Source organism: Lutispora saccharofermentans, from assembly GCF_024363565.1.
Lineage (GTDB): Bacteria > Bacillota > Clostridia > Lutisporales > Lutisporaceae > Lutispora > Lutispora saccharofermentans.
Genome location: NZ_JAJEKE010000017.1, coordinates 57672 through 103452, shown reverse-complemented (window position 1 = coordinate 103452; position 45781 = coordinate 57672). Strand labels below are relative to the sequence as shown.

Below are 45781 nucleotides of genomic sequence, written 5' to 3'. Positions count from 1 at the left end.
TGCAGCAAAATGAGAAATTAATGTTGCAAAACATAAGAAAACATGATAATATATATTTCGTTGATGAAATGTTCCCGGTTTGTGTAATGGTAGCACAACTGACTCTGGATCAGTTTGTCGAGGTTCGAGTCCTTGACCGGGAGCCAAATGATTATAATGCTTGCAAGGTTTTATGCTTTGCAAGTTTTTTGTTTTATTTAGGACTTTTTTAGTTATATACAGTCTTAACACATTGACAAAGCATTGTTTTAAATATAACATTATATAATGTGCAAGAGGTATTACTGCATATAAAATTAATTTAGAGAAGTGAGTATTATGGAGCTATCGCAGAAAAATATGAAAAAGATTTTACTTATGGTCATGGTTTCAATTCTTTTCTACTCCGGACTTCAGAATCTGACTTCGGTGATAAACTATTTAAAGTCGATTTTCGCATTGTTATCGCCGCTGATTATGGGGTTGGCCATTGCTTTTATTTTAAACGTTCCTATGAAAATGCTGGAACGCGTATTATTTCCCTTACCTCAAAAAGCAATCATAAAAAAGATTAGCCGTATCACTTGCTTGCTCTTATCTATTATCATGGCCGCAGCTATAATTTTCCTTGTAGCTTTTTTGGTCATTCCTGAAATGGTTGACACTTTCGCCATTATAAAGCATACGGCTCCAGCATTTTTTACAGAAATACAAATATGGGCAGAGAAATGGTCTGCTCAGTTGCCCGAGTTGAGACAATGGATAGTAAACCTGCAGTTCGATTGGGATAAAATAGGAAGTTCTATCGCGAATTTTATAAAAAGCGGCACATCTACGGTATTGAGTTCTGCGCTGGCTGCTGTTTCTTCCATATTTAGCGGTACAGTTACCCTTGTGATGAGCATTATTTTTGCTATTTATATATTGATGAGCAAGGAGAAACTGACTTACCAAGCGAAGCGGGTTATCTATGCATTCTTGCCTGAGAAAAGTGCAGATAGGATTGTTTATATATCCAAGCTTTCTTATAAGACCTTTTATAGCTTTGTCGCAATACAGTTTACAGAAGCTGTGATACTTGGGGCATTGTGTTTTATCGGAATGATTATTTTCAGATTTCCACATGCGGCAACAATTTCTGTTCTTATCGGATTTACAGCATTGATCCCACTGGTTGGGGCATTTATCGGAGCTGCTCTGGGAGTCTTTATGATTCTTATGGTGTCTCCCATCAAAGCATTTTGGTTTATAGTATTTATAATTGTTTTGCAGCAGATCGAAGGGAATTTAATATATCCCCGTGTTGTGGGAACATCCATAGGATTGCCGGCTATTTGGGTATTTGCTGCGGTTATATTGGGGGGAAGCACTTTGGGAATACTAGGGATGATGGTTTTTGTCCCTATATGCTCAATAATATACAAACTTATTGGTGAGTCTGTATCTGCGCGGCTGGCAAGTAAAGACATTAAAACAGAAAAAACAAATAGTATATAAGGAGTAAGAAGGATGAATTGGTTTAGAAAATTGATGATAGGACGCTATGGTATGGACCAGCTCTCAAATGCTATGCTTATGTTGAGTATTGTGTTTTTAGTTGTTAGTTCTCTTATAGGATCAGGTGTTTTCAATATCTTTGCTATGATAATTTTAATTATGTGCTACGCAAGGATGTTTTCAAAAAATATTAATAAGCGAAGAGAAGAGAACATGAGATTTTTACAGTGGTGGAATCCAATAAATTTGAAGCTCATTCAGTTTATAAATCGTGCAAGAGGCGGTAAGACATATCGTTATTTCAAATGTACCCAGTGTGGGCAAAGGCTTCGGGTCCCAAAGGGTAAGGGCAAAATCCGCATTACCTGTCCAAAGTGCCGCAATGAGCTTACTAAAAATACTTAAGCCGGAGTCGTATGGAGCAGCATCGGGTGCTCTGGAAAATCACTGAGTTTAAACATTATATAGTATGTTGAAAATTATTCGCCGTTTGGATGTTGAGCATATCTAAATCGGCTATTTTTTATGACTGGCTTGTTATAGAGTAAGCGCTTGTTTTTCAAGTTGTTTTTTATTAATAAATATATAATAATTACATTAATATGGCGCTTTGAAATTATCATCATGCATCACAATAATCAGTATGCCAGGGAGGAGAAAGGAAAATGAAGAAGATTGCAATAATAAGCCCGGGAAAGGTGACTTCAATTAATCTGGCCATGCAGTTGGAGAAAATCTTCGGAGAATATGCGGAGATCGAATCTTACTGTCTGGAAGATGATTTAGAATTTGATATGGCAAATACTCTTGTTGTTTTATCATCTCCTCAAACAATAGATAAAAGAGTTCAAAGCCTGATAGATAAAGGCATGAATTATGTGCTGGCTTGCAGGGTCATAAATCACAGATATATTTCAGAGCTATTGAGCCTGCCTAAAGCTACTGAGGTACTCCTCATTAACGACAGGGCTGAGTCTACCTATCAAGCCATAACTCAGCTGCAAGCCCTTGGAGTCAATTATATAAAATATTATCCGTATTATCCCGGAATAGCGGCATACCCGGGGCTGGATATCGGGGTTACTGTGGGAGAACCTCATCTTGTGCCATATGAGGTAAAGAAGGTTATAGATATTGGTACGAGACAAATTGATATCACTACAGTAGCTGATATAGCCAAAAGGCTTGGCTTGATGGATGCCCTGGGCGATGGGCTTTCTTCTCAATATATTCATGAGATCATTGGGCTCTTGAACAGGATCAATGATAGTGCAAAGGATATGAAAATTATCAGCAGCAGGCTTGAGACTGTTGCAAATTGTTTGACAAAGGCAATTATATACATAGACAAAGACGGAAATATAATAACCGGAAATCAGGAGATTTATAATATTTTAGAATGTTCATGGGAAGATGTTATAGGAAAAAATATTAAAGATATATTGCCGGAACTGGATGAAAGTGATCATCATGACAAGATTGATGTTATTATGATAAAAGGAAAAGAATTGTTTGTTACCAGTAAAGTGGTCAAAGGAAGCGGCAGTGAGGACGGAATCATATATACTTTCGAAAAAAGTGAAGATATTGAAAAAAATGAGCATGAGCTTCGCAGAAGGACAACAAAGTCTACAAGGTCAAATTTTTATACCTTTGATGATATCATCTATGAAAGCAGCAGCATGGGCAGATTGATGGAGAAAGTAAAAGGCTTTGCTGATACTGATTCCACAATCTTAATTCAAGGGGAAAGCGGCACCGGCAAGGAGCTGATCGCTCAAGCTATTCACTGTGCTTCAAAGAGAGGCGGCGGGCCCTTTGTGCCTGTAAATTTTGCATCCATGCCCATGAGTCTATTGGAAAGCGAACTATTCGGATATGAAGAGGGCTCCTTCACAGGAGCCAAAAAAGGCGGCAGGAGAGGACTTTTTGAAGAAGCTCACGGAGGAACAATTTTTCTGGATGAAATAGGAGATGCTTCTTTAGAATTCCAATGCAAGTTATTGAGGGTGATACAGGAAAGGCAGGTAAGGAGGGTGGGAGGCCTCAAAGAAATACCTATAGATGTGAGGCTGATCGCTGCTACAAATCGCAATTTGGCAGAAGAAATAAAAAAAGGCAATTTCAGAGCCGATCTATATTACCGGCTCAATGTCCTTCCTGTCAGGACTTTGAGCTTAAGGGAAAGGAAAACGGATATTTTGGTTCTTTCGAACTATTTCTTGAAAAGATATAGCGCCGGCAAATATAACAGCATATATGAGGTTTTAGAAAATGACGCTGTCCAGGTATTGATCGATTATGACTGGCCTGGTAACATCAGGCAGTTGGAGAACGCGATTGAGTATATAATAAGCACTGCTAAGAATGGCAAAAAAATAGATAAAACTAAGCTTCCCGAATATATAACTGATGATCTGCCCAGGCCGGGAGAATCTGTACTAAAGGAGGTTTTAGGAAATAATATGATATGGATTTTGGATAAAATGAAGAATTCAGATGGGATAGGGAGACGTTATCTGGCAAACCTGGCAAAGGAAGAAGGATTGCCATTGACGGAAGGCCAGATAAGAAGCTTGCTGAACAGCGCCGAGCTGTTAGGTCTTGTTGAGGTTAGTACTGGGAGAAAAGGCACTATGCTGACTGAGAAAGGCAATAGCATACTATCTTCAATAGGAGTTAACGGATAAATGGGTGCATAAATGGGCTGAATTATATCCCCTAAAATTTATAAAAATCCTCAGAAGCCTAGGGTATATGAGAACTTTTTGTATGGCATGAAAATTGCGATAAACACAGGTGTAATAAATAATACACCGAGGTGATAATATGATTCTGGGAATAATGGGAGGTATGGGTCCGGCAGCTACATGTGATTTGTTTAGGAAAATTATTGACTCCACTCATGCATCTAAGGACCAAGATCATATCCATATAGTAATAGACAGCAATGCACAAATTCCTGATAGAACACAATATATTCTCGGTGAGGGGCAAGACCCTAAAATCGAGCTCATAAGATCGCTTACCAGATTAGAAATGTTGGGCGCTGATTATATAGCCATGCCATGCAACACGGCACACTTTTTTTATGACGATATAAAAAGATATACAAAGGCGTATTTAATTAATATGATAGGCGAAACCGCAGCATTTTTAAAATTTACAAAACCGGACGCCGGCGATTTCTTGCTCCTGGCTACAGAAGGTACGTATATATCAGGAATATATAAAAAAATATTCAAAGAATACGGCCTGAATATAATAGAACCGGATGACGCTGATAAAAAAGTGGTTATGGGTTGGATATACAAGGTAAAGTCCGGTAAATTTGATGTAAGTCCAACAGAATTTGAATATCTGGTAACAAAATATATAGATGATAAATGCACTCCAGTAATCCTGGGGTGTACCGAACTCCCTCTCCTGGTTGAAAGGATAGGTGTGCCGAAAGAATATATAGATCCCGTTCTTATATTAGCCCGGCATTGTGTTGAGTTAGCGGAGAAAGAGAAATTTGATGAAGAATCTTCGCTCCATGATGGAAATGGAGTTCTTCATAAAAATAATGAGGTGGAATGAGAATGACAAAACAAAATAGAATAGAAGATTATGGAATAAAAATTGGCGAATTGCCAAAAGGAAAGCTGAATAAAATTACGGACGTAAAAGGCATCAAGGTAGGACATTGCACAATCGATACTGAGGAGAGCAAAACAGGTGTGACAGTGATACTTCCTACGGAAGGCAATATTTTTACAAACAAGCTTATTGCTGCCTCTTATGTGCTAAACGGCTTTGGAAAAACTTTAGGACTTGTACAAATTGATGAGCTGGGAAGCCTTGAGTCCATCATAGCTTTGACCAATACATTGAATGTGGGCCTCGTCCATGATGCAGTTGTGGATTATATGATAAAAGAATGCAAAAAGGAAAATGTAGAAGTAGAGTCCATTAATCCGGTGGTATGCGAGTGCAATGACAGCTATTTGAATAATATTCAGCTGAGGGCCGTAAAAAAGGAGCATGTATACAAAGCTATAGAAGAAGCGACGGCAAACTTTGCTGAAGGAGATGTAGGTGCGGGAAAGGGCATGAGCTGCCATCAGCTTAAGGGGGGTATAGGCTCGGCATCACGCATTATAAAATTGGAAGGACAGGACTATACTGTGGGAGCATTGGTCTTATCCAATCATGGATTACTAAAGGATTTATGCATCAATGGGGTTCATATTGATGACAGAGTTTCTAAAGAAAAGGATATCGAACCACAAGAGGATAAAGGTTCTGTAATTTCAATCATAGCTACAGATATACCTCTTAGCAGCAGGCAGTTGAGAAGGGTATGCAAGAGAGCGGGAGTTGGATTGGCAAGATTGGGCTCATTTATGGGACATGGGAGCGGAGAGATAATGATTGCATTTTCTACCGGAAATGTTCTTAAAAGTTATCTCGATAACGAAATAGCTGACATCAAGATCCTTAAAGAGGACAAGCTCAATGTTGTATTTAGAGCAGTAGCTGAGTGTGAGGAAGAGGCTGTGTTAAATTCTATGATCACCAGCGGAAAGGTTATAGGCGTAAAGGGCAGAATTCGAGAAACACTGAGAGACTATATGAAGCTAAAAGAATAGCAGATTGCTTTAAAATAGGAGGGGAATATGATGAAAATATTTATAAGCGCCGATATGGAGGGTATCACTTCTACGATAAGATGGGATGAATGTGAAGCGGAAAAGAGCTTTTATTCAATCTATGCAGAGCAGATGACAAAAGAGGTGGCAGCAGCATGTGAAGGCGCAATAGCGGCCGGTGCTGATGAAATAGTGATTAAAGATGCCCACGACACGGCAGCGAACATTGATATTACAAAATTGCCCGAGTGTGCAAAGCTGATAAGAGGGTGGTCGGGTCATCCTTATTCGATGGTTCAAGGAATCAATGACACTTTTGATGCGGCAATGTTTATCGGATATCATAGTGCTGCCGGTAGAGAAGGCAATCCCCTATCCCATACTATGACCTCCAGGCCATTATACATAAAAATCAACGGAGAATATGCAAGCGAATTCACGATATACAGCTATGCTGCAGCCTGCGAGGGTGTACCAACGGTATTTCTATCAGGAGACAAGATGCTATGTGAAGAGGGGAGAAAGATGCATCCATGCTTGCATACAGTGGAGGTGAAAGAGGGAATAGGCTCAGCCGCAATATGTATTTCAACAACCAGATCTTTAAAGCTCATAAGAGAAAATGCAGAAAAATCGTTAAAGCAAGACTTTAATAAAGCCAGAATAAGCTTGCCAGATAGATTTAATGTTGAAATATGCTTTAAGGAGCATACTTACGCAAATAAGATGTCCTATTATCCGGGCATGAGAAAGGTAGGAGCCAACACCTTGATATTTGAATCACAGGATTATTTTGAGGTTTTAAGGATGATAGGATTTGTATTATAACTAGACCACTCTGAGTCAAAAAATCGACTCCTGTGGTGCTAAAAAACAGTCTATTATCATGTTAGAATGATAATAGACTGTTTTTACTATATTTTTGATTGGATGGTGTTTGCATGAAAATAGGAGTCATTATGGGTGGCATATCTTCGGAAAGGGAAGTTTCCTTGAACACAGGAAGAGAAATCGCTAATAATTTAGATAAGAATAAATATGAAGTGGTTCCTATTATTATCGACAAGAAAGAAGATATAATAGAAAAAACAAGAGATATAGATTTTGCCTTTATAGCATTGCATGGCAAATTCGGCGAGGATGGCATAGCCCAAGCAGTACTTGAGACTTTAGACATTCCTTATTCTGGCTGCAGTCCCTTGGCGAGCGGGATATGTATGGATAAGAGCATCACTAAGAGCATACTTAAGACTGTGGGAGTTAATACGGCGGACTGGTTTACATTAAACAGTGCAGATAAACTGGATCTGGCCAGGGTTGATGCCATCGGATATCCTGTAGTCGTTAAGCCCAATAGCGGAGGCTCTAGTGTTGCCACTGCTATTGTAAATGGTGAGAAAGATATCGAAGAAGCTGTTGCCGAAGCTTTAAAATTTGATAGTGAGGTCATGATTGAAAAATACATCAAAGGAGAAGAAATAACTTGTTGCATGATGGACGGGATATTGCTTCCGGTGATAGCCATCAAACCGAAGTCTCATTTTTTTGATTATAGCTCAAAATACTTGGATGGAGGAGCCGATGAGGTGATAATAGAGCTTGAATCGCCCATAAGGGAGAAAGTTGAGGAGGCTGCGCGAAAATGCTGGAAGCATTTAAAATGCAGTGTATATGCAAGAGTGGATATAATAATTGGAGAAGATGATATCTACGTTTTAGAGATAAATACGCTTCCCGGCCTCACAAAAAACAGTCTCTTCCCGAAAAGTGCAAAGGCCTATGGGCTGGATTTTTTAGAGTTTTTAGATAGAATAGTTCAGCTATCTCTCAAATCGAGAAATTAATAAGCTTTATTTTTAATTCTATATATGTAAAAATGGTAATAGCATGACTATTACCATTAATATTTTTGGGGTGAAAAAATGTTCCACAATATCGAGATTGATAAAGGACAGCCAATATACATTCAAATAAAGAATTACTTTAGAACCATGATAGCTAAAGGTATGCTGCAGAAAGGAGAAAGACTGCCCTCAACCCGGGAGCTTTCTTCCTTGCTGAAAGTAAGCAGAAACACTGTAATTTCTGCTTATGAATCTTTGGTTGATGATGGTTTCATAAATATAATAGAAGGCAAGGGGGCTTTTGTATCAGACATAAATATCAGCTCCGGCGGAGGATGGGTCACTGAATGGGAGTCTAGAATAAATGAATATGCAAGAGAAGCTAGAGACCTTGATATCGTTAAGCAGGAAGCAGTTTGGGAGAAGGAAATGATACCTATGAGCAGCATTTCACCGGAGCCGGAGCTGTTTCCTATGGAGGATTTTAAAAGGGCTTTTATGAATATAATATCATTGGAAGGCTACAAGATATTAAATTATGGGTATGCGCAAGGCTATAAGCCATTGCTTGATTACTTGACCGGCTATATGGAAAGTAAGGGAGTTAATACTGAAGGCAAGAGTGTCTTGATAACCAATGGATTTACAGAAGCCTTTGAAATTTTGATTTCTTCACTTACGAAGGAAGGAGATCCAATATTATGCGAGAATCCCACTCATAATACGGCGCTTAAAATAATGAAGCTGAGGAAGCTTGACATTTTAGGCGCACATATGGACGGGGGAGGGATAAGCATTCAAGAGGTAAAAAGAATAATTGAAAACAATAAGGTTAAGCTGGCTTATATCACCCCTTCTTATCACAACCCCACAGGCATTACAATGCCTTGGGAAAGACGAATTGAGCTTTATGATATTTTAGCCGGCAATGATATCCCCATTATAGAGAATGGCTTCAATGAGGAATTAAGATATTTTGGTTCCCATATATCTCCAATTGCAGCAATAGGGGGCAGGGGAAACGGAGTTATCTACACCGGAAGCTTCTCTAAAATTCTTTTTCCCGGTTTAAGGCTTGGCTGGATTGTGGCCGATACGGCTTTAATAGATTACCTGGAGAGTGTGAAGAGAAGCAGAAATATTCATACCTCGTTTTTAGACCAGGCAATTCTATATGAGTTCTTTAGGGAAGGTTCATTTGAGAAGTATATAAAAAAAGCCAGAAGGGTATATAAACAAAAATATGAAGCGGCAATAGCGGCTGTTAGGCAGAATATTCCACAGGCTATGCTTTACGGAGATGGAGGCCTTCACATATTCATAAAGCATAAAGGCATTAATTCAAGGAATTTGTTGAGTGAATGCATAAAAAAAGGTGTTATATTCACACCAGGAGATATTTTTTATATAAACGATGAGGGAAAGGATGCTTTCAGGTTGGGCTTTTCCAGAGTAAGAGCTGATGATATTGAAATAGGAATTAAGATCATAAGTTCTACTATAGAAAATATCAGAGAGTAAATAAAATTGAATACTAGTATATACCAGATTAAAAATTAAAATATTTTACAAAATAGTCTAACAAATGTAAAATGATATTAAGAATATACTCCAGGATGTGTATCTCAAATGAATAAAAATATAAAAGAGATGCTTATAGTCGCTTTTTTTACCGCTATTATGGGACAAATTCATTTTTACCCCTTTGGAACCGAGTTTAGAATCACTATAGCCGTTATATTGTTCCCATTTCTCCTATTATATTTTAGAAATCTGCTTATTGCAGATACCGCAGTGTTAGTTGCTGTTTTCGTTTTGATAACCAGAACGGCAATAGATATTTTATTATATAATAATAGCTTTGAAGTATCACTTTCCAGACATATACCGGCATCATTTTTTTATATTTGCTATGGTATAATAATAGATCGTCTTAACTTCAGAGCTCATACGGACAAGCCGTTGCAATTTTTATTTATCATTATTTTTGCTGATATCGCTTCAAATTTTTTAGAGTTAATACTTAGAAATCACTTTATAAACAACCCATTCGAATCAATATTGGAGACAGTGGTTTTAACTGCAATAATACGTTCCTCCATAATTCTTTGCCTATTTTTGACTATCAAATATTACAATCTTATAATCATTAAGGAAGAGCATCAAAGACGGTATAATGATTTAATCGTTATCACAGCTAAGATGAAGTCGGAGATATTTTTTCTGAAAAAATCCATGCAAGATATTGAAAATGCCATGGGAAAAAGCTATTCGATATATAACAGGCTAAATGACGAAGAAAAGCTTACAGATAGAGAAAGAGAGCAATTAAAATCTGATTCATTGGAATTATCGATACAGATTCATGAAATTAAGAAAGACTACAATAGAATAGTGCTCAATATGGAGAAGATACTTCCTGCAAGAGAAGCAGGAAATACGATGGAGATAAGCGAGATCTTTGATGTAATTCAAGGCTTATTTATTCTTTACATTGAAGGTCTTAACAAAGATATCAAGTTATCTTTCAAGGTAAAAGAAGACTATGAGACCGATAAGTTTTTCATTATTATTTCTATATTGAATAATTTGATACAGAATTCTATTGAGGCATGTTTGAATGATAATTCTTACATAAGCGTTACCAGTGAGATGGATGACAGCAAGGCTGTTTTCAGAATCATTGATAATGGCAAAGAAATATCTGATGATATAAAGGAGTTAATTTTTGAACCGGGCTATACATCAAAGTATGATCCGAATACAGGCTTGATATCAACCGGACTTGGGCTTGCTCATGTGAAGATGCTGACAGAGCATTTAAATGGTACGATAAGCATAAATTCTCCAAGAAAAGGCGAAAAAGAATTCATGCTTGCTTTCCCGACTGATGAGTTAATAAGTGGGAGGTAGTTTCAATGCATAGCTTTATTGTTGTAGATGATGATAGAAGCGTAAGAAGTGTACTTACAAGAATAATAGAGCAGTATGATCTGGGTGAAGTTTTGGCTGAAGCTGAAAATGGAGTTAGAGGTGAAGAACTGGTAGTAACCCATAGACCCGATATAGTAATTATTGACTTGCTTTTGCCGATGAAAGACGGCATAGCGGTAGTAAAAAAGACAAAATCCTTGGATATTAAGAGTGTTTTTATTATGCTGTCTCAAGTAAGTTCTAAGGATATTATCGGAAAAGCCTATGAAAACGGCATAGAATTTTTTATTAATAAACCTATTAATGTGATAGAGGTAGTAAATGTAATAAAAAAGGTCAAAGAATATTTAACCTTGCGCAGAACATTTCAAACAATTGAGTCGGCAGCTTTGCAGCTCAAGAAGGATGATACTGCAAGTGAATATACCAGTATGGATAAGAATAAAAAGTTTCTCAATCAGATTTTATCTGATATAGGAATTATAGGCGAGCTTGGCAGCAAGGATATCGTTAAAATTTGTTCCGTTCTCATTAAAGACAAGGCTTTGAATTATGCACTGGAAGAGATGCAGCTTCCGGATTTGTTTAGACTTGTTCATGAAAGTCCTTCCTTCAGTTCTGAAAACTTGAGCATAGAAAGTAAAACAGTAGAAATGAGGATTAGAAGAGCAGTAGGGAAAGCTATGAAAAATATTGCTACTTTAGGCATTGAAGATTTTGCAAATGAAAAATTTATGCTCTACAGTTCTTCTTTATTTGACTACATAGAGATAAAGAGTGAGATGGACTATATTAGAGGTAAAAGCAAAACAGGCGGTAAAATCAATGTGAAAACCTTTATAAGAAGATTGCTTGTGATGATAGAAGAATATGAAAACCCCTTTTAAACCTTTTAATATGTGTAAAGTTTCCTAATTTTCTAACAATGACGTTGGTTTGAGTTTTTTTTTGTTATTTTGTGTTACAGCAATATTACAATTATATTGCAGACCTATTAAATTTATTAGGAGGGGTTTTATGAAAAGGAAAATCGCAATAGTATTAGCATTAATGCTCATGTTCGCTGTAGTATTTACTGCTTGCGCACCTGCAAAAGTAAATATGATCTTAGCTACAGGAGGAACTTCCGGTACTTATTATCCCTATGGCGGCGCAATGGCTCAGATTTTCAATTCAAAGATTGAAAACATGAACGTTACCGCTCAGGCAACTGGTGCATCTGTTGAAAATTGCAAGCTTCTTGGCAAAAATGAAGCAGAATTGGCAATTCTTCAAAACGATATGCTAGATTACGCCTATAATGGAGTAGAAGCATTTAAAGACGGTAAAATTGAAAGTTTAAGAGGAATAGCTACATTATACCCTGAAATCATTCAGATTGTTGCTTCTGTTGACAGCGGCATAACTAAAGTGGATGATTTAAAAGGCAAGAAGGTTTCTGTCGGAGCTCCGGGCAGCGGAGTTGAAGCAAACGCAAGACAGATACTGGATGCTACCGGACTTACTTATAATGATATGAATGTTAGCTATTTATCTTTCTCTGAATCTGCAGATGCTTTCAAGGACAAGCATATAGAAAGCTTCTTTGTAACATCTGGTATTCCGAATGCTGCAATACAGGACATCGGAGCACAGAATAAGATTTCATTGGTTTCACTATCCGATGCAGCTATAAAGAGCCTGACTGAAAAATATCCATTCTTCGTAGAGTATACTATTCCGGCAGGCACATATAATGGGCAGGATTCTGATGTTAAAACTGTTGCAGTTATGGCTACATTAGCTACTAACTCACAGGCATCAGAAGAGGTAATATACAATATTACAAAGGCATTATTTGAAAACCAGCCTGAGCTGGCTCAAGCTCATGCAAAAGGCCAGGAATTAGTTTTGGAAAAGGCTGTTAATGGTATCTCTATTCCATTCCATCCCGGTGCTGAAAAATTCTTCAAAGAAAAAGGCTTAATTAAATAATCACGGAGGATAACCGGACCGGAAATTCCGGTCCGGTATTTTCAGATGAAAGCTAAGAAAATCGTATTTATTATTGCAGCTGCAGTAATCGCGACAGTATTTTTTGTGCCTTTGTTCAGTATGTTTACTATTACTGACGCAGAAACAGGCAGGATTGTTTTTAATGATAGAATGATTGGCAATAAGGAGTTTTATACCAGCTTCATTCACTCAGTAAATAGAATGCCTGTAAATGAGTATTACAGGATTGAGGATGATCATTTTGTTGTTTATAAAACAACTTTTTATGCCTATGGTGCAGGTATGCCTGATTTTGAGGATTACAAACAAAAGCCTGTCTTAGTCGATGGGATGGTGCAGATCGATAATTTAGATATAAAGATGGACTCATTTTCTATGTTCGTTGGTACCGTTGCAAATCATAGTTTAACCATAAATGATAAGACATATTATTTATCTAATTTTGTAGAACCTGGGAAATCAGCAATTTTTAAAATAAAAAAGGTATCACTGTATGCACTCTTAAGGAGGTTATATCATGAGTGAAGAAAAGAACCTAAAAGAAGAGGTAAAAGAGATAGATTTTAATGAGATAATAGCAAAATACGATAGAGAATCAGCTTATAGGAAGGTTGCGGGGTTTACAGGAAGATTTATATCAGTTTTAGCCATATTATTTTCCTTATTTCACTTGTATACCGCATTTAGAGGTGTTTTGCCCGCCCAGATACAGAGATCTGTGCATCTTACATTTGCATTGGTCCTTGCGTACTTATTGTATCCTGCCAAATCAAGCATGCCTAAAAATAAAATTCATTGGTCGGATATCTGCCTGGCAATATTAGGTGCTATAGTAGGCTTGTATATAAGCTTCAATTATGAAGCTTTGATTTATCGTGCCGGGGAGCAAACACCACTTGATATTGTGATTGCATCGCTGGCAATTCTTTTGGTTCTTGAGGCTACCAGAAGAGTGGTAGGGCTGCCAATAGTGATAATAGCAGGAACATTTCTGCTTTATGCTAAGTTTGGTCCTTATATGCCAGGCTTCTTAAACCACAGAGGCTATTCCTTATCCAGGATAGTAAGCCATATGTACTATACTACAGAGGGTATTCTTGGTATTCCTATCGGAGTTTCTTCTACATTTATATTTTTGTTCATATTATTCGGTTCCTTCCTGGATAAAACCGGTATAGGCAAGTTCTTTATTGATTTGGCAAATTCTATTGCCGGTAAAGCAGTGGGCGGGCCGGCTAAGGTGTCTGTTCTGAGCAGTGCCTTGACAGGGACGATTTCAGGAAGCTCTGTGGCCAACACTGTTGGTACAGGCAGCTTTACAATTCCTCTTATGAAAAGCTTGGGATATAAGCCTGAGTTTGCCGGGGCTGTTGAAGCGGCAGCTTCAACAGGAGGTCAGATCATGCCTCCTATAATGGGCGCTGCTGCATTTTTAATGGTTGAATTTATAGGTGTTCCTTATATAACAATAGCTAAAGCTGCTGTTATACCCGCAATATTATATTTTACCGGGGTTTGGATAATGGTTGACCTTGAAGCCAGAAAAACAGGGCTTAGAGGATTGAAAGCTGATCAACTGCCTAAATTTAAAAAAGTTATGCTCCAAAGCGGATATTTATTATTGCCTATAGTAGCCATTGTTTACTTCCTCATGAATGGCGCTACTCCTATTAAGGCAGCATTATATGGCATAATCATATCTGTCCTGGCTGGAGCTGTAAGAAAGGAAACCAGACTGAATCTGAAGATGCTCATGGAAGCTCTGGAAGCAGGCGCAAAGAGTGCGCTTGGGGTTGCAATAGCCTGTGCTTCGGCAGGTATAATCGTTGGTACTGTTACTTTGACAGGACTAGGCTTAAAGCTTGGAAATGGACTTGTTACCATGGCTGGCGGAAATCTGATCCTAACTTTAATATTTACTATGATAACATCATTGATTCTGGGTATGGGAGCACCAACTACTGCAAACTACATTATTACCTCAACAATAGCGGCTCCCGCTATTATGAAGCTGGGGGTGCCTGCTTTGGCAGCTCATATGTTCACATTCTATTTTGGAATAATTGCAGACGTTACGCCCCCTGTTGCCTTGGCAGCTTTTGCAGGCTCAGCCATTGCAGGCAGTGATCCGCTGAAGACCGGAATAAATGCGAGCAAATTAGCTATTGCTGCTTTTATAATCCCTTATATATTTGTAATGAATCCTGCATTGTTGCTTATAAACACAACGCCTATAGAAATAATTCAAATATTAGCTACCTCCTTAATAGGCATGTTTGCTGTAGGTGTTGCAGTGCAAGGCTACTTCCTGACATGGGTCAATAAATTATTTAGGATAGCTTTGTTCATTGGAGGACTTCTTTGTATAGATCCGGGAGCATATACCGACATGATAGGTATTGCAATTATCGCTGTGATATTCACACTTCAGAGGGTAAAATCAAAGAAGGGTGAGGACATAAAAAATAATAATAAAGGAAAGCCGATCTAGGGCTTTCCTTTATTGATCTATTACAGATAAGGCTTTTTTCATGACCTTGCCTGCAATTGGAGCAGCATTGCTGCCGCCGCTCCCTCCATTTTCAACAATTACTGCAATCGCTATTTGGGGGTCTTCGGCAGGTGCAAAGCCGATAAACCAAGAATGTGCTTTGCCTTGAGGATTTTCTGCAGTACCTGTTTTACCTGCAGCTTTTGAACCGCTGATCCTTGCATTTCTGCCTGTCCCTGTTTCTACTACATCGATCATCATGCTCTTAATAATCTCAGCGTTTTCTTTGCTAATTATTTTCTCCCCTGCTTTAGGCTTGAAGCTTTTAATGGGCTTTCCGGTCATATCAGTTATTTCTGAAACCATATAAGGAGGTGCTAACACTCCATCATTAGCTATAATTGCTGCAATAGCCGCCGCATGGATGGGGGTTATCAGAACATCCCCCTGTCCGATGGACTGTTGGGCCAGAGCTTTATTATCATTCTTTTTGGTGAAGCTGCTGGTCTTGGATTTTATATCACCTTGAATGCCTTTGTTGAATTTGAATTTGATTGCCTCGTTGTATAAATTATTATTTCCTAATTCAAGTCCCAGACTAACAAAATAGGAGTTGCATGATAATGTGAAAGCTCTATTTAAATCAATTTGGCCATGAGCTTTGTCATTGCTGTCTTTTATTTCGTATCCTTCAATATTTATTTTACCTGAACAGTCTATTTCAAAATCCTTATAGTTATTATTTAAAGCAGAAGAGGTGGTTATCACTTTAAATATTGATCCCGGCGGATATAGTCCATCCAAAGCCCTGTTCAGCAGCGGACTGTTTTTATCTTCTATCAGATCATTCCAGTTTTCTGTAACATTAGAAGGATTGTAATCGGGTTTACTGACAAGGGCCAGGATTTCACCGGTTTTTGGATTCAGAGCTGCTATGGCCCCTTTTTTCCCTTTCAGCAAATCTGAGGAATATACTTGAAGCGTTTTATCCAAGGTCAGTTTTACTGTATTGCCTTTTATCTTTTCTCCTTTGGCCTTTCCTTTTAAAGTTTCTATAGCATTTGCAGAAGCTAATTCCTGATTGTATAGGGCCTCAATGCCGGTAGAGCCTAATGCTTTTGCAGAATATCCTATTATATGCGAGAAGCTGCGGCCGTACGCATAATTTCTTTGCATAGTATTTTTGTGAATCTTGCTGCTCGCTAAAACAACTCCGCTTCTATCCTGGATATCCCCTCTGATAATATCTGAATTTTCCTTTCTTAATCTCTTATTATAAGAATTTGAATATATATATTTTGATTGAAAAAAGTTAAAAAACAACAAATATCCAACGATTCCAATAAAAAAAATAATAAAAAAACATTTAACCAAGTTTTGACGTTTTATATAATCATTCATCCTTATCACCTTTTTCATTCATACTCACAAAATACAAAATACCGATATTCATAGTCTGAGATATCAGCGAACTGCCTCCATAGCTGACGAAGGGCAATGTAACACCGGTTATAGGTATTATATTTAAAACGCCGGATACTATTATCAAGGTTTGGATACCGGTCATCGACGAAAGTCCTAAGCAGATAAGCCTATTGATAGGCTCTTTGCAGTTTTTACTGAAGTTCAGGCCGATCAATGTAGCCATACATAACAGCAAAAGCATTATAATACCGCTGATTATGCCTGTTTCTTCGCATATCGCAGAAAAAATGAAGTCAGTATGAACTGCCGGTATAAACTTGGGATTTCCAAGGTTCAAGCCCGTACCCAATAACCCGCCGGCGGCTATAGCAAATAGTGATTGGGTAACCTGATATGATTTGCCGGAGACATATCTCCAGGGATTTAACCAAGCCTCAACTCTGGATTTAATATGGCTGAATGTATAGAAGCTTATAACGGCCATAACAGAAGCTGCTGCGGCAGACAATAAAGTAGGATATATCTTGTCATCAGTGACGAACAAAAGTATAAGATATACGGCTGAGAATATAAGGGCAGAACCTAAATCCCGCTGCAAGGCGAAGAATGATGCCGCTATAACTATTGAGGAGCTTGAATATAAAAAAACATTCTTGTCTAAGCCCCTGCTAAGAATAGTGGATATATAAATAACAAATAGAATTTTTAAGAACTCAGAAGGTTGGAATCTATAGCCAAGCAATTCTACCCAATTTTTTGAACCGGAAATAGATATGCCCCAAAATTGTGTTATTATTAATGTCGCCAGAATAACAAATCCCAGTTGTTTGGAATAGTCTTTTCTTATATCTATTCTTTTTAGCAGATAGAACAAAAAGAAATACGTAGTATCGCCTAATATAGTGAAAAGGCTCTGCCTTACCGCATAATCCGGACTTAATCTATAGAGCATTGCCAAGCCTATTGCCAACAGCATATTTACTATGTCGTATAACAATATATCTTTTATTTTCAAAAGCTTAATAAGCAATATTCTGGTAATTATATATTGAAAACAGAATATAAGGCCTATATATATTGCTTTGTAGTCAATAATTTCTCCCAAGATGGATAAAAGCGCAAAAGAAGAGGCTGCGGTAACAATAATTATTACAGATAAAAAAGGCTGGAGCATTCTTTTATTATAAAAATATATTGAGATGCTAACTAAGAGAAAACAAGCAAGTAAAAAAATGAATATATACCTATAAAACCATGATAATATGTCAAACATTATAACACCTTCCCTCTTTTGTAATTATATTATACAAAATGAGAAATTTCATCACAATAAGCATCAAACTATGCTAAAATATTGTAGAAAGGAGCTGAAGCTTAAGCAAATGAAATATAAATATGTACTTTTTGACTTGGACGGAACATTGCTGAATACTAATAAACTTATTATTGAATCTTTTAAATATACTCTGAAAGAGCATATGAATATAGATTTGGAGGACTCTGAGATTTTGAAATATTTTGGAGAACCTTTGATGATTACGTTAAAGCGGTTTTCTGAAGAGAAGTCTGAAGAAATGTTCAATACCTACATAAAATATAACGAGAGCATTCACGATGAGAGGGTTGAAGTCTTCGGAGATGTAGATAAGGTTTTAGAGGAAGTATCAAAGCTGAGCTGCAAAGCTGCAGTTGTGACTTCAAAACGCAAGGTTTTAGCTAAAAGAGGCCTGGAATTATTTGATCTCCTCAAATATTTTGAGGATGTGGTGGCCTATGAAGATACAAATAAGCATAAACCTGATCCGGAGCCGATATTGGAAGCCCTGACCAGGCTAGGGGCTGAGAAAGGGGAAACCCTGATGATCGGAGACAGTGAATTTGATATTAAATGTGCATATAATGCGGGAGTAGACAGCGTATTTGTAAGCTGGAGTGAAGCGGCAGGGCACCAAGATTGCAGCATCCAGCCTGATTATGTGATTAAGGATATATTGGAGCTCATATATATATTAAAAAGCAAATGATGTGAGGTTATAACTCACATCATTTTCAATACTTTCTTTTCGATCCATAGAACTGAGAGATAAAGTATGGCTGCGACAATAGCAAGTATTAAAACGCTGGTCATGACTAAATCCATTTTAAATACTTGCCCTCCGTATATGATCAAGTGCCCTAAGCCTGCTTTGGACACGAGGAACTCTCCTACTATCACTCCCACAAGGGATAGTCCCACATTAATTTTTAGCGTAGAAATTATAGTCGGTATGCCTGCCGGAAAAACTACCTTGCGGAGTATTTGCCGCTTATTTGCACCAAAAGTTTTAAGAAGCTTTATTTTATCTTCGTCACAGCTGCTGAAGCCGGTAAAAACATTGATTATTGTTACAACTATGGATAGGAGCAATGCCATGACAACTATTGACTTTGTAGTACCCCCGATCCAAACTAATATGATGGGCCCAAGAGCAGTTTTAGGAAGAGCGTTTAATACAACCAGATACGGGTCCAGCACTTTTGCCAGAAAATCGGACCACCAAAGAGCTATGGCTACTAAGGTGCCAATTACGGTTCCCGATACAAAACCTATTATTGTCTCATATACTGTGATTCCGGTATGCATGAACAATGAGCCGTCTTTTGACATTATAACGATTGTTTTTATTATTCTGCTTGGCTGACTCATTATAAAGGGATCTATCCATTCCTTAGATGCTGCTGTTTCCCAAAGAGCAAACAATAATATAAGGATGATGAACCTTGAAAGCCCTATAGCCGAATTCTTTCTTTTGTTATTCATCAAAAATTTTTTGTGTTCCTCAGATACTGCTGAATATTTTGAATCATACATGCACATCCAGCTCCTTCCATATGGTATTGAAATAGAACCTGAATTCAGGAGCCTCTCGGCAGGTTATGGGAGTTTTATTGCTGCAGGTTAAACTGATTTCATGTATAGACTTTATCTCTGCGGGCCTTTTGCTGAGCACTATTATTCTATCGCTCATGCTTATGGCTTCGGCAAGATCATGGGTTACAAGTATTGCAGTTTTTCTTTCTTTTTTTAAGATCAGCCATACCTCTTCAGAAATTGCTATTCTTGTCTGATAATCTAAAGCAGAAAAGGGTTCATCCAATAAAAGTATATCCGGCTTGGTTGCAAGAGTTCTTATCAGGGCCGCTCTTTGTCTCATACCTCCTGATAGCTGCCTCGGATAATGGTTTCTAAATTCGTATAAGCCATATTCTTTTAACAGTTTTTCTATAGAGGCTTGCGTTTCTTTGTTTAATTTACCTTGTATCTCCAGCCCTATAGTAATATTTTTCGCAATCGTTCTCCATTCGAACAGATGATCTTTCTGAAGCATGTATCCTACACTGGCTGATGGGCCTTGAACTTCCTTGCCATTTACTAATATTTTACCGGCTGAGGGCCTGAGTATGCCAGAGATCAATGACAATAGAGTGGATTTTCCGCATCCGCTAGGCCCAACTATACTTACAAACTCTCCGTTTGAAATCTCCAGGTTAAGCTTTTGTATCGCGTTAGTTTCTCCGTCAAGGGTATGGTAGTTCATAGAAACATCAATAATCTCAACTACCTTTTCCATTTAACCACCCCTTTGAAAACATCTATCACTTCATAATATTCAAATAAGCTTTAAAAGTGATTAAATAATGATTCCGTGAAATATAACGAGGACAGCAAAATGTTTTATCATAATGCTATCCTCATAATCAGGAGGCCATATGGTATTGGGGTTTATTGGGACAAATCTCTTGTCCCAATAACATATTATTTATAGAAGCATTAAAATGTTACAGTTTATTTTATTTTTTTGACCGCTTCTTCAGCAAATTTGTCATTGAATAATGCATCATATTCTACTCTTTTATCAAGCTCGCCGGCAGTTACCATTACCTCCTGAAGCCTTTCAAAAGACTCAGGAATAGAAATAGGCTTGTCGTTCCAAGCATCTATTTCTTTGTATCTGTTTACAACTGTTGCGAGAATTTCATCGTCGGCATCCGGGAAGAAGGGCTTCAATTCTTTTGCGATGTCCTCTGCTTTATTATTTTGTACCCATAGCTGTCCTTTATATAGCGCATTGGTGAAACGCTGAATGATATCAGGATTTTTTTCTATATAGCTTTTTTTAGCAAAATATGCAGTATAGGAGATCAAGCCGCTGTCCTTGCCTATGGAAGCTACTATACTGCCTGCTTTTTCTTTTTCCAGCATTGAGGCCGTAGGCTCAAAAAGTGCGACATAATCACCTGTTCCGCCTTTAAAAGCGCCTGCAGTAGCCGTGAATTGGAGATTTGTGATAACATTTACATCCTTTCCGGGCACCACTCCGTTCTTTTTTAATACATATTCCAGGGTCATTTCAGGCACTCCGCCGGGTCTGCCTCCTATAATCGTCTTTCCTGCAGTCTTTTTCCAGTTGAAATTAGGATCCGGTTCTCTAGCTACTAAAAATGATCCGTCACATTTTGTTAGCTGAGCAAATATCACAGCATGATCTTCCTTACCCTGATTATAAACGTATATACACGACTCAGGTCCTGCAAAGCCAATATCGCACTGATCGGACAATAAGGCTGTCATAGTCTTATCAGCACCTTGACCTGTGGTTAAATCAATCTTTATTCCCTGTTCCTCAAAAAAACCTTTGCTTATTGCTACATATTGAGGTGTATAGAATATTGAGCGGACGACTTCATTGAGGCGGATAGTAGTCAATTCACTTTTGCTGCAGCCGCTGAACAGTGAAGCAATGATTGTAAGAATCATGATGAAACACAATAATTTACCGTAAATTTTCATGAAATCACCTCCAAGAATATATTTATCATTTACAGTTTATTCCCAGAATTTTTGATTGTGCTTGTTTATGAAATAAAGGACTTTAATGGGCTTTAAGAACAAAAATGCATATAATGTAAATAAGAGATTTAATAAAGTAATTCTTAGTGGAAAAAATATATTTAAGAAAAATTGTCATGATGGGAGTTGAGGCTATGATTACACCAAATATGCTGACAGCCATAAGGATTGGCTTAGTACCGCTCATGATTTACAGTTACTTATATGTTCCGAGAAACGGTGGAACAATAGCCTTTTCTATTTTTATTTTTTCTGCTATAACTGACATTATGGACGGATATATAGCAAGAAAATATAATATGATAACAAAGATAGGCACAGTTTTAGATCCTCTGGCAGATAAGCTGATGCTGATCTCTGTTCTAAGCATTTTCTCGTTGAATAATAAGATAAGCTTTTGGATTTTGGTTATAATGGCATTAAAAGAGCTGTTCATGATATTAGGGGCATATTTCCTTTTTTATAATAAGGAAGTGGTGATACCGGCTAATGTATATGGAAAGGTGTCCACAGCCATGTTTTATATATCCGGGTTTGCTATAATGCTTGACCTTTCGATAGGCACGCTTTTCATGAACATATTTGTCATTTTGAATCTCATATCCTTGTTTATATATTTTTATCGTTTTGTATCGATAAAAGGCACGATTTAGAAAAAAATTGTGAAGCATATTGACAAAGCTTTGAGTAAATGCTATAAATAAGATTATCCGATAGCTAAACGCTGATAATGTTTATCTAATATAAAAGCTGTGAAGAAGAGGAGTAGGCGATAATCACCTTTTAAGAGAAGGATATCCAAGGGTGAGAGGTATTCAAGGCATGGTTTCGCTGAAGGTAGCTTTGGAGCTCCTGTATCGAATCTCAGTAGATGCAGACGGGCCTGCCCGTTATAGTGAAGAGAGCCGGTGTTGGCCGGAATTAAGGTGGTACCGCGAATTTACCCTTCGTCCTTTTATTGGGATGGAGGGTTTTTTATTTTCACAGTGATATAAGAGTGCAGCACTGAACTAACATTCAGTGGAGTTGAAACCCCGCTGAATGAAGTCTCGTTCAATGTGAAGGGGCTTAGAGTTTGTTAGTTTTGACGCAACCCTATGCAAGCTTACAAAGTCTTAGTCTCGCAACTTTTGTAGTCGTTATCAGTCACTACAACAAGGATTCAATAAAGATGGAGGCGATTATAATGGAAGATGCAAAAAATCTTAACAAAGCTTATGATCCCAAGCAGGTTGAAGAAAAACTCTATAAAATGTGGACTGAGAATGGATATTTCACACCGGAGGTAGATTATAGCAAGGAGCCTTATACAATAGTAATTCCGCCACCAAATATTACAGGGCAGCTTCATATGGGCCATGCTCTTGACAATACAATTCAAGATATATTGATCAGGTGGAGAAGGATGCAAGGCTATTCAACCCTCTGGTTGCCGGGAACAGACCATGCCAGCATCGCAACAGAAGCTAAAATTGTTGATGCGCTTGCTAAAGAAGGCAAAACAAAATATGATCTGGGAAGAGAAGCTTTCTTGAAAAAAGCCTGGGACTGGAAGGCGGAATATGGCGGAAGAATCATAAATCAGCTGAAAAAGCTAGGTTGTTCCTGTGACTGGACCAGAGAGAGATTCACCCTGGACGAAGGCTGTTCTAAAGCAGTATCTAAGGTGTTTATGAGTCTTTATGAAAAAGGCTTGGTCTATAGAGGGGAAAGGATCATTAATTGGTGCCCCAGCTGCAAAACTTCAATATCAGATATCGAAACAATTTATGAAGATGAAAAGGGTCATTTCTGGCATATTAAATATCAGGTAAAAGATTCGGATGATTTTATTGAGATTGCAACAACCAGGCCGGAAACTATGCTGGGTGACACTGCAGTGGCTGTCCATCCGGAAGATGAAAGATATAAGCACCTGATAGGCAGGACTGTCATTCTTCCGCTTTTAAATAAGGAAATACCGGTCATTGCGGATGAATATGTGGATATGGAATTTGGTACCGGTGCTGTTAAGATTACTCCCGCACACGACCCCAATGACTTTGAGGTTGGATTGAGACACGGGCTTCCGATGCCCAAGGTAATGAATGATGATGGCACAATAAATGAATTGGGTGGAAAGTATTGCGGCTTGGACAGATATGCTGCGAGAAAGCAAATAGTCAGTGATTTAGAAGGATCGGGCCTCCTCGTTATTGTTAAAGATCACGATCATAGTGTAGGCCATTGCCAAAGATGCAATACTACAGTTGAGCCCATTCTCTCGAAACAGTGGTTTGTGAAGATGAAGCCCCTTGCAGAGCCGGCGATTGAGGTTGTTAAAAATGGTACCATAAAATTTGTGCCGGATAGATTTTCAAAGATCTACTTTAATTGGATGGAAAATATCCAGGATTGGTGCATTTCCAGGCAATTGTGGTGGGGGCATAGAATACCCGCATACTATTGCTCGGATTGCGGGGAAATAATGGTTACGCTGGATCCTCAGGAAAACTGTGGGAAATGCGGAGGGAAGCTAAAGCAGGATGAAGATACTTTAGATACTTGGTTTAGCTCAGCCTTGTGGCCTTTTTCTACATTAGGATGGCCTGATAACACTGAAGATTTGAAGTACTTCTATCCCACCAGTGTTTTGGTAACAGGATATGATATTATTTTCTTCTGGGTAGCCAGAATGATATTTTCCGCTATGGAAAATATGAAAGAAGAACCATTTAAATATGTATATATACACGGTATTGTTCGAGACTCAGAAGGAAGAAAAATGAGCAAATCCCTCGGCAATGGCATTGACCCTCTTGATGTCATAGAGAAGCATGGAGCCGATGCATTAAGATTTAATCTTATATCCGGAAATTCTCCGGGAAACGATATGAGATTTTTCTGGGAGAGGGTAGAGGCCTTCAGCAATTTTGCTAATAAGATATGGAATGCATCAAGATTTGTGTTAATGAACATAGATGATGATTTTGACTATGAGAATGTACTTCATTCATCTAAAGAAGCTCTTACTACAGCTGACTATTGGATTTTGAGCAAGTTAAACAAGCTAAAAAGAGAAGTAACAGAAAACATGGAAAAGTTTGAGCTAGGAATAGCTGCACAAAAAATTTATGATTTTATATGGTTTGAGTTTTGCGATTGGTATATAGAATTGGTAAAACCAAGACTGTATTCTGAAGATGCTGAGTCCAAAGCCATAGCTCAGGCTACTTTGGCCTATGTTTTGAGAGATGCTATAAAGCTTCTGCATCCTTTTATGCCGTTCATCACTGAGGAGATATATCTGCACTTGCCCCAAGTCTCCGATTCTATTGTGATAAGCCAATGGCCCCAATATGACGAGGCCTTTGATGCATCAGCAGAAGAGAGAAATATGGAAATAATAATGGAGGCCATAAAAGGAATAAGAAATATCAGGGCTGAGATGAATGTCGTGCCTTCAAGAAAATCAAAGACCATTATAATCTCGGACAGGGAAGAAGTAATCAATGCTATGAACGAAGGGACGTCCTATATTCAAAAATTAGCATACTCTTCAGAAGTGATATTAAAAACCACAAAAGAAAATATACCTGACGGAGCTGTTTCAATAATCATAGAAGGAGCAGAAATATTCCTTCCCTTGGAGGATTTGATCGATAAGGAAAGGGAGATAGAGAGACTTAGCAAGGAGAAGGAAAGGCTGGAGAAGGAGTTAGAAAGAGTAAAGGGAAAGCTCAGCAATGAGAAATTCCTCTCTAAAGCACCTGCAGCAGTTATTGAAGAGGAAAAGGATAAAGAGAAAAAGTATTCTGAGCTTATGGGAAAAGTGCTTGACAGGTTAAAAGGATTGGAATAAAGAGGTGCAATATTTATGGATTATAAAGATGCCATAGAATATATTGATATGAATCTAAAGGGTGGCTGCAATCCAGGCTTGAGCAGGATTGAGAGGTTGCTGGAATTATTGGGAAATCCTGAAAAGCAAATCAAAGCGGTGCATATTGCAGGTACTAACGGAAAAGGATCAGTTACCGCAATGTTATCAAGCATATTAAGGGAAGGGGGATATGAGGTAGGGACCTATATCTCACCTCACCTCCATAGCATTACGGAGAGGTATCTTATAAATGGCGTGAGCATGGAGGAGGATGTTTTTGCCTCTTATATTTCTATCATAAAGGATAATATTAATAAAATGGCACAATCAGGGGAAGAAATACCTTCTCAGTTTGAAGCTTTGACAGCCCTTGCATTTTTATATTTCAAAGATATGAATATAGATATTGGAGTGATTGAAGTCGGTCTGGGGGGAAGATATGATGCGACCAACGTATTGGATTCATTGATTTCAGTAATCACCTCCATAAGCTATGATCATATGAGTGTTTTGGGAGATACGATAGAAAAGATCGCCTTTGAAAAGGCGGGCATAATAAAAAAAGGTCAAAAAGTTATACTATACCCTCAGAGCTTTGTCGCATCTGAAAAGGTTATTGAAACGATATGCCGGAAGCAGGAGGCCATGCTGATAAAAATAGACCCTAAAGATGTCGTTCAAAGGGACTTTGGCATAAAGGGACAAATAATGGATTACTGCTTCGGTGATAAAAGCTATAGGGATATACAACTGCCTCTTTTGGGAGATCATCAATTATTAAATGCGGCTGTAGCTATCAGAGCAGCAGAAGAATTAGACAAATTAGGATATCATATAAACGAACAGCATATAAAGCAGGGCATAAAAAAGGTTAAATGGCCGGGGCGGCTCACTGTTATAGCTTCGGACCCGCAAATTGTTATAGATGGGGCTCATAACGAAGATGGAGTCAAGGCTTTGGCAGAAGCATTGAAAAAATATTTTTATAATAAAGATATCGTTATGGTTATAGGAATGCTGAGGGACAAAAACCATAGAGACAGTATAGGCATACTGGCGCCAATGGCTAAGAAGCTGATCGCTACCGAACCTATGAGCGATAGGGCTCTTAGTGCGCTTGATTTGGCTAGGGAAGCCGAAGAGTTCTGCCGGGAGGTTTATGCTGTGCCGTCTATAGCTCAGGCCATCAATAAAGCCATCGATGTTTCTGAGGATAATTCTATAGTTGTTATATGCGGTTCTCTTTATCTGATCGGAGAAGCTTTTGAAATGTTGAATAAGATTTTACTGCAATAACCTGTTGTCCTGACTGATAAAAGAGTGCATTGTGAAGGGACTTAGAGTTTGTTAGTTCTGATGCAACCCTATGCAAGCTTACAAAGTCTTAGTCCTGGAGCATAAGGTGAATTGCTCCACAGGAGCAAGAGAGGATGCCCTGGGGCATTCGCAATTGTTATCAGTTAGCACAACAGTCATTGCTTAATCAATAGGCCCATTATTTGATCATAGACTTGATAATATTTATTTTCCCAATTGCTGCATATCAATTTCGCCTGCTTTGCAGATACTACGTTAAGGCTGAGATCTATCAATACAATGTCTTTTTCGATAACTTTTAAATTTACTATGTATTCAGTATCACTTTTTTTGATAAAGTCAGAGCGGACTTGGGTTTCTAACCTTATTTTCTCTTTGTTCTTCGACACATAGGCTTTGATTTTTGATATTACAGCATCATCTATGCGGGAGAAAAACAGCTCTATAGTTTTCAAACCCATTTCTGTGTTCTGATAGGTTTCCCTATTTCCAAACTTTACAATCATTTTAGCTTCTTCCAGCTCCTGCAGGCATTGCTGCAGATCAAAATAATTAATAAGATTGTTTTCCAGCACAATGTCTGTAATCTGTGCCGTTGTTATCGGCAAATCAATTTCTCTCAAAATTAACAACACAATCAATTTATTAAGTGCAATTTCATTGCTATTACCATTCATGCTATCACCTCTGACCATCTTTACTTTATAATTATATCATATTAAAAAATAAAAATCAGACAAACAAATGTCTGATTTTTATTTTTGTTTACTGATTTGTCATCTGGCTTTGGGCCATAGAGATCATTCGTTTAACCATCTGGCCGCCTACCCTGCCGCAGTCTTTTGAAGAAAGATTGCCCCAGTAGTCCTCAGAGCCCTGATAAACAGGTAAATTCAATTCTGCTGCTATTTCATATTTCATATTATCTAAAGCTTTATGAGCATTTGGTACTTCTAATCCTTTATTATAATTTCCACTTCCTAGTGCCATTTTAAAGTCCTCCTCACATAAAAAATTTTTATTTCTGATAATAATTTACCCCGGTGAGAAAAATAAATACTAGAACTTATTGCTTTTATGTATAAATTCATTAATGGCAGCATATAATTAATAATTTAACCTGATTTTTCAATGGCAGCACAAGCTAATTTTTGGAATGTATGCAGAATATGTCGATTTGGAGGTTTTCATATGATATAATAATTGTAAAGCTTGAGTATGGAGGGCAAAAATGAAAAAAGTTACTATTATTTTTTATCTTATTTTATGTATAACCTTGATCGGCTGTACCAATCCGGGCGTTCCTGCCAGCAATACTCCGGACGAGTCAAAAGAAGGGCAAACAATAGATGAAAAACCTTCTCCGGATATTGAAATAGAAGAAATAGATTATGAAAAAATAAAGCCCAATGAAAACGGACAAGTTATGATATTGATGTATCATGGCATTGGAGAAGAAGAGTCAGAATGGGTACGAACTCCGGAAAACTTTAGAAAAGACCTTCAAACTCTTTATGATAATGGTTATAGGCTTATAAGTCTGAGAGATTTTGTAGACAATAAGATAAATGTGGAGGCAGGTTATACTCCTGTAGTTATAACTTTTGATGACGGATTATTGAATCAATTTAATCTGATAGAAGATAGTGAAGGAAACAAAATAGATCCGAATTGTGCAGTGGGATTGCTTGAAAGCTTCAACAAAGAACACCCTGATTTCGGCAAATCAGCAAGCTTTTTTGTATATTACCCCATCCCTTTCAGGCAAAAAGAACTTATTAAAGAAAAGTATGAGTTCCTTATAAATAATGGTTACGAAATCGGGAACCATGGCTATAATCATGAGAATCTAGGCAAGATCAGCATTGAAGAGGTCCAGAAATCTCTGGGGAAAAATGTTCAAAAAACTAAGGAAATACTTCCCGACTATGAGGTGCAGTCCCTGGCGCTTCCGTATGGAGCAGCACCTAAAGGCGAAAATTATAAATATGTTGTGTCGGGCAGCAGTGAAGGTTCAGCATATAACCATAAAGCAGTTTTGCTCGTCGGAAGCAATCCGGCCCCTTCGCCTGTCAGCATAAAGTTTAATCCTCAGAGACTGCCCAGAGTGAGAGGAAGTGAAATGCTGGTCGCCGGTACAGGAATATATGATTACATCAAGTATTTTGATAAAAACCCGGACAAGAGATACATAAGTGATGGAAATATTAATACAGTTACTATTCCTGAAAGCGAATCCAATAATATTGATAAAAACAGATTAGGAGACATGAAGCTTATCACCTATAATCCTTAATAAAAAAACCTGATGGAATCATCTCCATCAGGTTTTTCTGTCTCAGCTGTTAACTATTTAAGTCTCTCTTCATAGGATCTTATCATTCTTCTGACCATTTCGCCGCCGATCCTGCCTGCATCTCTTGCCGAAAGGTTTCCATTGTCTCCTGGCTTTAAATTAATCCCTAGTTGAGTAGCTACCTCTTCCTTGAATCTATTTCGAGCATTTTTTATATTATTGCCCATTATTTACACCTCCAAGATAATTTATTTTTATAGCAAGATTAATCTATTTAGTATTATTTTGATTATATTGCTATATAATAATCATGAAAATATTACCTTTTCGTGTAGTGTCAGTTCGATATATTGTTGCCTTACAACACCAGTCACTGTAACATAAGCAATAAAATTAACCGGAAAGATTAATTGATATCCTTCATAGTTGAAATATAGTTTTTTGCGAAATACTCAATTATTTCCCTTCTTCTGATTATCCCGATAAATATGTTATTATCGTCAATTACAGGGACAAAGTTTTGAGCACTTGCGAGGGTGAGCAGATCTTCCATATGAGCATTTATTCTTACTGCAATATTTTTTATTCGTTGAGGCACATCTTCCAGCAATACTTTGTCTGTGCTTTCAAATGTGAGCCCTTGGGTATTTTTGAGCTTCCATAACAAGTCCCCTTCGGTAATAGTGCCGACGTATTTGCCTTTATGATCTATTAAAGGAACAGCAGTGTATCCATGGTGCTGCATTTTTTCCAAAGCTTGTCTCATAGTATTTTTAGGGCTTAAATAGATAACATCCGATTTTGCTACTAGAAAAAAGGCTATATTCATTATATCACTCCAATCAATAAGACTTATAACACACAACAACTCTATTATAATTATATTTGCGCTTTTATACAACAATACAATATTTATTTGTTCAAACTTGGATATTGGACTTTAATTATGTCATATATTTAAGTGGGGCGTTAATTATGGAGAGCTTTATAATTTGATTTTTTATGATTAATAATTGGGGGTATTGATATGAAGTTATTTTTCATAAGCAGAAGACATCTAAAGATAGGTGCAGCAGTTGTAGCATTGACGCTTATATCTGCAATCTATACGGCAGGGTTCCAAAGAGGGCCTATCAGCGCCTTTATGAACAATGAAAGGATGATACCAATATATTGTGTGGATACGGAAGAAAAGAAGGTCGCCATAAGCTTTGATGCCGCCTGGGGATCGGATAAAACTGAAGATTTGCTGAAGATATTAAAAGAATACAATGTGAAGACTACTTTTTTCCTGGTCGCCTTCTGGGTTGATAAATATCCTGATATGGTAAAAAGAATAAGCGAAGAGGGGCATGAGATAGGTAATCATTCAGCAAGCCATCCGCAGATGTCACAACTAAGCGAAGAAAAAATCACGGAAGAGCTGACGAGCACATCGGAAAAAATAGAGGCAATAACCGGCAGCAAGGTGAACCTTTTTAGGCCCCCCTTTGGTGATTATAACAATAGACTTATGAGAGTCTCCAAAGACTTAGGCTATTATGTTATACAATGGGATGTTGATTCGTTGGATTATAAAGATTATGGTACCAATGCGATAGTCGACAGAGTGATATCGAAAGTAAAAAATGGGTCCATAGTGTTATTCCACAATAACGCAACATATATTAAGGAAGCACTGCCAATAATACTGGATAAGCTTCAAAAAATGGGCTATGAAGTTGTACCTATATCGCAACTGATATATAAGGATAATTATTATATTGATCATACAGGAAAGCAAATAAAGCTTAAGGAAAGTGTAAATCAATAAGGATGTATTAATATAATGTACAAAGGGCAAATATTTTGGGGAGTGGTAAGAATGAGCAAGAGTGATCTGAAAAAGACTGTAAAAAAGGCGATTATTTTAGCCGATGCATTAGAAAATGCAGTGAAAATATCTCATGCTATTGATGATTTGTCTGAAGGAATAGAAGAAATTGAGAAAAGCTTGCGTTTATCCAAGAAGAATTATTTCACCAAAGAATATTTAAGGATTGACAAAAATAAGAAGTGATATCATAAAAAATGAAAAACCAATGATGCCTGCTTTCTTAATGCTATAATTAAACTAATAAATACTAAGCCATGAGAAATACATAAAAATATATTATAAGTTAACCATATATATACTATGGATATGGGAGATGATAATATGTTTGGATACTTGGGACACCGGCTTGGAAATAAGGGAATGACGTCTGATTCAATTAAGATAGCTCCGGGTATGGTTTACATTGATTTGGATTCAAAAAGCAGGAGAGGCATTTATAATGCAAGCAAGAAGGGAGCTTCACTTATAATATCAAACAAGAATGTTTCGGATCCATCCATACCGATTGTTCAAGTAAAAGATATCGAGGAGACATACCTTACTCTATTGAATCTCTTATATGAAAGACCTATTGATAAGGTGAGTATTGTCGGGGTTTATGGAGGCAGCAAAGGCCAGCTTGTGGTGAGGCTTTTGGATGAAATTTTTGCAAATCATTTTTCAAAGTCTAGTGAAAGAAAAGAATTAAAGGATTTTGCTTATGCTTTAATATCAGAAAAATTCAATTCAATAGCTGAAAATTTTTTTTATTATGTGCTTTTATGTCTTTCAAACAATATGACTACAATACCCTTTAGCTACAGTGATGAATTAAACAGGTTTCAGTCTCTGTTAAGACCTAGATATGATTGCTATATATTGATAGATGAAAGCCCTGTAAAAAACAAGGGAATGTATTGCTTTACCCCCGGCAAACCCTTGTTTATAAACATTGATGACCTGCATATTTTAAAAGCCATCGATGGGGAGATTGAAAATATAGTTATTACATATGGATTGAATAAAAAAGCGGCTGTTACTGCTACCAGCATTGAGTATGGTGAAATTACAAAGTTTAATTACTGTCTGCAAAGAACATTTTATAGTAAATCCGGCTCGATTATTGAGCCATTTGAAGTGCCAATTTCTATAAAAGGTTTGGGCATCGGCAAAGTATATTCGGCGTTATCTGCAATAAGCTGCGCTTTATACTATGATATAGATATGGAATGCGTTAAAGAAACCTTATATCAATTTGATGATAAAGGCAGAGATTTTTCCATAATCAAATATGATAACTTCATCCTTATTGACAGCTATTGCTTGACTGAGAGGGATTATAGAGAAGCATTTGAAATGCTTCAAATGTTGGATTACAGAAGCTTATATGTAATTATTCCGGATTTCTCATCATATCGTAAAGAATTTAATCAGCTTTTAGTAGATTTGATTAATGAATGGAACCTGAGTCTGGATATTAAAGAATTATACATTTTATGCGGAGAGAAGCAAGAGGTACAGGATAAAAATCCTGGAATATTTAAGAATGTGAAGGTCAGATATTTTGATCAATTGTCAAAAGCTATAGGATGTTCTATAAAATATTTATCTGATAAAGACATCCTTTTAATACTTGGAGGTGATGAAATGAATTCATCTCAAAGCATCATTGAATTGATGTCAGCAAAATAAATATTTTATGTAATAAGAAATATATTCATAATATTTTAGGTGTGTGAATAATAATAGTGTAGATTATATTCGAAGAACACAAGAGCAAGGAAGGAGTGGGGGCTAAAATGGTTGATAAAGTTATATCCAATAATGTTGTTACAATTGTCGGAATTGTGAAAGAGAAACCGACATACAGCCATGAAATGTTTGGTGAGGATTTTTACAGTGTAAATTTGATTGTACCTAGACTCAGTGATGTATCAGATGAATTGCCGGTTACGATATCTGAAAGGCTGATAATAGGTATGAATATCGAACAAGGCATCCAAATTATAGTAGAGGGTCAGCTTAGGTCTTATAATAAGTTTATTGATGGAAACAATAAATTGATATTAACAATATTTGCGAGGAGCATAAGCTTATCAGATGAGGAGATAAAAAATCCGAATCAGATTTTCCTTGACGGTTACATATGTAAAAAACCTATCTATAGAACTACCCCATTTGGAAGGGAAATAACTGATATGCTTATAGCAGTAAACCGTCCTTATAACAAATCCGATTATATTCCAAGCATAGCATGGGGCAGAAATGCAAGATACTCAGAGAAGCTTCAAGTCGGCGACAGGATAAGAGTATGGGGAAGGATACAAAGCAGAGAGTATCAAAAGAAGATTGCCGAAGAGGAAGTGGTGACAAGGACAGCCTATGAAGTGTCAATTTCTAAAATGGAGATAGTGGATAAAAATACCTCTGAGATTAAATATTCTGATTCTGACACAAATTGCGACGAAATTGATGAATAGTTAAAAGGAACTTCAAGTTCCTTTTTTATAATGCATAGGAAAGTATAAATTTCCTTAATCTACACTTTCTGTTAAATGCGTTTCAAAAAAGGCTTCCTTAATAAATAATGCTTCTTCAGAAGCCTTTTTTACATTTATAGGGAATTATTTGACCATGCTTGTCTTGCTTTATGCAAAGATTGCATTTAGCTATTGTTGCTGCTATAAAATGTATATATAATGATATGTAAGATAGCAATAATATGTATAGATTTGGGGGTACATAAATGAATTATATAGATAGACTATACAGCAGTAAGTTTAAATATCTGATAATGATGGTGTTTATACTTTTAGGAGGAGCTATAAGCGGCATCTCATTCAATGCTTTTATAATGCCGCACAAATTATTGAGCGGCGGAGTAAGTGGTATAGCGTTAATAATAAATTATTTAACCGGTATAAGCCCGGGATTGCTTATATTTGTTATTAATATACCTGTATTTCTTCTTGGATATAAATTTGTTGACAAGGAATTTATCATACTCAGCCTAATTGGAATGTCTTCATTATCATTTTTTATAGATGCATTCAGCTTTCTAAGAGGTATGCATATTATCGATGATATAATGCTGTCCAGCATATATGGAGGAATACTGAATGGAATTGGCATGGGTATCGTATTTAGGAACAGGGCTTCCCAGGGAGGAATAGACATAATAGCCGTAATAATAAAAAAATATATGTCCATAAATATCGGAAGCACTTCTCTAACCATTAACTTTATTATAGTGACCATAGCTTCTTTTATATATGGGCTAAAGCCGGCGCTGTATACACTCATAACTATGTATATAGCTTCTCAGGTTCTTGATAAAGTGCAGCAGGGTTTTGATATAAGGAAACAAGTTATGATTATTTCTGATAAGGAAGATGAGGTTGTCAAAGAAATAATAAAGAGGCTTCATAGGGGTGTGACTTACTTGGATGGAGAAGGGGCCTTTACAGGAAACAAGAAGAGAGTGATATATTGTATTGTTACACTCAATCAGCTTGCAAAGCTGAAACAAATAGTAAGAGAAATCGATTCAAAAGCTTTTATGGCGGTCAGCAATACTGCAGAAGTATTAGGAAGAGGATTCAGTAAAAGGGGAGTCTAAAAAAACGGCGTTTACGCGAGGGCACTGAAAAACTATTACTTTTTAGTACCTTAAATTAACCAAAAATATAAAAATCCACTATATTCCATAAACACTAATGGATATAGTGGATTTTATCACTTTATTTAAGAAAAAGGTATGGTGTTTTACCCTAATAATGTTATTATTCGTTTCATATTGACTGCAAATATTGTAACTGCGCCCTGCAACTCCATGCCTACTAGACCTGACGATGATGCAACATCATAGCCATGCCTGTGCTTGAGTTCGCTGTTCTTTGCCTCAATTTTATAACGTTCCTTAGATTTTTCTTTAAAATACTCACTTTCTTGAAAGTCTATATGCTCTTGGTGAGTATTTGTTTTGATTGATACCGAATAGGATTTTGTCTTTGCATCGTCTTTATAGCACCCTTCTTTATATGGGCAGTGCTTGCATTTCTCAACATCAAAAAAATATGATTCTACAGTTCCCTGTCCATCTTTTGCATGCTTTTTAGGTCTTGTACTTGTTTTTTTGATACTCATATGACCTGCCTTGCAGACGTACATATCAGCATCTTTATTATATTCAAAATCATGAGATTCACGTTTGTTCCCATGGCTAACTGTTTTGCTTAATTTAGCTATAAGATTAATATTTTCTTTTTTTGCATACTCTAAATTTTCTTTCTCTGAATATGCAGCATCACCAATAATATTTTCAACTTCTATCCCTGCTGCCTCGCTCTTTTCTACTAATTCTTGCAATTGCTTACCATCATGCTTTTCTCCAGATGTAACAGTTGCAGCTGTGATAATTCTCTCCTCAGTCATAGCAATATGTGTCTTGTAGCCGAAGAAGGATGTATCATAGGTTTTGTGACCAATCTTTGCATCTTCATCCTTTGAAAGTGCAAGCTTTTCTAAGTCGTCTTCAATGGTTTCTTCAAGTATATTAATTTTTTCTTTTACATCAGGATAATTTGATAAAACTTCATCTGCTCTTACTGCTTTGATCAATTTCTTGCAGTATTCTATTTCATCTTCAAGAACGCCATTATTTACTTTAGCAGGCATGATACTTTTAAGACTTTCATCAATTCTGTAAACTGCTTTACGTAGGTTCTTGGAATAATCCAAAAGAACTTCCCTCGGAGTCTTTTGATTATATCTAGCCTTAGTATGTGTAGAATCAACAATTATGGATTTACTTTTAATTATCCCATTTTCAATGGCAATTCCCACAGTTTTTTCAATCAGCAAATCCAACAAATTAACATCCTGCAAACGTAGTTTTCTGAATTTTGTAAGGGAGCTGGGTTCTATTACAGGATCTTCTGGTGCCATATCTAAAAAATATTTAAATGACATATCATATTTTGAGCGTTCAACAATATCTACATCTGAAAGATCATAAATTGCCTTTAGCATAAGGTATTTGAACATTCTTATTGGACTTATTGCAGCTCGTCCATTATCTAAACAATATTTGCTTTCAAGTTCCTCGTATACGAAACTAAAGTCTACAAGTTCATTGATTTTACGTAAAATATTGTCCTTTGGAACTACCATATCGTATAGAGCCATATATGGACTTAATATCATTGCTTGTTGATTCTGAATCATAGTATCACCGCCTGTTTTCATACTACTATTATATCAAAAAGAGCCTGAGATTGCAGTAAATTACTGCTTTTTCAAGCTCTTAATGACTAACTTACTCAAGGGACTTTTTCAGTGCCCTCGTTTACGCCGTTTTTTTTTATAGATTATATTCTCGTGCAACTGCTTCTATGGCTTTTTGCTGATCTTCAGGATTTATTACATATGATATTTTTATCTCTGAAGTAGTAATAATATGCACTGATATATCATTTTCAGCCAGAATATTAAACATTTTTGAAGCTACACCTGATTGGCTTTTCATGCCTATGCCTATCACTGTAAGTTTGGATATATTATCAAATGTATCATAGCTGAAAGTAAATATTTTTTCTTTATATTGTTCAAGAATATTAATCGCTTGCGGCAGATCTATTTTCGGAAGCGTAAATGAAATGCTGACAAGCTTGTTGATTGGAGTTGTCTGGCTTATCATATCTATATTTATATCTAATTCCGCTATCTTGGCAAAAATATCTGCAATAATTTTTATATCATGCGGTACTCCGTTTAAAGTGATCATTGATTCGCTATTGTCTACAGCAAGACCTGTAATTGCTGTTTTCTCCATCGTTTCATCCAACTCCTTAATTATTGTTCCTTTAATATCTCCTGTATTTAAAGCTACTGTCAGAGGTACATTGTATATCTCAGCCAGCTCGATAGAGCGGGTGTGTAATACTCCGGCACCAGAGCTGGCCAGCTCCAACATCTCATCATAACTTATGGATTCCAGTTTTCGCGCTGAAGGGTATAATCTTGGATCTACGGTATATACGCCATCCACATCAGTATATATTTCGCAGGGGCATTCAAGCTTAGCCGCGATTGCCACAGCAGTCGTGTCAGAACCGCCTCTTCCCAAGGTAGTTATTTCATTTTTTTCATTTACTCCTTGAAAACCGGCTACTATTACTACCTTCCCTCTGTTGATTTCACTTAGAATAACCTCTTTATCAATTTCAGATATTCTGGATTTCGTATGGTATCCTTCTGTTTTTATCCCTAATTGAGGCCCCGTGTAGGATACCGCCGCAATTCCAATATCATTAAGTGCAATAGAGAGGAGTGATATGGAGACCTGTTCTCCAGTCGACATAAGAACATCCATTTCTCTCTTTTTGGGTTTGCTGCTGACTTGATGTGCCATATCTATGAGATAATCTGTGGTTTTTCCCATTGCCGATACCACTACTACCAAATCAAATCCCTTTTTCCTGCATTCGCTGATCCTTTTGGCTACATTTCTTATCTTTTCAATGCTTTCTATTGAACTGCCACCGTATTTTTGTACTATTATCGGCATTTATATCACAACCTACTTCCTTAAATCATCTAGCAGTTTATTTTTATCTTTATCCAAATCTTCAATATCTTTTATTATTCTGGCAGGAATCCCGGCAACAACCTTGCCTGCCGGTACATCCTTTGTAACAATGGAACCAGCGGCGACCACGGCGCCTTTTCCTACATTTATCCCTTCGAGGACTACAGCATTTGCACCTATCATAACATTATCTTCAATTACAACAGGTTTAGCACTGGGCGGTTCCAAAACTCCGGCCAATACGGCACCGGCTCCGATATGACAGTTATTGCCGACGGATGCTCTTGCTCCAAGCACGGCGTTCATATCTATCATAGTCTCGCTTCCTATTTCTGCTCCAATGTTTATAATTGCCCCCATCATTATTACTGCATTATTGCCGATAGATACCCTGTCTCTTATTATTGCTCCTGGCTCTATTCTGGCATTTATCTTTCTGGTATCTAAAAGGGGTATTGCTGAGTTGCGCCTGTCATACTCAACAAGATACTTTTTAATCATATTTGAATGTTTCTCGATGAAACTCTCTAATTCCTCGTTTTCTCCGAAGAGTATCCAGAAACTGCCGGAGCCGAAGTGCTCTATACCCCCAAAATCAGCATTCTCTAATGAGCCGTCTATATAAGCTTTAACAGGGGTGCTTTTTTTTGAGTTTTTTATAAACTCAGCAATTTTATATGGGTTTGTCAAATCTATATCGTTCATCATGAGCACATCTCCTTAATCAAATCTTTCATGTTATAATATCCTGGCTTTTTAGCTGCGATAAATTCAACGGCTTTGACAGCACCTTCCGCAAAAATCTTCCTGGAGAGTGCGGTATGCTTTATCTCGATTATCTCGTCCTTGCCTGCAAAAACTATTAAATGCTCTCCCGGAATGGTTCCCCCCCTGAGGGAATATATGCCCATTTCATTATGTTTCCTGGCTCCTTTTCCATATCGATCATATATGAATTCCAAGCCATTGTTCATGGTAGAGTTGATTTCCTTAGCTATCATTAGGGCTGTTCCGCTGGGTGCATCTTTTTTCTCATTATGGTGTTTTTCGATTATTTCAATGTCGAATTCTCCTTTTAAAGCCTTAGCAGCATTTTTACATAATTCAATTGTTACATTAACTCCATAAGACATATTAGCAGATTGAAACAATGCTATTTTTTCGGATGCTTGTCTTAAAACTTCGTGTTGAGATTGGGATAAGCCCGTAGTTGCTACTACTAAGGCTATCCCATTATCAACACAGTATTGAGTGACTTTATTGATGCCGTCGGCGTGGGAAAAGTCTAAAAGCAAATCTGCTTTTTCCTTTACCGCATCAATATCGTTGTAAGTCTTATAATAATTACTAAATTTGTCCGGATTAGTATCTATACCGGCTGTAATATGGATGTTTGGATTATCTGCCAGCATATCTGATATTACCTGGCCCATTTTACCGTTACAGCCGTTTAACAATATGTTTATCAAAACCTAACCTCCTTATATGAGACCATATGATGAAAGTTCTTTTTTTAGATAATCCAGATTCTTATCTGTCATGGAAGTCAGGGGAAGCCGCAATTCTCCGACCTCACGCCCTATAAGATTCATAGCGGTTTTTATTGGTATAGGATTGACCTCGCAAAACAAAGCATCATTTAATGGTTTGATCTTCAATTGAAGTTCCATCGCTTGCTTTACATTGCCTTCAAGATAATTTATTACCATATCATGCATTTCTCTCGGCGCTATGTTAGCCACAACAGATATAACCCCTATTCCGCCAACAGAAAGCAGTGGAACTACCTGGTCATCATTGCCTGAATACATTGCAAAGCTTTCACTGCAAAATCTGCCGATTTCTACGACCTGGCTTATGTTTCCGCTGGCTTCCTTAACTCCTGCTATGTTCTTATGAGCAGACAGTTTCCTTAAAGTATCGGGCAGAATATTAAGTCCGGTCCTTCCGGGAACATTGTATATTATTATAGGGATATTCACTGCGTCAGCTATTGCAGTATAATGCTCCACTAAGCCTTTTTGAGTCGTTTTGTTATAGTAGGGAGTCACACATAAAAGGCCGTCACATCCAACGCTTTCTGCATATTGAGAGAGCTCTATGCTGTGATGTGTAGAATTGCTGCCGGTACCTGCAATAACAGGTATTCTGTTTGCTACTTTCTTTACAGTATAGCTGAATGCAGCCTTTTTTTCCTCATCCGTCATCGTTGACGCTTCACCGGTAGTACCGCATATAATGATTGCATCAGTACCGTTGCTTATATGCCATTCCAGCAATTCACCCAGTTTATCAAAATTAATTCCATCTTTTGTGAAAGGAGTTACAATAGCAACTCCAGAACCTTTAAATAACAACATCTCGGAACCTCCTGATTATTATTTTTTTATAATGCATAGGAAAGTATAAATTTCCTTAATCTACACTTTCTATTAAATGCATTTCAAGAAAGGCTTCCTTGATCGTTAAAATGCTTCCAATGGAAGCCTTTCTTATTTATAGTCAACTTAAATGTTCTTTATTAGTGATTCTGCGATCTGGACCGCATTTGTGGCTGCACCTTTTCTGATGTTGTCAGAAACAATCCATATATTTATGCCGCAATCCACGGATTCATCTCTTCTGATCCTTCCAACAAATACCTCATCATTGCCGTTTGCCAGAGAAGCAAGGGGATACAAATTTTTTTCAGGGTCATCAACTAAAATTATGCCGGGGGAGTCCTTTAAAGTATTTCTTAACTCTTCCAAATCAAAGTCATTATAAAATTCTACATTTACGGACTCTGAGTGGCAGTTTGATACAGGCACCCTGACTGTTGTGGCAGTTATTCTTAAATTGTAGTCATCAAATATTTTTTTCGTTTCTTCGATCATTTTCATTTCTTCTTTTGTATAGCCATTTTCTCCAAAAACATCTATATGGGGCAAGCAATTGTTTGCTATTGGATGCGGATAAAAAGAATTTGGTTTATTGGCCAAACCGTTTTTCAAATCATCGACGCCTTTTACACCGGAGCCCGACACCGCTTGGTAAGTGGAATATACTATGCGCTTTATTTTATATTTATCATGCAGCGGTTTTAATGCAACAACAGCCTGAATTGTAGAGCAATTCGGATTGGCAATAATCCCTTTATGCTTCATAATTTCAGATTCATTCACTTCAGGGACAACAAGAGGTACATCCTTATCCATCCTAAAGGCACTGCTGTTGTCAATAACTACTACTCCCTTGGATGCAGCAATGGGTGCATACTTGGTACTGGTTGAACCGCCGGCTGAGAACAATGCTATATCCATATCTCTATCAAAAGAGGCATTGTTTAATTCCTCAACAATATAGCTTTTCCCTTTAAACTCCATCGAAGTTCCTGCAGATTTAGCTGAGGAGAATAGATACAAATTGTTTATCGGAAAATTTCTCTCTTCAAGAACTTTTAAGATTGTTCTGCCAACCATACCCGTGGCTCCTACGACTGCGATGTTATAATTTTTCATTAAATAACCTCCCATAGTACAATTCAATTAATTATATGATATTTATAATATATTTACTATTATATAAATAAAAAAGTCAGCTTGAAAGCTGACATGAAAAATGCAAAAAAATACATAATAAAATGTATAATAACATCATTCATGGATAGCTCTCCATCTATAAGATGACAGTCCATACATTCTTAATGCATGGACCAGGCTAGAAAAACAGTGTCTTTTTCTACCTTCGGCGCTCTTACCTTTCAACAACACTCATCGGACGACACTGCCTTGTGCTGTTTATTAATTAAAAGCGCACCTCTATCTCGTGAACTAAAGCTTATGATTAATTTTTATTATATTACCACGTATAAATTCACATGTCAACATTATATGCTTCTATTCATATTAATTCTTATGGTCAATTGTAAATTATTGATTATTATTGTAAAATCAAATATAGTACAAACTTATTTATATGGAGGGGGGAGAATTTTGAGAGTAAAGCCTATCATTATGATATTCATATTATTCACCATAGTATTTTTTGTGCCATTCTCAGTCGCATCAGCAGAAAATGGACAAAATGTTTGGAATGGATACGATTTAGAGGTGTTGAACACCTATGATTCACAGTTGGTAGGGCAGAACTCAACTATTGAAATTATTGAGGACAAGCTGATCTATAATGGCGAATATATTGTTAAAAATAAGACTGATAAGACTATAGAAGTTATATTGGGATTGCCTTCGAATAATTTAGAAAATGTTCAGATAACAGATAGGGGCAGTTCGATTAAGCATTATAATAGAAACGGGAGTTATATTGAAGATAAATATCCGTCAGAATCATTGCCGAAGGCAGCAAAATGGCATACAATCAGCTTATGGTTAAAGGGCGGAGAAACAAGAAACCTCAATGTCAGATATGAAGCTAAACTTATTAATGACAGCAAAGGGGTGTACAGCGTCAGGTATAACAGAAATAAAAACCTGATGGATTCTGAGGCTTCAACGATTGTGTTATCTTTGAGGGATTTTTTTCCGTATAATATTTTGGACACTACCGGCATTATTTCAGACAAAGCAATATTTGGCAGCAACAATCATCTATTGCTGGAGATGAATAAGGACAGTGAAATACTTGGCTTAGATTATGAATTGCTGGATAAACTATCTATAGACAGATTGGATTTCGGCTCTGATAAAAAATTAAAAAATATTGCAGCTTCATTTAGAAAAAAAGAATATGACACAGTGAATACTTTATGTGATGAATATATTAAAAACCCGGGAGATCCTGCTTTTAGTATGGTCCAAATCCAATATGTAAAAGCGGAAGCATATAGAAAGCAAGCAAATTTTGAAAAATATTTTGAGTTCTTAAAAGGTTTGGATTTTGAAAAACTATACCCAAATAGATTGAAATATAAGATTTTATACGATGCAGATAGGATATTGCAGGGAAAGGTCCAGGATGCTCAGCTGCTTGCAATAATGAAATCGCTTCAGGCTCAAGCGTATACCGACAATGAATATATAGGCAAGTGGATGCAGGGTGACGGCAACAGTTATGAGGATGATGGGAGTATCACAAATAGAGGGGATTCAAGTCCTAATAAGGTTAAGGAAGACAGCGTAGTTGCAAAAACTATTAAGCATCTGAAGTTAGAGAATATTATTTATAAAATTAAGGCATTTAAATATACTCCACTTATTGTGATAGTTGCTGCTTTCCTGTTAGGTTATTTGTTTGGAAGAAGGACTAAAAAACGTAAAAATACCATTTCTTATTATACATTTAAAAGATAAGGAAGAATTCAGAAATGACTCAATATGAAGGTTTCTCTAATATTTATGACATTTTAATGGATGATGTAGATTATGAAAAATGGGTTAGCTATGTAAGGGATATTTTTAGATATATAAATGTACAGCCTAAAGGTGTGCTGGATTTGGCATGCGGCACTGGAAACATAACTATACCTATGGCAAAACTTGGTTATGATATTTGGGGAATCGATATATCGGAACAGATGTTATCGGTTGCTGAGAATAAGTCAAGAGAGCAGGGCAAAAAGATTAAATTTATCAAGCAAGATATAAGAAATTTGAACCTGACTGGAAGTTTTGATGCTATTATATGCGCTTGTGACGGCATTAATTATGTCCTTGAGGAAGATGAGCTGCTGAGCACTTTTCAAAGAGCTTATCAGCTTCTGAATTGCGGAGGAATATTTATATTTGACATTAGCAGCTATTATAAATTAAGTCGCATCATAGGCAATAATACTTTTGTTGAAGAAAAAGATGGGATATTTTACTCATGGGAAAACGAATTTGATGCAGCATCTTCTACTGTAACTATGGTATTGAATTTTTTTATTCCTGAAGGCAAATTATATAATAGAATAGAAGAAGTGCATGTTCAAAGGGCTTATAAGAATAAAGAGGTTTGCGATAATCTCTCCAAATGCGGATTTAATGTTTTAGAGGTCCTGGATGAATTTACTTTTTTTAAAGCCCATGAAGAAAGTGAAAGGGTATTTTTTATATCAAAAAAGTAAAGATATCCGGCTTGGCTGGAATATTAGTTGAAGACGTAAAAAAAATAATATATAGGAGGAAAAATGAAAGATATTATACTAAGAGGAACCAGTAATGATGGCGGCATAAGATTTTGGGCATGTACGACGATAAATATTGTTGAAGAAGCCAGGCTGATACATAATACCTATCCTGTAACAACTGCGGCTCTCGGGAGAATGTTGACTGCAGGCAGCATGATGGGAACTATGCTAAAGTCAGAGAACGATAAAATAACTTTACAAATAAATGGGAAGGGCCCTGCAGGCAATATTATTGTAGTATCCGATAAAACAGGAGATGTAAGGGGTTATATAGGAAATCCTTATGTAGATCTGCCGTTGAATGAAGTTGGAAAGCTTGATGTAGGTGGGGCCATAGGTAAAAATGGCCTGTTTACTGTGATAAAGGATTTAGGATTAAAGGAGCCTTATGTGGGGCAAGTACCGATTGTAAACGGTGAAATAGCAGAAGATGCGGCTTCTTACTTTGCAACTTCAGAGCAGGTTCCGACTGCCGTGGCATTAGGAGTAAGGGTTGCAAGAGATGGTAAAGTTGATTCTGCTGGAGGCTTCATTGTTCAGGTAATGCCTGGTGCTGCAGAGGATATTATTGAGTTAATAGAGCAAAATGTTAAAAATATTAAATCTGTTACTGAGGTTATACCCCTAAATGGCGCCCAGGGAATAATCGGAGAGATAATGAAAGGCGTTGAATACAGAATTCACGAAACACAAGAGGTTAGCTATAGATGCAATTGCAATAGGGACAGATTGGAAAAAGCATTGATCAGCATAGGTAAAAAAGATATCAGCGAAATAATTGCAGAGCAGGGCGAAGCAGAATTGATATGCCATTTTTGCAACAAAAAGTATTTATTCAATAAAGAGGAGCTGCAAGATATTTTGAAAAAGGCCACACAATGATATAGCTATTTTGATGATTTTTCATTTTTTCAGCTTGACTTTGAACTCTCTATGATGTATACTAAATCTTGTCGTCAGACATGACGGGCGCATAGCTCAGCTGGGAGAGCATCTGCCTTACAAGCAGAGGGTCATAGGTTCGAGCCCTATTGTGCCCACCATCAAATGGCCCAGTAGTTCAGTTGGTTAGAATGCCAGCCTGTCACGCTGGAGGTCGACGGTTCGAGCCCGTTCTGGGTCGCCATTAGAGCCTTGGTAGCTCAGTCGGTAGAGCAGAGGACTGAAAATCCTCGTGTCGGTGGTTCGATTCCGCCCCAAGGCACCATTTTTAGCATATGCGGGTGTAACTCAGTGGTAGAGTGTCACCTTGCCAAGGTGAAAGTCGCGAGTTCGAATCTCGTCACCCGCTCCATTAGGCGACATAGCCAAGTGGTAAGGCAGAGGACTGCAAATCCTTTATCCCCGGTTCAAATCCGGGTGTCGCCTCCAACAAATATATTTGCAACAAGTAAAATGCTTCTTATGGAAGCGTTTTTTTGTTTTTCAATATAAATATGATTCCACTGCAATAGCTTTAATTTAATCTTGGGGGCAATTCACCTTAGTTATCCTGACTGATAAAAGAGTGCATTGTGAAGGGACTTAGAGTTTGTTAGCGAAGTATAGGAACAGTTGCGTCAACTGTTTGAGCCAAAGCGAGTTTTGACGCAACCCTATGCAAGCTTACAAACTCTTAGTTTCGAAGCTCTGCAATCGTTATCAGTTATGATAACAGAACTGCTAAAATATAAAATCAATAGATGGAGAACAATATGGAAAAGTATCTTAAAACACCAAATATACCCGAATATAATATAAAGACAGTTTTGTTGGATTATAGAGCCGATGATGAGCTTATATTATCTTTGTCAAAGCTGGGCATCGAGGTGATAAGGACAGATTGCTGCAATGAGCTATATGACGCAATAAATGGGCACCCTGACATGCTTGTCCATCATATAGGGGGCAACTCCATGGTCATTGCACCGAATATATATGATAAGCTTGCACCAAAGCTTTTAAAAAAAGGATTTGCATTGACAAAAGGTGCTGCATGGCTTCAAAGAAACTATCCCCAAAACATAGCATATAATGTATTAAGAATGGGTAAATTGGCTTTCCACAATACAAAATATACGGAT

41 protein-coding genes, 6 tRNA genes, 1 riboswitch and 1 other annotated feature (1 of these 49 running past the window's edge) are annotated in these 45781 nt (G+C 37.1%); of the genes, 32 read left to right on the top strand and 15 right to left on the bottom strand.

Annotated elements, in window-relative coordinates; all coding sequences use genetic code 11:
• The first annotated feature begins 72 nt into the window (after positions 1 to 72).
• The 13 genes from LJD61_RS16300 to LJD61_RS16240 all read left to right on the top strand — a co-directional run bounded on the left by LJD61_RS16300 (position 73) and on the right by LJD61_RS16240 (position 15374).
• A tRNA-Gln gene (locus LJD61_RS16300) sits at positions 73 to 146 on the top strand.
• Between the two features lie 172 nt (positions 147 to 318).
• Positions 319 to 1476: an AI-2E family transporter gene (locus LJD61_RS16295; protein ID WP_255228601.1), complete on the top strand. Its 1158-nt coding sequence runs from the start codon at positions 319 to 321 to the stop codon at positions 1474 to 1476.
• Between the two features lie 665 nt (positions 1477 to 2141).
• Positions 2142 to 4166 carry a sigma-54 interaction domain-containing protein gene (locus LJD61_RS16290; protein ID WP_255228600.1) on the top strand — a complete coding sequence of 675 codons (2025 nt, stop codon included), beginning with the start codon at positions 2142 to 2144 and terminating at the stop codon, positions 4164 to 4166.
• Positions 4167 to 4305: 139 nt separating this feature from the next.
• Positions 4306 to 5058 (top strand): cysteate racemase, encoded by a 753-nt coding sequence (gene cuyB, locus LJD61_RS16285; RefSeq protein WP_255228599.1) that lies wholly within the window; start codon positions 4306 to 4308, stop codon positions 5056 to 5058.
• A 2-nt stretch (positions 5059 to 5060) separates the two neighbouring features.
• Positions 5061 to 6110 (top strand): P1 family peptidase, encoded by a 1050-nt coding sequence (locus tag LJD61_RS16280; RefSeq protein ID WP_255228598.1) that lies wholly within the window; start codon positions 5061 to 5063, stop codon positions 6108 to 6110.
• A gap of 30 nt (positions 6111 to 6140) precedes the next feature.
• On the top strand, positions 6141 to 6938 hold the full coding sequence (locus tag LJD61_RS16275; RefSeq protein ID WP_255228597.1) for a M55 family metallopeptidase: 798 nt from the start codon (positions 6141 to 6143) through the stop codon (positions 6936 to 6938).
• A gap of 113 nt (positions 6939 to 7051) precedes the next feature.
• On the top strand, positions 7052 to 7954 hold the full coding sequence (locus LJD61_RS16270; RefSeq protein WP_255228596.1) for a D-alanine--D-alanine ligase: 903 nt from the start codon (positions 7052 to 7054) through the stop codon (positions 7952 to 7954).
• A 78-nt stretch (positions 7955 to 8032) separates the two neighbouring features.
• Positions 8033 to 9475, top strand: a complete 1443-nt coding sequence (gene pdxR, locus LJD61_RS16265; RefSeq protein ID WP_255228595.1) for a MocR-like pyridoxine biosynthesis transcription factor PdxR — start codon at positions 8033 to 8035, stop codon at positions 9473 to 9475.
• Positions 9476 to 9583: 108 nt separating this feature from the next.
• A complete protein-coding gene (locus LJD61_RS16260; RefSeq protein ID WP_255228594.1) occupies positions 9584 to 10867 on the top strand; it encodes an ATP-binding protein in 1284 nt (427 codons plus the stop codon).
• Positions 10868 to 10872: 5 nt separating this feature from the next.
• A complete protein-coding gene (locus tag LJD61_RS16255) occupies positions 10873 to 11775 on the top strand; it encodes a response regulator (RefSeq protein ID WP_255228593.1) in 903 nt (300 codons plus the stop codon).
• A 130-nt stretch (positions 11776 to 11905) separates the two neighbouring features.
• Positions 11906 to 12862, top strand: coding sequence for a TAXI family TRAP transporter solute-binding subunit (locus LJD61_RS16250; protein ID WP_255228592.1), 957 nt, complete (start codon positions 11906 to 11908; stop codon positions 12860 to 12862).
• Between the two features lie 45 nt (positions 12863 to 12907).
• Positions 12908 to 13408 carry a DUF1850 domain-containing protein gene (locus tag LJD61_RS16245; protein ID WP_255228591.1) on the top strand — a complete coding sequence of 167 codons (501 nt, stop codon included), beginning with the start codon at positions 12908 to 12910 and terminating at the stop codon, positions 13406 to 13408.
• The gene (locus LJD61_RS16240; protein ID WP_255228590.1) at positions 13401 to 15374 is read left to right on the top strand and encodes a TRAP transporter permease; all 1974 of its coding nucleotides are present in this window, start codon (positions 13401 to 13403) and stop codon (positions 15372 to 15374) included. Before LJD61_RS16245 ends, LJD61_RS16240 begins: the two co-directional genes overlap by 8 nt.
• A gap of 9 nt (positions 15375 to 15383) precedes the next feature.
• On the opposite strand, the gene LJD61_RS16235 is transcribed toward LJD61_RS16240, so the two are convergent.
• Positions 15384 to 16775 carry a peptidoglycan D,D-transpeptidase FtsI family protein gene (locus LJD61_RS16235; protein WP_255228589.1) on the bottom strand — a complete coding sequence of 464 codons (1392 nt, stop codon included), beginning with the start codon at positions 16773 to 16775 and terminating at the stop codon, positions 15384 to 15386.
• Positions 16768 to 18072: an FtsW/RodA/SpoVE family cell cycle protein gene (locus tag LJD61_RS16230; RefSeq protein ID WP_255228588.1), complete on the bottom strand. Its 1305-nt coding sequence runs from the start codon at positions 18070 to 18072 to the stop codon at positions 16768 to 16770. Before LJD61_RS16230 ends, LJD61_RS16235 begins: the two co-directional genes overlap by 8 nt.
• Before the next feature lie 109 nt (positions 18073 to 18181).
• Between LJD61_RS16230 and LJD61_RS16225 the strand changes: the two genes are divergently transcribed.
• Complete coding sequence (locus LJD61_RS16225; RefSeq protein ID WP_255228587.1) at positions 18182 to 18823, top strand: HAD-IA family hydrolase; 642 nt, start codon at positions 18182 to 18184, stop codon at positions 18821 to 18823.
• Between the two features lie 14 nt (positions 18824 to 18837).
• Here LJD61_RS16225 and LJD61_RS16220 read toward each other — a convergent pair whose 3' ends face one another.
• The 3 genes from LJD61_RS16220 to LJD61_RS16210 all read right to left on the bottom strand — a co-directional run bounded on the left by LJD61_RS16220 (position 18838) and on the right by LJD61_RS16210 (position 21630).
• Positions 18838 to 19650, bottom strand: a complete 813-nt coding sequence (locus tag LJD61_RS16220) for an ABC transporter permease (RefSeq protein WP_255228586.1) — start codon at positions 19648 to 19650, stop codon at positions 18838 to 18840.
• Complete coding sequence (locus LJD61_RS16215; protein WP_255228585.1) at positions 19643 to 20410, bottom strand: ABC transporter ATP-binding protein; 768 nt, start codon at positions 20408 to 20410, stop codon at positions 19643 to 19645. Before LJD61_RS16215 ends, LJD61_RS16220 begins: the two co-directional genes overlap by 8 nt.
• Positions 20411 to 20625: 215 nt before the next feature.
• A complete protein-coding gene (locus LJD61_RS16210; RefSeq protein WP_255228584.1) occupies positions 20626 to 21630 on the bottom strand; it encodes an ABC transporter substrate-binding protein in 1005 nt (334 codons plus the stop codon).
• Between the two features lie 194 nt (positions 21631 to 21824).
• Between LJD61_RS16210 and LJD61_RS16205 the strand changes: the two genes are divergently transcribed.
• From LJD61_RS16205 to LJD61_RS16195, 3 genes are all read left to right on the top strand, one after another.
• Positions 21825 to 22343: a CDP-alcohol phosphatidyltransferase family protein gene (locus tag LJD61_RS16205; RefSeq protein WP_255228583.1), complete on the top strand. Its 519-nt coding sequence runs from the start codon at positions 21825 to 21827 to the stop codon at positions 22341 to 22343.
• A gap of 90 nt (positions 22344 to 22433) precedes the next feature.
• Positions 22434 to 22648, top strand: a binding site (T-box leader).
• 228 nt (positions 22649 to 22876) lie between these two features.
• Positions 22877 to 25531, top strand: a complete 2655-nt coding sequence (locus LJD61_RS16200) for a valine--tRNA ligase (protein WP_255228582.1) — start codon at positions 22877 to 22879, stop codon at positions 25529 to 25531.
• 15 nt (positions 25532 to 25546) lie between these two features.
• A complete protein-coding gene (locus LJD61_RS16195) occupies positions 25547 to 26848 on the top strand; it encodes a bifunctional folylpolyglutamate synthase/dihydrofolate synthase (protein WP_255228581.1) in 1302 nt (433 codons plus the stop codon).
• A gap of 176 nt (positions 26849 to 27024) precedes the next feature.
• On the opposite strand, the gene LJD61_RS16190 is transcribed toward LJD61_RS16195, so the two are convergent.
• Together LJD61_RS16190 and LJD61_RS16185 are read right to left on the bottom strand one after the other, a co-directional pair.
• Positions 27025 to 27546 carry a DUF4364 family protein gene (locus LJD61_RS16190; RefSeq protein ID WP_255228580.1) on the bottom strand — a complete coding sequence of 174 codons (522 nt, stop codon included), beginning with the start codon at positions 27544 to 27546 and terminating at the stop codon, positions 27025 to 27027.
• 88 nt (positions 27547 to 27634) lie between these two features.
• Entirely contained in the window at positions 27635 to 27859 is a 225-nt protein-coding gene (locus LJD61_RS16185; protein ID WP_255228579.1) for an alpha/beta-type small acid-soluble spore protein, read from the bottom strand.
• A gap of 241 nt (positions 27860 to 28100) precedes the next feature.
• Here LJD61_RS16185 and LJD61_RS16180 point away from each other — a divergent pair, with 241 nt between their 5' ends.
• Positions 28101 to 29165 (top strand): polysaccharide deacetylase family protein, encoded by a 1065-nt coding sequence (locus LJD61_RS16180; protein WP_255228578.1) that lies wholly within the window; start codon positions 28101 to 28103, stop codon positions 29163 to 29165.
• A 53-nt stretch (positions 29166 to 29218) separates the two neighbouring features.
• On the opposite strand, the gene LJD61_RS16175 is transcribed toward LJD61_RS16180, so the two are convergent.
• Positions 29219 to 29392: an alpha/beta-type small acid-soluble spore protein gene (locus LJD61_RS16175; RefSeq protein WP_255228577.1), complete on the bottom strand. Its 174-nt coding sequence runs from the start codon at positions 29390 to 29392 to the stop codon at positions 29219 to 29221.
• A 179-nt stretch (positions 29393 to 29571) separates the two neighbouring features.
• Positions 29572 to 29994 carry a CBS domain-containing protein gene (locus LJD61_RS16170; protein WP_255228576.1) on the bottom strand — a complete coding sequence of 141 codons (423 nt, stop codon included), beginning with the start codon at positions 29992 to 29994 and terminating at the stop codon, positions 29572 to 29574.
• Between the two features lie 198 nt (positions 29995 to 30192).
• On the opposite strand from LJD61_RS16170, the gene pdaB reads away from it, so the two are divergent.
• The 5 genes from pdaB (at position 30193) to LJD61_RS16145 (ending at position 34639) form a co-directional block, all read left to right on the top strand.
• On the top strand, positions 30193 to 30978 hold the full coding sequence (pdaB, locus tag LJD61_RS16165; RefSeq protein WP_255228575.1) for a polysaccharide deacetylase family sporulation protein PdaB: 786 nt from the start codon (positions 30193 to 30195) through the stop codon (positions 30976 to 30978).
• A 51-nt stretch (positions 30979 to 31029) separates the two neighbouring features.
• Complete coding sequence (locus LJD61_RS16160; RefSeq protein ID WP_255228574.1) at positions 31030 to 31224, top strand: hypothetical protein; 195 nt, start codon at positions 31030 to 31032, stop codon at positions 31222 to 31224.
• Between the two features lie 138 nt (positions 31225 to 31362).
• On the top strand, positions 31363 to 32712 hold the full coding sequence (locus LJD61_RS16155) for a UDP-N-acetylmuramoyl-tripeptide--D-alanyl-D-alanine ligase (RefSeq protein WP_255228573.1): 1350 nt from the start codon (positions 31363 to 31365) through the stop codon (positions 32710 to 32712).
• 107 nt (positions 32713 to 32819) lie between these two features.
• A complete protein-coding gene (locus LJD61_RS16150; RefSeq protein ID WP_255228572.1) occupies positions 32820 to 33500 on the top strand; it encodes a single-stranded DNA-binding protein in 681 nt (226 codons plus the stop codon).
• Between the two features lie 266 nt (positions 33501 to 33766).
• Positions 33767 to 34639 (top strand): YitT family protein, encoded by an 873-nt coding sequence (locus LJD61_RS16145; RefSeq protein WP_255228571.1) that lies wholly within the window; start codon positions 33767 to 33769, stop codon positions 34637 to 34639.
• A 146-nt stretch (positions 34640 to 34785) separates the two neighbouring features.
• Here the strand turns inward: LJD61_RS16145 and LJD61_RS16140 are convergent, their stop codons facing one another.
• From LJD61_RS16140 to LJD61_RS16115, 6 genes are all read right to left on the bottom strand, one after another.
• Complete coding sequence (locus LJD61_RS16140) at positions 34786 to 36246, bottom strand: IS1182 family transposase (protein ID WP_255228570.1); 1461 nt, start codon at positions 36244 to 36246, stop codon at positions 34786 to 34788.
• Between the two features lie 136 nt (positions 36247 to 36382).
• Positions 36383 to 37588, bottom strand: coding sequence for an aspartate kinase (locus tag LJD61_RS16135; RefSeq protein ID WP_255228569.1), 1206 nt, complete (start codon positions 37586 to 37588; stop codon positions 36383 to 36385).
• Between the two features lie 12 nt (positions 37589 to 37600).
• Positions 37601 to 38314: a 2,3,4,5-tetrahydropyridine-2,6-dicarboxylate N-acetyltransferase gene (dapD, locus tag LJD61_RS16130; protein ID WP_255228607.1), complete on the bottom strand. Its 714-nt coding sequence runs from the start codon at positions 38312 to 38314 to the stop codon at positions 37601 to 37603.
• Positions 38314 to 39078, bottom strand: coding sequence for a 4-hydroxy-tetrahydrodipicolinate reductase (dapB, locus tag LJD61_RS16125; protein WP_255228568.1), 765 nt, complete (start codon positions 39076 to 39078; stop codon positions 38314 to 38316). Before dapB ends, dapD begins: the two co-directional genes overlap by 1 nt.
• Positions 39079 to 39090: 12 nt before the next feature.
• The gene (gene dapA, locus LJD61_RS16120) at positions 39091 to 39969 is read right to left on the bottom strand and encodes a 4-hydroxy-tetrahydrodipicolinate synthase (protein ID WP_255228567.1); all 879 of its coding nucleotides are present in this window, start codon (positions 39967 to 39969) and stop codon (positions 39091 to 39093) included.
• Positions 39970 to 40116: 147 nt separating this feature from the next.
• The gene (locus tag LJD61_RS16115; protein ID WP_255228566.1) at positions 40117 to 41109 is read right to left on the bottom strand and encodes an aspartate-semialdehyde dehydrogenase; all 993 of its coding nucleotides are present in this window, start codon (positions 41107 to 41109) and stop codon (positions 40117 to 40119) included.
• A 138-nt stretch (positions 41110 to 41247) separates the two neighbouring features.
• Positions 41248 to 41420, bottom strand: a riboswitch (Lysine riboswitch).
• A gap of 163 nt (positions 41421 to 41583) precedes the next feature.
• Between LJD61_RS16115 and LJD61_RS16110 the strand changes: the two genes are divergently transcribed.
• The 9 genes from LJD61_RS16110 to LJD61_RS16070 form a co-directional block, all read left to right on the top strand.
• Positions 41584 to 42900: a hypothetical protein gene (locus tag LJD61_RS16110; protein WP_255228565.1), complete on the top strand. Its 1317-nt coding sequence runs from the start codon at positions 41584 to 41586 to the stop codon at positions 42898 to 42900.
• Positions 42901 to 42914: 14 nt separating this feature from the next.
• Positions 42915 to 43655, top strand: a complete 741-nt coding sequence (locus LJD61_RS16105) for a class I SAM-dependent DNA methyltransferase (RefSeq protein WP_255228564.1) — start codon at positions 42915 to 42917, stop codon at positions 43653 to 43655.
• A gap of 63 nt (positions 43656 to 43718) precedes the next feature.
• Entirely contained in the window at positions 43719 to 44600 is an 882-nt protein-coding gene (gene hslO, locus LJD61_RS16100; RefSeq protein WP_255228563.1) for an Hsp33 family molecular chaperone HslO, read from the top strand.
• Positions 44601 to 44685: 85 nt separating this feature from the next.
• Positions 44686 to 44761 (top strand) — tRNA-Val (locus LJD61_RS16095).
• Between the two features lie 6 nt (positions 44762 to 44767).
• Positions 44768 to 44844 (top strand) — tRNA-Asp (locus LJD61_RS16090).
• Between the two features lie 5 nt (positions 44845 to 44849).
• A tRNA-Phe gene (locus LJD61_RS16085) sits at positions 44850 to 44925 on the top strand.
• 12 nt (positions 44926 to 44937) lie between these two features.
• A tRNA-Gly gene (locus LJD61_RS16080) sits at positions 44938 to 45012 on the top strand.
• Positions 45013 to 45015: 3 nt separating this feature from the next.
• Positions 45016 to 45089, top strand: a tRNA-Cys gene (locus LJD61_RS16075).
• Between the two features lie 323 nt (positions 45090 to 45412).
• Positions 45413 to 45781, top strand: partial view of a DUF6873 family GME fold protein gene (locus LJD61_RS16070; RefSeq protein ID WP_255228562.1) — the 5' end (the start) only. 384 nt of this gene lie beyond the right edge of the window; the window shows 369 of its 753 coding nt (coding positions 1–369); its start codon is at positions 45413 to 45415; the stop codon falls past the right edge of the window.

Coding starts and splice junctions, on each gene's coding strand:
- LJD61_RS16205 (WP_255228583.1), top strand. CDS start 21,825: ATGATTACACCAAATATGCTGACAGCCATAAGGATTGGCTTAGTACCG.
- LJD61_RS16210 (WP_255228584.1), bottom strand. CDS start 21,630: ATGAAAATTTACGGTAAATTATTGTGTTTCATCATGATTCTTACAATC.
- LJD61_RS16145 (WP_255228571.1), top strand. CDS start 33,767: ATGAATTATATAGATAGACTATACAGCAGTAAGTTTAAATATCTGATA.
- LJD61_RS16150 (WP_255228572.1), top strand. CDS start 32,820: ATGGTTGATAAAGTTATATCCAATAATGTTGTTACAATTGTCGGAATT.
- LJD61_RS16240 (WP_255228590.1), top strand. CDS start 13,401: ATGAGTGAAGAAAAGAACCTAAAAGAAGAGGTAAAAGAGATAGATTTT.
- LJD61_RS16295 (WP_255228601.1), top strand. CDS start 319: ATGGAGCTATCGCAGAAAAATATGAAAAAGATTTTACTTATGGTCATG.
- LJD61_RS16225 (WP_255228587.1), top strand. CDS start 18,182: ATGAAATATAAATATGTACTTTTTGACTTGGACGGAACATTGCTGAAT.
- LJD61_RS16185 (WP_255228579.1), bottom strand. CDS start 27,859: ATGGCACTAGGAAGTGGAAATTATAATAAAGGATTAGAAGTACCAAAT.
- LJD61_RS16290 (WP_255228600.1), top strand. CDS start 2,142: ATGAAGAAGATTGCAATAATAAGCCCGGGAAAGGTGACTTCAATTAAT.
- cuyB (WP_255228599.1), top strand. CDS start 4,306: ATGATTCTGGGAATAATGGGAGGTATGGGTCCGGCAGCTACATGTGAT.
- dapA (WP_255228567.1), bottom strand. CDS start 39,969: ATGTTGTTATTTAAAGGTTCTGGAGTTGCTATTGTAACTCCTTTCACA.
- LJD61_RS16280 (WP_255228598.1), top strand. CDS start 5,061: ATGACAAAACAAAATAGAATAGAAGATTATGGAATAAAAATTGGCGAA.
- LJD61_RS16245 (WP_255228591.1), top strand. CDS start 12,908: ATGAAAGCTAAGAAAATCGTATTTATTATTGCAGCTGCAGTAATCGCG.
- LJD61_RS16140 (WP_255228570.1), bottom strand. CDS start 36,246: ATGATTCAGAATCAACAAGCAATGATATTAAGTCCATATATGGCTCTA.
- pdxR (WP_255228595.1), top strand. CDS start 8,033: ATGTTCCACAATATCGAGATTGATAAAGGACAGCCAATATACATTCAA.
- LJD61_RS16275 (WP_255228597.1), top strand. CDS start 6,141: ATGAAAATATTTATAAGCGCCGATATGGAGGGTATCACTTCTACGATA.
- hslO (WP_255228563.1), top strand. CDS start 43,719: ATGAAAGATATTATACTAAGAGGAACCAGTAATGATGGCGGCATAAGA.
- LJD61_RS16260 (WP_255228594.1), top strand. CDS start 9,584: ATGAATAAAAATATAAAAGAGATGCTTATAGTCGCTTTTTTTACCGCT.
- LJD61_RS16195 (WP_255228581.1), top strand. CDS start 25,547: ATGGATTATAAAGATGCCATAGAATATATTGATATGAATCTAAAGGGT.
- LJD61_RS16155 (WP_255228573.1), top strand. CDS start 31,363: ATGTTTGGATACTTGGGACACCGGCTTGGAAATAAGGGAATGACGTCT.
- LJD61_RS16175 (WP_255228577.1), bottom strand. CDS start 29,392: ATGGGCAATAATATAAAAAATGCTCGAAATAGATTCAAGGAAGAGGTA.
- LJD61_RS16270 (WP_255228596.1), top strand. CDS start 7,052: ATGAAAATAGGAGTCATTATGGGTGGCATATCTTCGGAAAGGGAAGTT.
- LJD61_RS16235 (WP_255228589.1), bottom strand. CDS start 16,775: ATGAATGATTATATAAAACGTCAAAACTTGGTTAAATGTTTTTTTATT.
- dapD (WP_255228607.1), bottom strand. CDS start 38,314: ATGAACGATATAGATTTGACAAACCCATATAAAATTGCTGAGTTTATA.
- LJD61_RS16160 (WP_255228574.1), top strand. CDS start 31,030: ATGAGCAAGAGTGATCTGAAAAAGACTGTAAAAAAGGCGATTATTTTA.
- LJD61_RS16105 (WP_255228564.1), top strand. CDS start 42,915: ATGACTCAATATGAAGGTTTCTCTAATATTTATGACATTTTAATGGAT.
- LJD61_RS16200 (WP_255228582.1), top strand. CDS start 22,877: ATGGAAGATGCAAAAAATCTTAACAAAGCTTATGATCCCAAGCAGGTT.
- LJD61_RS16255 (WP_255228593.1), top strand. CDS start 10,873: ATGCATAGCTTTATTGTTGTAGATGATGATAGAAGCGTAAGAAGTGTA.
- LJD61_RS16170 (WP_255228576.1), bottom strand. CDS start 29,994: ATGAATATAGCCTTTTTTCTAGTAGCAAAATCGGATGTTATCTATTTA.
- LJD61_RS16115 (WP_255228566.1), bottom strand. CDS start 41,109: ATGAAAAATTATAACATCGCAGTCGTAGGAGCCACGGGTATGGTTGGC.
- LJD61_RS16135 (WP_255228569.1), bottom strand. CDS start 37,588: ATGCCGATAATAGTACAAAAATACGGTGGCAGTTCAATAGAAAGCATT.
- LJD61_RS16190 (WP_255228580.1), bottom strand. CDS start 27,546: ATGAATGGTAATAGCAATGAAATTGCACTTAATAAATTGATTGTGTTG.
- LJD61_RS16250 (WP_255228592.1), top strand. CDS start 11,906: ATGAAAAGGAAAATCGCAATAGTATTAGCATTAATGCTCATGTTCGCT.
- LJD61_RS16180 (WP_255228578.1), top strand. CDS start 28,101: ATGAAAAAAGTTACTATTATTTTTTATCTTATTTTATGTATAACCTTG.
- LJD61_RS16220 (WP_255228586.1), bottom strand. CDS start 19,650: ATGTATGATTCAAAATATTCAGCAGTATCTGAGGAACACAAAAAATTT.
- LJD61_RS16230 (WP_255228588.1), bottom strand. CDS start 18,072: ATGTTTGACATATTATCATGGTTTTATAGGTATATATTCATTTTTTTA.
- LJD61_RS16215 (WP_255228585.1), bottom strand. CDS start 20,410: ATGGAAAAGGTAGTTGAGATTATTGATGTTTCTATGAACTACCATACC.
- pdaB (WP_255228575.1), top strand. CDS start 30,193: ATGAAGTTATTTTTCATAAGCAGAAGACATCTAAAGATAGGTGCAGCA.